Origin of the sequence: Methylobacterium sp. Leaf89 (assembly GCF_001422215.1) — a bacterium.
Lineage (GTDB): Bacteria > Pseudomonadota > Alphaproteobacteria > Rhizobiales > Beijerinckiaceae > Methylobacterium.
Window position 1 is genome coordinate 723,889 of record NZ_LMML01000029.1, and the last position, 56,168, is coordinate 780,056.

The window sequence follows — 56,168 nt, forward strand, 5'->3', positions numbered from 1 at the left end:
GCCTCGGGGCTCGGGCTTGAAGCACAGCAGGCTGCGGTACTCCAGCATTGCGGGGTGCCAGCCATTCAATCGTTCACAGAGGTGGAGAGCGGCCGGCGAGCGGATCGTCCGCAACTCACTGCTGCACTGGCATACGCGAAGGCTAACAAGGCCACGCTGGTGATTGCCAAGTTGGATCGCCTTGCACGCGACGTGCACTTCATCAGTGGCCTGCTCAAGGCGCGGGTGGATATCGTTGCCTGCGATCTCCCAGCGGCCAACAAGTTCACACTGCGCATCATGGCAGCGGTGGCGGAACAGGAAGCAGAGGCTATCAGCGCTCGCACTCGGGCAGCGTTGGCAGCGGCAAAGGCACGGGGCGTGCGCTTGGGTACGAACGCATCAGCAATCAACGCACGGGCTCGTGCAGGGGCGGACGCTTACGCCAGCACTCTCACTGCCACGCTGGAGGAACTTCGCTTGCAGGGCGTGTACAGCGTGCGGGACATCTGCGCGGCGCTCAACGCTCGTGGCGTTCCCACTAGTCGTGGATCCAAGTGGCATCCCACAAGCGTGCAACGGCTGCTCGACCGGCTAGCGGACGTGGAGATGGCTGCGCTCACTCAGTCGTTGAGAAGTTATCATCCCACCAGCCTTAGTGGCTGATCCACTGGCGCACGGTGTTAGTCTGCACGGGTAAGCAGAAGCCACAGGATAGAACATGCTTCTATCCAGCCGCTTAGATCCTATGGGCTCGCTTCACTTCATCCACCCATGGCTCTGACAACCCCAGGGGGTACACCCCCCAGAACCGCTGTGTGATCTAGCCGAGGTTGCTCAAAAACCTTTTGATACGGTTTCTGAATTAGGGGTGCTGCTCCTGCACCTCTATCAAGCCTTTGCGCAAACCCACATCTCGCAGCAGGTTCAACAGTGTTGCTCGACCCTTAATCAACTTGTTGCACACCAAGCCGATTTCATGTGCCGTGGCTTCTTTGTTGTATCTGGGCGCTATGGAATGAGGGCCCAAAAACACTCGGGCCGCTTCGTCCGCATCATCTTCTGAGATCCAGGCGCTCTGATGGGCTACGAGGTTGCGCATCATCCGGCTTTCATTCAGTACGGTATGCACCTCGTTCCATGTTGCCTTTTCTTCCTCCGTGCACTGCATCTGCACGAGCAGATCGATGAGGTTGATCTTCTTCTCCGAGGATTGCTGATCTTTCAAAACTTTGAGCGCGTTAGCATCATCTGTGGGGGCTGTCAGCGTCATGAAGAACAGGTGCAGTTTGTTTTCAATGTCGCTGTTCATAATGACGAGTTTGCCGACTTCATTCTGCAACTGGCTCATCAGCAGCCATATTTCCTGCTGACGCCGGAACATGCCTTTCAGTTCATCGGGCCATTCATCCAAAATCGCGGCTCCTCGGTGCTAATTCGTTCAATTCCATAAAATGGCGTTTGACGGAGACACGAAGCCTATTTCTTGTTCTACTTGAGGTCCAGCACCCCAGCGTTGCTCATCTTGAGCGTGGCGATGTGGCTCGTGGTGCGCCGCGCGGCTTCTTTGTCCGTGGCGCTCTCGTGTATCTCGAATTTGAACCGCAGGGGCTCATCCGGCTCCGGTGCCTGTGAGGTGCCGCTGATCAGCGTTTGCGCATGCGGGTCCATGCGCCACTCACCGTGAGCGTTGTTGTCCCTCAGCCATTTGGCAATCGTCGCCACCTCGGGGCCGGCAGCAATGAACCGGTGCTCCAAGGCGCCGCTGCGCTTGGGGTTCTGCGGCCGGTAATGCGTGATGCTGGTCTTCATCGTGGGGCTCCGTTTGAACGGAGGCTTACCCCAACGCACTGTCACAAACAGCGGGGATTTTTCGCGCAGGCTTCGCCTACGATTGCCCCTGCTTCTTGGCCATGCGTTTCAGTAGCAGTGCGGTTGATGCGGGTTCAGGGCGCAGTGGCAAAGCCTTGGCCAGTTCGCGCGCCACGCCTTCAACCACACCATCCAATTGGGTACCGCGAGGCGGCACGTAGCCAGTGGGGGTAATCATCTCACCCTTCCATGAGCCGGAAGATTTTCCGCTCTGTATGAAAGTACACAATGTGGGGACGCAGTTACCGAAAGCATAATGCGGCGCGCCGTCGCGGCGAAAAGAAGCCTTTCTATTTCCGGTTATTTTAACCGTTCCTCAACCATTTCTGGGATGACTTCGCCCTCGATGATGTTCGTGGCCTGCTGCTGGTTCATCTCCACCATGCGCCGCTGCATGGCGTTGATGGCGTCCGCGATGCCGCTGGCATTGTGATCCACCTTCACGTCAACGGATTGCTTGGGCCTGCCCCAGCCACGATCCAGCAGCGCCACGCTGGCCTGCACTCGCGCGCTGCCATTGGTGTTGGGGTCCATGGCGATGTCGAAGAGATTGCTCACTAGTTGCGGAGTGAGGTCCCTGGCCAGTTCCTGAACCTCGCGGATCACGGGTGGTCGGCCCTTGGGATTGCCGCTGTTTCCCTTCTGGAAACCTCGGGCCTTGCACGCTTCGGGCTCGTTCTGCTTACGCGCCATCGGCAACCTCCTGGCCACCAATGGCCTCTCGGAATGCCCTGGCGTGATCAGGGCTCGAAAACATCACATCGAACTGGGCAACTCCCACGTTTCGGAATGAGAATGCCTCTGTGAGGTTGGCGGTGATCCAGTCGCCGTACCGCTGTGCCACCCACTGCTGGGCTGCTTGATCCGGTGTGGTGCCGGGGTTGGCTTCCACGATGGCGTCCACCTGCGGCTTGTGCCCGTTGGCGATCTTTACGCGAATGATTGTTGCCATGGTGCTCCTACTCGGCTTGTGGCTTTGTAGGTATTTACACGTATTGAACAGAATAGAGCGGTTTGGCAGTCTTCGGTTGATCCTGCGGCGCACGGCTGTAGCCAGAACGAGTGGCGCGCACGGCGCACATGGAGAAGCACAGATGGCTACGAAGTCGCTCATGGATCAGTTTCTTACTTTCGCTGCCCCCACCAGCAACAGCACGGATCGCGATCCCGTCAGCGTGTTCTTCCGCAAGATCGACCGGCAGATTGCGCTGGCCAAGGACGCCAAGGAGGGCAAAGAGGCCAACGCCCGCGTGGCTTGGTTCAAGCGCGATGGCGGCGGCTACCGGCTCAAGATCGGGCGCGAAGGCCTCCGGTTCGGGGATCATCAGTGGTTTGCTGCTGCCAACCTCGATGAGGTCATGGAGCGGCTGGGCATGGCTCGGCAGGTCATCGAGGCCAGCGAGCCCCTGAGGGCTCAGATCATCGCCAACAGCCGCGCCCGCAGCGAGCGCATGCAGGGCACTCGCAAGACCAAAAAATCTTCCTAAGCCATTGCAACTATTTGGGATCATGGCCCCCGCAAGGGGGCCTTTTTCGTGTCCGGAATCGTACCGTTCGGTAAATACGCGGCAACACCACATTGGGAGAACCGCCGGTGGACGACAACGAATTCACCGGCCCTGAGGCTACCCCGCAGAACCCTGCCCCCGCCAAGCGGGCTCCACGCAAGGCCAGCAAGCCCGAGCCCTACAAGGATCCAGGAGCCATCGCCAACGCCTTTGGCAGCGTGGTGAGCGTGTTCTCCCGCTATCCGGTCAGCGCGCTACTAGTGAGCCTGCTCGCTGGCGTGGCCGGAACCGGATATGCCACCTACCAGAGCGCGGACTTCCGCAAGTTCGTGGTGTCCAACGTGCCCACGTCGCAGGCTGCGCTTGAGCAGCAGGCGCACAAGGCCCGCAAGGAGATCAAGCGCGAGGACGAAGTTTGTAGCCTCGTGGAGGCCGTGGGCAAGCGCATCAGCGCGCATCGCATGGTGTACTTCCGCTACACCGGAGAGGGTGCAGCCACCCAGGGCAATCCCATCCCGTGGCGCTTCGTGAGCGCGGTGTGCGTGTATCCCAAGCCGGGTGTGGACTACGACATCGCGGGCGCGCAGGCGATGCCTGCCAGCCTCAGCACGGAATTGCAGATCAAGATGTTTCCTGAGCGGGATCGGGATGGCGCATGCGGCACGTGGCACCTTGAGGACATCAAGGGTGCCTACCTGCGCAGCCGCTTCGAGAAGAATGGCACTGACATGAAAATCGCGTGCGGACAGGTGAGCCCGCAGGGGCTACCCACGGGCTCGCTGGCTGCGGATTGGCTCAGCCGTCACGCCATCACGGAAACTGAGGATGATGTTGAGCGCGTGATCCAAGAAGCACTGCGCAACATCACGGAGTTGCAGAACAAGCCGGCTCAATGACCGCTTCAATCTTCTTTCAACGCAAAATCCTGACCATCACGAACTCGGAGCAATAGATCAACCGCTTCCTGGCTATACCTATGGTTCTCAGAGGTATTCAGTTTGTCGCATATATGATACCGGTTATCGTATGACCGTATGCTCTTTTTCTTTGTAATCCACTGAAGACGATCAATCATCTGATTTGTTATATGCCACGTCTTAGAACCGAGTTTGACGCCCACCTGAGTAGCGCTAAAAGGATGGGTAGCAGATGCCGCTGTGTATTTGCTTATGTTTGCAATGCCAAAGAGTTTCGCGAAACTGTTGGAACTGTCGACGGCTTCTGTGAGCATCTTAAAGTCGGCTTCTACCTTCATCTTAGGAATGTCGTGGCGAACCAAGTCATAAGACCGCGCAACCAGCGCTCGCAGTACCCGTGGGTTAACATGGTTCAGAGCAGGATTTGCTGCGAAGGCGTCAAATACCCATTTAAAATCTTGGGCTTCGATCAATTTAACGCGGATCGTGCGATCCTCATCGGTCGGAAGCACTTTCTCCCTCGCAGGATTGCTGTCCGGGCTAATTGCAGAGTTCCACTCCAAAATATAGACATTCGGTATCAAGCCACCTTTTTCTGGCAGAGCCTCATCTATATCAGACAAAATGGCCTTGATGTTTGGGTCGCTCGCGCTGTAACCAAGGAATATGAGCGGATGCTCAGAGAAGAACGTGAGCAATTTTGCGCTTAAAAACTTTTTCTTTTTCGAGAAATTGTCATAGTCAGTTTGGGTGAAAACAAGGCTGTTATAGTCGGAAACGCAGCCGTGTACTTTGAAGATCTCACCGACGGTCACCGAAGCGCCTTTGAGTATCTGCTGACCTATGATTGGCTGATGATCGGGAAAAACAACCTCTAGCATTTGGTCGTAATTGGTAGTGATAATCGCATGTGGCTTGATCTGCCGAAGAGAATTGATTTCTTCCTCGTGTCCAGACGCGTAGAACTTTTCGAGTTCAGCCGGGGTCATCTCCTGCAAGACCTTGCAGATCCAAAACTTTATGTATGCCTGAGCGTCTATACCGGCTTCAAACATGTCATCCGGAAACGAAGGCTTTCCATCTTCCCATGCCCAGTCCTGAAAGAACTTCGCGAACTCTTCGCCGATCACGGGCGATTGACCGAAAGATTGCTTATAAAAGGCTACGTTCTTCGTAATCTTTGAGCAATCGTGCGCTAGTCTCGCAAGCAACTCGTCCCAACTTGGCGCTCCAAAATAGCGTCGTGAGAGCCCGGAGCCAACGAAGAGGATCGGTTGGCAGCCAAACTCTTGGACCGTTTCCGCAATGTCCTCGGATATCTCGTCGACGTAGCGATCATAGCGGCTCGGCTTAGCGGCTTCCTCACTCATTGCTCATCCCCGCGCGTATGATCGCAGCATCCTAGTGGTAATTCCTATCATACGACGAAGCCTCTCGCACAGCCGAGGTTTTGGTTCTGCACAGTGCATCCCATAAGGGCGAGTACAGGGCCTAAAGCATAAATACTGGAGTTCTACAAACTCCGGTATTTCATGGCGTCAGACAACGACTTGGCACTGCTGTTTGCGCAGTTCCACAAAGACATTCCATTCTTCGCTCAGCAGGCTTTTGGCACCACGCTCACCCCCAAGCAGGTGGAGTTCGTCACCAAGTACCAAGCCAACAAGCGCATCACGTTCCGAGGCGGCATCGGCTTCGGCAAGACGTTCTCGATGGCAGTGCTGATCCACTGGGCGCTGCTCACGCATAACGACGTGCAGGTGACCATCTTTGGTCCCAGCGAGGATCAGATCAAAGCAGGTATCTGGAAAGAGGTGGGCAACCTCTTCGTGAAGTTGCCTCCGTTTCTCAAAGACAACCTCGATTACACGGCCACCAAACTGTATCGCCGCGACAACCCCACGGGTGCATTTGCGGAAACGCGCCTAGCCAACAAAGACAACATCGAAACTGCTCGTGGTATCCACCAAGTCAACAACTTCGTGTTCGTTGACGAAGCCACTGGTGTGCCCGATCCGGTATTCGCGGAGTTGAAGAACATCTTCACCGACCGCAATCCCAAACTGTGCATCATCAGCAACCCATCCAAAACGAGCGGCTTCTTCTTCGACACCTGGGAACACCCGGACATCAGCGTGGGATGGACGCGGGTTCACGGCAAACTCACCGACAACCCCAACATCAAGCCGGATGATCTAGCGGCGATCACAGCCTCTTTCGGCGGCATCGGCACCAACGAGTACCGCGTCAAAGCGCTGGGTGAGTTCCCGCTGGAGGACGAAGACGGCGTAATCCCGCGTGACATCGTGGTGGAAGCCATTGAGCGCGATGTGGTGCCCACCCCCAAATACCCCGTGGTGTGGGGCTTTGATCCCAGCGGCACCGGCAAGGACCGGAGCGTGCTGATTAAGCGCCAGGACAACCTCATGATGGGTGATCCCATCGTGTACGGCACCATGCTGCCCGAGCAACTTGCAGCCCGAGTGCGCGAGGAATTCGACCGCACCCCCAAGGCCGAGCAGCCCACGGAAATCTGCGTGGATGGCATCGGCGTGGGTCACGGCATCGCTGGCCTGCTGCGCACCATGGGCCTGCCCGTGAAAGAGGTCATCGTGAGCAACAAGGCTCGCGATGCGGAGCGGTACATGAGCCTGCGCGACGAACTTTGGTTCAAGGCGCGCGAGTGGTTCGAGACCGGCAATGTGAGCATTCCGAATCACCCCGAGTTGATCCGAGAACTGTGCCTGCCCTCGTATGAGTTTCAGGGCCTCAAGCACAAGGTTCAGAGCAAGAAGGACATTCGCAAGGCTGGGCGCAAGAGCCCCGATCTCGCGGACGCTCTTTGCCTCACCTTCGCAAGTGATGCCCGCAATACTCATTACGGTAAATACGCTTGGAACAAGCCCATCACGATCAATCGTGGGTACAACATTATCTAACGAGCAAGATGCGGGAAAACCGCACACGAAAGGCACGGATGGAAGAGGAAAACACCAAGAAGCCAGCCGCAACTAAGGCGCTTAGTGAGCAGGACATCCTCAATCGCGTAAGCAAGGGCGTTCAGCACGCGCAGAATTTCACCTCAGGTGAGATCGAACAGAAGCGCGTGACTGGCCTTCAACTGTACAATCGCGATCAGTTTGCAGGCGACGAGCAGATTGTTGCACGCAGCCGATATGTCACGGACGACACGTTCGTGAATGTGGAGTGGACGCTGGCAAACCTCATGGCGCTGTTTGATGGCCAGGAGAAGGTAGTTGAGTACTCGCCAGCCGGTCCCGAGGACGAGGCGCTGGCCGAGCAGCAGACCGACGTTGTGAACTTCGTGCTTAACCAGGGCAATGCCTTCACTAAGACCATGCACGATTGGATCAAGAACGGTCTTATCGGCGGTCTCGGCATCGTCACAGCGGAATACTACAAAGAGAAGAAGTTCAAGCCCGCACAGGTGCTCCAGGGCGTTCCCAACCACCAAGCGGTGGAGTTGGAGAACAGCGAAGATCACGAAATTCTAGAGGCTGGCGAGCCTTATCCCATCCCCGGCATGGAAATGATCCCCGGCATGGAGATGCGCGACCTCAAGGTGCGCGAGAGCAAAACCGACAGCAAAGTGCGCCTAAGCGTGCTGCCACCCGAGGACTTCATCGTCAGCAAGGACGCTCATTTCGACTACCAGACCGGTGGCATTGCAGCGGACCTCCAGGGCTACAAGCGCACCCTACCGCGCGCTGAACTGTTGGAGATGGGCTACGAAGCCGAGAAGGTGAACCGCATCCCGATCAGCGGCGGTGACACCAGCGAGTACGCGCAGGAGCGCAACCGGGACCAGGGCCACACCGACGGCACCAACGACGTAGAGGACGAAGTAGACCTCTACGAGTTGTTCATGCGCATGGACATCAACGGCGACGGCGTTCGCGAGTTGGTGCGCCTCACTATTGGTGGAGGTCCAAGCAGCGGCGCGGTGCTGCTGGGCCACGAGGAAGTGGCACTGGCTCCGTTCGCGCCATTCGTGCCGTACATGATGCCCAACACCCTCAACGGCATGAGCACAGGCGATCTGGTTGGCAAGGACCAGCGCCTCAAGAGCCAGTTCATGCGAGGCATCAACGACAACCTCACTCAGGTGCTGCGCCCTCAGCGCATCGCGGACGTGGAAGGTGTCAACATCGACGACCTGCTGAATGCTGGACCGGACAGCATCATCAGGGTCAAGGACAAGGACGCTCTCAGCACCATCACCACTCCGTTCGTGGGCGGGCAGGCCTTTGGCATGATCGACCTGATCAACCAGAGCGTGGAGCACCGCACTGGAGTGGGTCCCAACCTCATGGGTGTGGACCCCACGCAGTTGCAGAACACCACGGCTACGGCCAGCAGCCAGCGTCAGACCATGAGCCAACTGCGCGTGGAGATGATCGCGCGCCTATTTGCAGAAACTGGCTACCGCTACCTGTTCCGCATGGTGACCAGCCTGCTCATCGCCAACATGGCGGACACTCAGGCTCTCACCCTCAAACTGCGCGGCAACTGGGTTCCCTATGGCACTGACCAGTGGAACCCGGACCTCGACATCAAGGCCAACATCACCTTTGGCATCACGGACAAGCCTCAGAAGCAGGCTGCGCTGAGCAACATCCTCACCCAGCAGATGGAGGCCATGAAGTTGGGCACGCCCATGACCGACATGGGCAAAATCTACAACACGCTGGCTCTGCTCACGGAATACAGCGGCTTCAAGAACGCTGAGCGCTTCTGGAACAACCCCGCCAAGCAGGGTCCAGGTGCGGGCGCGCCGCCACCGGACAAGCCCGATCCCGCTGTGCAGGCCGAGCAGGCCAAGATGCAGATGGAAGTGCAGAAGATGCAGATGGAAATGCAACTCAAGCAGCAGCAGATGGAAATGAACCTCCAGATGCAGCGTGAGCAGTTCGCGGCCAAGATGGAACTTGAGAAGTATAAATTCGAACAAGAGATGGCGATGCGTCGCGAAGAGGTTGGCGTGGAAACGCAACTCAAGGGACTTCAGATTGTCACCAAGCAGAACGCACAGCCGCAGATCCCGAACCAGAACTAAGGAGAGCCCATGGAAGACAAAGAAGCATCAATTCGCAGAGCCGAAGTCTACAAGCAGTATCACAGCGAGCCGGCATTTCGTGAGCCCTGGGACAAAGTACGCGAAGCGCTCATGGATGCGTTCCCCAAGACCGCAGCCGGTGATGCCGCCACCCGTGAGCGCATCTACCTCATGCTGGGACTGCTCACGAAGATTGATGAGTTTGTTGGCCGCACCATCGCCAGCGGTGAAATCGACAAGCGCGCTCTGGAAACCCTTGTCGAGGCACGTAAGCGAGGCATTTTCGGCCTCACGCAATAAATAGAACTAACAACAACAATCGAGGTAATCGATGTCAGACAGCAACAATCCCGCTGAGGGAACTGCAAGTCTTTCGCTGCATGACGCAGCAAGCCAGATCACTGCACTGTTCGGTAACGACGATGCTGCTGATGCTGTAAACGAGGCCGTTGAGGCTGAAGTACCATCCCACGAGGATGCAGACGCCACTGAGGTACACCCGGAAGCGGATACCGACGAGGCAGAGCACACCGAGGAGGATGCAGAGCCCGAAGAAACCGAAGCCCACGCGATTAGTGAGGATGCCGAGGTTGAGGTGAATGGAGAGCGCGTCAAGGTCAAGGACCTTAAGAGCGGCTACCTTCGCCAGTCGGACTACACGCGCAAGACCCAGGAACTGGCACAGCAGCGCCAGCACGCCGAAAGTCAGATTCGTTCCGAATACAATGCGCAGGCCACTCAGTATCTCTCCCAGGTGGAGCAGAACTTGCGTGACCACTTCCCACAGGAACCCAATTGGGTGCAGTTGGCCGAGGACAACCCGGCACAATATGCAGTCGAGCGGGAGCAGTGGAACAAGCGACTATCTGATCTCACGGCAGTGAGGCAGTTGCGCGCACAGCATGAGCAGGCCGCCCAAGCCAACAAGCAGGCAGCCATCGCTCAGGCACAGGCAGAGGCATACACAAACTTGGTGCAGTTGCACCCAGAGTTTGCCCGCACAAACGATGGCAAGGTCAGTCCAGCCAGCGCAGAATTGGTCAACTTCGCCGTTAACGAGGTGGGTTTGCCCGAAGAACTGTTGCAGGGCGTAACTGACGCAAGACTTTTCAGCATCATGTACGATGCAATGCGCTTTCGCAAGATGAAGGCTCAGGAAGGCAAGACCATCCAGAGTGTGGCAAGCAAGCCTCCGCTGGCTAAGCCTGGTGTAACCACTGGCAAGGCCACTGTAGCCCACGCCGAGCACGCAAAGCAGATGTCGCGTCTCAAGCGAACCGGCAGTGTCGAAGACGCTGCAAGCATCATCAGCAGGCTACTCTAACAAAGAAGAAGAGAGCCCAATAATAAGGAGCCAGCAAATGGCCACTCTCGTTACCAACTCGGTCGTTCACGTTCGTGAAGACCTCGCAAACGTCATCAACAACATCTCCCCCGAGGAGACTCCGGTGTACAGCCTTCTGGAGAAGAAGAAGGCCACGAACACCCGCCACGAATTCCTCACCGAGACCCTGAATGCTGCCAACGGCAACAACGCAGTGGCCGAGGGCGCTGAGTTCGTTGACACCGCAATGACCACTCCCGTGCGCCTGGGCAACTACACCCAGATCAGCCAGAAGGTGATCAACGTCTCTGGCACGCTCCAGGCCGTGAATACCGCTGGCACCAACAACGAGTTTGGTCGTCAGGTTGCCAAGGCTGGCATGGAACTCAAGCGTGACATCGAGACCTCGCTGGTTGGCAACAACCCCAGCGCTAGCGGTCCCGTGCGTAAGAGCGCAGGCATCGAGAGTTGGATCAGCACCAACGTGAGCGCTGGTACCGGCGGTGCAACACCCGGTTACGTGAGCGGCACTGTTGCTGCTCCCACCGATGGCACTCTACGTACCCTCACCGAGGCCATGTTCAAGGGCGTGATTGCCACTGCATGGACCAACGGCGGTGACGTCAAGAAGGTCATTGCTGGCCCCGCGCTCAAGCAGGCCATCTCGGGCTTCACCGGCAACGCCACCAAGTTCCAGCAGGCCAAGGACCAGACCGTGACTGCTGGTGTGGACGTGTACGTGAGCGACTTCGGTCGTCACGAGATCATCCCGCACCGCTACATGCGTTCGCGCACTGTGATCCTCTTCGACCCCAGCCTCTGGGCCATCGCTACCCTGCGCGCGATGAAGACCGAAGACCTTGCCAAGACCACCGATGCTGACCGCAAGGCCATCCTCACCGAGTGGACCCTGGAGAGCAAGAACGAACTGGGCAACGCCAAGATTGCTGACGTGCAGCCCTAATAAATAGTGGGTGCTGGGGGAGGGCTCGTTTGGGCTCTCCCCTTTTTCATACGAATTATATTTTAGGTGATTGCGTGGCGGAGAAAGTTTTGTGGGAGGATGCTCCCGATAAGCGCGTTTGGTTCATTCGTGATGGCGAAAATCTGATCATCGAGACCGAATGGAAGATTGATGCCGTACTGGATGCCAACAAGGCCAAGCAGACGGATTTCAGCCGCACCAGCAAACTTGGCGAGATGGTGCAAGTGGCCAGCATCCCCACGGGTATGTACTGGGACTGGCAGAAGCAAGGCATCCTCGATGACGATGCAGCCTTCCGGCGCCGCATTAACAGCAGCGATTTCCAGCACCTGCGCACCAATAACCTCAAGGTGTAAGCATGGCCCTGGCGAACATTCTCGAACTCAAGGCTGCGCTTGCCGACTACACCACCCGTAGCGATCTGCCCCTCAACACCCTGATCGCGCTCACGGAAGCCAAGTTCGCCAGCACGATCAAGCACCGGCTGGCTGAGCGCTACACGGAAATCCCTGTTGCCAAGGACGTGGCATCGTTCCCGCTGCCCGTGGACTTCCAAGAAGGCCGCTCACTAAAACTGAATCACCGGCCTCTCACCCTGGCCAGCATCGACAGCCTCAACGCGGAGCCCGGCGACACCGACCGCTATGCCATCGTGGGCAACACGGTTCGGCTCCAGAGCCGCCCGGCTGCGGACATCACCGTGGGCCTCACCTACTACGCCCGTGTGCCTGCGCTCACCGAGGCTGCACCCACCAACTGGCTGCTGAGCACCTTCCCCGATGTGTACCTCTACGGGGTGCTGCTGGAATACGCCATCTGGGCACAGGACCAGGACAAGCAGGCTGCCTACGGCACACTACTCGCGGCTGCTCTGGGCAACCTCAACACGGACCACGCACGCGGCTCGTTCAGCGGAAGCACGCTCCAGACACGGAGGTTCACATGAGCCTCAACGTGCCATTCGGTGAGTGGCTTCCTGACCAGCCCGCGCTCAACAATCCAGGCGTGACGCGCGCCCACAACGTGATCCCCGGTAGTGGTGCCTTCTACAAGCCATTCCCCAGCCCGCAGCAGTACTCGCCCACCACGCTGCCCAGCCGCCCCTACGCGGCTATCTCGCTGCTCGACAATGGCCGCAACGCCCACGTCTACGCGGCTGCGCGCACCAAACTGTTCACGCTGGACCCCGGCACGCAGAACTGGACCGACATCAGCAGGGCCAGCGGCTACACCACGGCAGAAATCGAGGGCTGGCGCTTCACCGAGGCCTACGGTCTCGTTGTGGGCACCAACTACAGCGACAACCCCCAGTACATCGATGCCACCAAGGGCACCCGGTTCGGGGACCTCACCACGCTGGTGAAGGCCCGATACGTGACCACGCTGCGCGACTTCGTGCTGGTGGGTAACACCTTCGATGCCTTCGACGGGGCTGTGCCCTATCGCGTTCGTTGGAGCGCCATCGGCAATCCCATGGACTGGAATTTCAGCGCCACCACGCAGGCTGACTTTCAGGACATCTTGGGCGGTGGACCCGTGCAGGCGGTGATCGGTGGCGAAGAAGGCACCATCCTGCTCAAGAGCCAGATCGTGAAAATGGTCTACGTGGGCTCGCCTGCCATCTTTGAATTCAAGACCATCTACCAGAACAAGGGCTGTGCGATCCCGCAAAGCGTGATTTCCGCAGACGGCAAAATCTTCTTCTATGGAGAAGATGGCTTCTACATGATGGAGAACGACAGGCTCAACGCCATCGGCAAAGGCAAGATTGACGCTTGGTTCAAGGCGGACAGCAACCAAGCCGGTTTCGACCGCATGACCGTGAGCATTGATCCACTCAACAAACTGGTGATCTGGCTGTACGCCAGCATCGACAGTTATGACCTCAAGCCGGATCACTTCCTGATCTTCAACTACGACACCGGCACATGGAGCACCGGCACCAGCACGGTGCAGTTCCTGTTCAACAGCCTCAGCCTTCCAGAGACACTGGCTGCGCTGGATCGCTACGGCAGCATCGAGGCTGTGCCAGCGTCGCTGGATAGCACCGTGTGGAGTGGTGGTCGTGCGTTCCTGGCTGCCATGGATGAGGGCGGCAAGGTGTACTCGTTCTCGGGTGCCAACATGCTGGCCACCATCGAGACCGGCGAATACCCCACCGCAGCCATGCTGGCCCAGCAAATCCAGGGCGTGCGCGGCGATAGGGCCTTGGTTCGTGGCGTGAGCCCCAAGGTGCACGGCCGAGCCGATGTGAGCGTGCAGGTGAGCGGCAAGGTCACCCCGCAGGCCAACACCAACTACGGCAACGGCAGCCCCATCAACATCAACGGCTGGTGCCCCCTGCGCAGCGATGCTCGCTATCACCGCTACCGCCTCACTCTTAGTGGAGGCTGGAGCCAGGCCATGGGCGTGGAGATTGACGCGGTTCCCACGGGCCTCAGGTAAATAAACGCATGAGTACTCGTGCGGATGGAACGCTCAAACAGGTGATTGACCAGAGCAATCGCCTGGAGCGCAAGATGAATATCAAGGGCGAGGTCACCCTAGCCATTAGCACCACAACTACCGTGGTCACCGTGGCGCAGGCTGGCTTTGATGCGGCAGTTTCTCTCAGTGCACGAACCGCCTCAGCGGCAGCAGAGATGGCAAGCGGTGCTTGCTATGTGAGCGCCTACGGCCCTGGCAGTTTCACCATCACGCACAGGAACCTCGCGCAAGCGGATAGAACATTTAGATACGTGGTGGCGGTTTGAACGTTAAATTTTGCAATGCTGATGGCCTTGAGGCTCTACTAGCCGATTATCTTGAGTGCCGCGAAATCCTCTTGGAGGCGCTGGCGCATGGTGATGGGCGAGTGAATGAAGCCTTGCTGCTGAGCCAACTGATCCGGGGCCACTATCAGTTGTGGCGCACCGAGAACAGCGCGGGCATCACGCAGATCAACGAAAACGTCTTCAACAAGAGCCTGTTCATTTTTCTTGCTGGCGGCGACCTCAACGAAATCGAGCACATCGCTGGACCAGTAGTTGAGCAGTGGGCAGCAGAACAAGGCTGCACCAGCATCATCCTCTGTGGTCGTCGTGGTTGGGAGCGGGCGTTGCGTCCGCTTGGATACGATTTTCAGAGCACGAATTTGATTAAGAGAATTGCAGGTTAAGCATGGGAACCCAGACACGAACCGAAACTGTTACCAGCAACCAGAAGACCGAGCCGTGGAGTGGCGCTCAGCCCTACTACGCTAGTCTGTACGCGGATGCGGAGGCTGCTCGCAAGAACGGCAGCCCCAGCCCGTACCCGAACAGCACGGTGATCGACTGGAGCAAGCCCACCCAGGACGCCTACAGCAACATGGAGGCCATTGCCCGCAACGGCAGTGCGCTCAACGGCAACGCCCAGGGTGTTGCCAACGGTGTGATGACCGGCAGTGCCTACGATGGCACGCCCAAGACCACCTACGAGAACCTACAGCAGGGCCTAAACCCCAGCGCCAACCCGTACTCCGGAATGGTCAACGCTGTTGCCAACGGCGCTCTCGCCAACGGCTTCGGTGGTACTGGCGCGCTGGCTCAGGGTGCGCAGTGGAACAACCCCGGAGTGCTGGCAACGGCACTGGCGGGTCTCAGTGCGAACAACGGCGCAACACCCGGTGCAGCGGCGCTGGCAGGCAGTGCCGGTAACAACCCCGCTGTGGGCGCGTTCGGCAGCCAGACCGGCTACACGAATAGTGGGCTTGGCCTCGCCAAGGATGCGGCTTCGCTGGCCAGCACCAACCCAGCGCTTGCGGCGTTCCAGGGTGCCAGCGGCTACACCAACGGCAGCCTGGATCAGGCTCGTGGTCTCGCGGGCACTGCTGGCAACAACCCGGCGCTTGCAGGCTTCCAGGGTGCCACCGGCTACAACAACAGCGCGCTTCCGGCTCAGCAGGCTTTTGCGTCGTACCTCGCCAACAACGGCAACCCTGCGGGCAGCATGCTCCAGAGCACAGCCAATGGCGATTACCTCAACAGCAACCCCTATATCGATCAGGCTATCAAGAACAGCAACCAGACGTTCGTGGATCAGTTCAACAACAGCATCGCGCCGGGTGTGGATAGCACCATGGCCAAGGCTGGACGACTGGGTTCCGGTGCTTACGCCAGCCTGCGCAACACCGCTGAGGAAGCCACTGCCAAAGCAATGGCCACCAACAGCGGCAACATGATGTACAACAACTACAACAGCGAGCGCACCAACCAGTTGAATGCGCAGAACGCTATTGGCAACCTGTACCAGCAGAACGTTGGCAACGTACAGAATGCGCTCAACAGCCTCAGCAGCACGGATCAGGCTCAGCAGGCAGCACGCCTCAGCGCGCTCACCGGTCTCAGCAGCACCAGCGATGCGGCCACCAAGAACGCCATCGCGGCCAACCAGAACGCGGCGAACATCGACAGCAACCAGCAGGCTCAGCGGCTCGCGGCGATCACCGGCATGGGCAACACCTCGGATGCCATCGCCAAGAACGCCATCAATGCCAGCCAGAACGTGGCCAACATCGACAGTCAGCAGCAGGCTCAGCGCCTCGCGGCAATGACCGGCCTTGGCAACTTCTCGGATAGCGCCACCAAGAACGCCATCGCTGCCAACCAGAACTACGGCAACATCAGCAACATGGAGCAGAGCCAGCGTCTGGCTGCTGCTGGCCAGTTGGGTAATCAGGCCGTGGCTCAGCAGAGCAGCAACCTGGGCTACCTCAACCAGTTGAGCGACCTCTACAAGTACGACACCACCAACCAGATTGGTGCAATGAACACTGGTGCCAACTTGGCCAACCAGGACTTTGCCAACCAACTCAGCAATGCTGGTCTCCAGTTGAACGCTGCGAATGGTCAGACCAGCGCACAGAACGCGCAGGTTGCTCAGCAGTTGCAGGCAGCGGGTATGGCTCCGGGACTACGCGCGAACGACTACGCCGACAGTCAGGCCCTGTTGGGTGTGGGTCAGGCGCAGCAGGCCCGTGATGGTGCCTTCCTGCAGGACGACATTAACAAGTGGAACGCCCAGCAGAACGCTGTTTGGACCGGCCTCATCAATCAGGCCAACATCCTCAACGGCGGCAACTTCAACAACACCAGCGGCACTCAGACCAAGCCGATCTACACCAACAACATGGCGCAGGCTACGGGAGCAATCGGCTCCATTGCTGGCCTCATGGCCAAGTAACGGGAGCATACTATGGGACTTCTCGACTTTCTCGGAATGGGCGGTGGCGCTGGCAACGGCGCTGCACCTGCTGCACCCACTGCTGGTGGCGATCAGGGCGGCTTCCTCAGCATGCTGGGTCTCAATGACCCCGAAAAGCGCAGCCGACTGGGCCAGGGCCTCATCGCGCTGGGCGGCAGCATGATGAAGGCAGGTGGACCCTCTTACACCCCCAACAACTTCCTCGGCGCGCTGGGCGAGGGCATGCAGTCGTTTTCCAAGAGTTACGGCGGCACGCAGGATGATGCGCTCAAGCGTCAGTACCTCAAGGCCCAAATCGGCAACATGGGCGCGAACACCGCGCTGCATCAGATTCAGGCGCAGCAGGCTCAGCAGCAGGCCGCTGCCCGTGCGGCCTTCAACGGCACTGTGAACCCCAACGGCGCTGGCAGCACCGCGATCAACACCACCCCTGGTGCGCCCACTCCTAGTGGGCCTGCGCTCGGTGCTCCCGCTGGTGCTCCCGGTCAGGCTCCTACACCCGCCGCTCCCGGCGCACCCATGGATATCAGGCCCCCGGCTGCACAGCCCGCCCAGGCTGCCCCAGCAGGGCCAAGGCCGCCCCAGGCTGCTCCCGGTGCTCCGGTTGCCCCTGCGGCCCCTGTGCAGGCTCCTGTGGCCCAGGCAGGCCCAGCAGCACCCCAGGCCAATGCGGGAGACGTTGGCGCTCAGATCACGGCCCGCATTGCCCAGCACAACCAGGTGGCTCGGCAGGCTCGTGCGGCTGGCTACGATGACGTGGCCAAGCAGCACAGCGAAGCAGCGCTGGCTTGGGAGAAGCAGGCTGTGAGCCAGGGCCTGTTCCTCGGTGCCGATGGCAACACGGTTCCCATGCCCGGCTATGCCGCTGGCAAGGGTCAGATTGCTCAGGCCGAGAGCGCAGCCAAGAGCGCGGGTGAACTGCCCACGAAGTTGCTGTTGCAGAACAACGAAAGCGAACTGCGCATGAAGGAGCAGGCCGCCAAGGATCAGAGTGGCGACAAGAAGACCTTCGATGACCGCGCCAAGGACATGAACAACACTTGGAACGCCAACGAGTATAACAAGAAGTTCCTCGCTGCCAGCAACATCCGTGCAGGCTTTGACCGTGCTTACAAGGACAACAGCGGCCTTGGTACGGCTCAGTTGGTGTTGGACTGGTACAAACTCAACGATCCAGGCTCTGTTGTTAGCCAGAACGAAGTCGCAACGCTGAGCGCTAAGACGCAGAGCATGCCAGAGGGCATGATCAGTGCCATCAATCAGGCCCTTACCGGCGGTGGCATGAGCCCCGAGAACAAGGAAAAGATCCTGAAGAACATGGACGGCAAGTATCAGGATCAGCGCAAGACCTACGAGAAGCAGCGCGATAACCAGCGTGCTCTTGCTGGCAAAATCGGTGGCATCGATCCCACCATGGTGGTGCCGGACCTCGCCGAACTGCACAGCCCGTGGAAGAGCCCGGCTGAAATCGAACGTGAGCAGAACGCCGCTGCTGCCGCTGCTCGTGCACCGGCCCTGGGTGGTGCTCCCGCTGCACCGGCTGGTGCGCCCGCCGCACCGCGTGCTGGTGGCGTGCCCAAGTTCAGCAGCCCCAACGATCCCGGCTTTGCCGCACTCAAGCCGGGTGACCGGTTCGAGTATAACGGACAGGTTTTCCAGAAGAACTAACTAATAAGAAAAACGAAAGGCCACACCAAGAATGGCTAAGAACATCAGCCCCAACGCACTCATGCTCTACAACAAGTTCCTAGAACTTGGTGTTGCACCCGGTACTGCTGCGGGTGCGGTGGGCTCAATGATTGGTGAGAGTGGCGAGAAACTGAACCCCAACGCGATCAACCCCGGTGATGGTCGCGACGGCAGCGACAGCATCGGCATGGGGCAGTGGAACCAGGGTCGAGCAACGGCCCTGCGTCGCACTGCTGAGAGCATGGGCACGTCGTGGAATGACCCGCGCGCTCAGATCAGCCACATTGGCAACGAACTCAACGGCAGCCACAAGCATGTGCTCAAGGCGCTGCTGAACGCTGGCGATGACGTGCGAGCGGGTAACGACATCTGGACCAAGCAGTACGAGGTTCCTGCCAACGCCAACGCGGTGGCTCGTGCTCGACTGGGTGATGGCATCCGCTTCGCCGGTCAGATGGGAACGATTAGCCCCGAGCAGATCGCGGCGATCACCGCGCAGAACGCGCAGGCTCCTGTAGGCGAGCCGCCCCGTAGTCGTGGCTCCGCTGCTGGTCCCGCTCCATCGGTTCAGCAGATCACCCAGAGCGCTGGCAACTTCGGTCTGCCCCCGGATGCACTGGGCGGCATGATCGCCCTCGGAGGTCCCGCAAAGAGCGAAGCCCAGGCAGCCCCTGTGCAGTTGGCCAGCGCGGACAAGGCCCAGGCCGACGCACTCACCATGCGTGCCCTCGGTGGTGCCATCCCGGCTTCACCCGTGGCTCCTGCTGCACCCATCGCGCCCGTGGCTGCGCCAGTGCAGACCGCACAGGTGATCGGCAGCACCCCCGGTAGCCAGGGCAATCCATTCGGTGCCCTCGCCACTCCGGTGCAAGATGCTGCACCCGCCCAGGCTGCACCGCCCGCGACTAGTGAGGCCGCCAATCCATTCGGTGCGCTGGCCACTCCCGTGCAGAACACCTCACCCCAGTCCAAGCCCGCTGCGGCACCCGAGTTCAAGTGGAACGACAAGGCTGAGGCTCCGCCCAGCGTGCGATTCGAGGTGGATGCGCTGAGCAAGCCAGAGGATCAGTTGGCCGCGCTGCGCAAGCACTATCCCACGGCAACGCCCTACCAGGGAGACAACTTCCAGTACCAGAACGAAAAGGGCGAATGGCAGAAGTACAACAACCCAGGCTGGATGCCATCGCTGGGTGATATCGCAGGCGCTGCGCCCATGTTCGCCGAAATGATCGGCGGTGGTCTCGGTGCTGCTGGCGGTGCCTTTGCAGGTGCTGCGGCTGGCCCAGGTGCTCCCGTTGCAGTGCCAGCGGGTGCCATGGCCGGTGCCGCCGCTGGTGGTACTGCCGCGCGCGAGGCGGCTCAGCGCGGTATCAACTGGTGGTACGGCAACAACGACACCCGAAGCACAGGCGAGCAGTTGTCGGATGCGGCGATCACCGCAGGTGCCAACGCGGTTGGTGAGGGTGCGGGTCGTGCCCTCATCGGTGGTGCCAAGTACGCCGGACGCAGCCTAGGTTTCGGTACGCCAGAAGCAGCCGCAGCCGTAACGGACATGCGCGCTATCGGCATGGAGCCCACCGTGGGCATGGTCACCGGCAATGCTCCCACCCAGTACGTGGAGCGCGGCGTGAGTGCCGTGCCGGTGCTAGGCGGTCAGTTGGGCAAGGCAGGCACCAACGCGGCCGAGCGCATGGCAGCGGAGAATGACCGCATCGTCAGTGGCATCGCCAGCAGCACCAATCCTCAGGCCACACCGGGCACGGCTCAGGAGGTAGGCAATGCGCTCAAGGGCGCAGCCGGCGATGCTGAAACCCGTTTCCAGCAGGCAGCCAACCAACAGTATGGCGCAGTAGGTGCACTCACCGGCAACACCCCCGTGCCAGGCAACAGCATGGCCAACCTCGGCTTCGAACTGGCCCAGGAGCACGCCAACATCAGCGCGTTTGGTCGCGAGACTTATGGGGGTGAATTGGGCGCGGCCATGCGCCGGGTGCGCGCGATCAACGAGGACATTGGCAACGGTGCCACCTTCGACACCATCAAGCGTGCCCGTACCGAAGTGGGCAAGATGCAGCATGCCAGCACCAACCATGCTGAGCAGGGCTATCTTGGCCGCATGTACGACGCCCTCACCACGGAGATGGGTGCCACAGCGGATGCAGCCGGCAACGGCGCTCGCACCGCCTGGAGCGAGGCAGATGCGGCTTACCGGGCCGGTGTAGCCAAGGGCAGCCCCACCAACGTCAAGGAAAACCTTGCACCTGTGCTCACCGCTAAGGTGGACGAGGACGTGCTTACGAACATGCTCAAGAACAGCGAGAAGGGTGGTAGCAGGATCGCTGCTGCTCGCCGGCAGATTGTTCAGGGCCAGGGCAACGAAGCCTGGGACCAGTTCACCGCTGCCACGGTGGAGCGCTTGGGCAACCCCAAGGGCGACGGGTTTTCGAGCACCCAGTTCCTCAAGGGCTGGAACGGCCTGAGCACGGAGGCCAAGGCAGCGCTGTTCGATGGCACGGCCAACGAAGCCTACCGCGCTGACCTAGACCGCTTGGCACGTATCGCTGGCAACATGCGCAATTACGGAAAGAGCGTGAACGGTAGCAACACCAGCAACATCGAGACGGTGAAGGCTGGACTGGCCGGTATCGGCGCTATCGGTGGTGCAGCAATGACCGGCAAAGCCGCGCTGGCACTGGGCAACATCGCAACAGCCGCTGCCGGTGGCGTGGCCACCAAGGCAGCAGACTTCCTCCTCACCAGTCCCACGGTGGTGAGCATCGTGGCGGGACTGCCGCGCGCTCAGGTGCAGCGCGGTGGTGTTGCTCGGAGCGTACAGGCTCTCATGGACTACGCTGCAACACCGGGACTGGCAGCCACAGAGCGTGAAGCAGTGGCCAACCTCGCGCGTAACATCGCTCAAGCAGACGAGAAGAAGAAGAAATAATCAAATCCGAGGAATCACGATAAATACGCGAGCCTCCAACAATAACAAGAAACGGTGAAAGATGGCAGATCTAACTAACTCCAGTTGGAGCGAAGCAGACAGCAGCAATACTCAACCCGCTCCCAGCGGCTTTCCCAGCGGCATTCTGCCATCTCAGGTCGGCGGCGTGGTTCGTGCGCTCATGGGCGCTACCAAGCGCTCGTTTGACCGCAGCAACGCCATGGTATCGAGCACGGGATCGGCAAACGCTTACGTGCTCACCTACCCGCAGGTGCCCGAGGGCTATGTGAAGGGCGAGGTTTATCGCTTCTTCGCCAACGCCACCAACACGGGCGCTGCAACAATCAACATCAACGGCCTTGGCAGCCGCAGCATCCTGCGCGCGGATGGCACCGCGCTGAGCGCAGGCGAAATCGTGCTCGGTCAGGTGGTTACGGTGGTTTGCGATGGCGCAAACTTCCTGCACCAGAGCGTGGGCAGCAGGTTCTTCAAGGACAGCGTGAGCATCATCAAGGATGGCGATGCCATCCTCACCCTGGAAGACACGGGCGCACCCGCAACCACATACCGCAGCAAGAACATCTACAGCAGCCGCAATGTAAATGGTGGCAATGACTGGCTGTTCCGTTCGCGCAGGCCCAGTGATGGAGCCATTGAGGATTTCTACCTCAAGAGCGGACAGGGCGGCATCATCTACACCACCGGCAACTTCAATCCTGACCTCAAGGCCAGCCTCAACGCCAACGTGTCGTTCAACCGCGTAGTGGTGAGTGAGAACGGAACCGGCAACAGCCTCCAGATTGGCAATGACGCCGCGATGGGTGATGTCGATGTGGCCAACACCATCGGTGTGCGCGGCCTACAGGACGGCAATCAGGCGTTCCTCAAGATGGGTGCAAGCACCCGCTTCGGTTACGATGGCGGCAACTGGATCGCTGGTGGCGGTGGCAACCTCTTCATCCAGCCCGGTGCTGGCGGCAGTTACGGAGTGTGGCACAGCGGCAATTTCACCCCGGACAGTAAGGCATCGCTGAACGCTCAGGTGCGATTCAACGGAATCTGGCCCAGCAGCAGCGAGGCCTACTTTTATTCGGACGGCGGAAGCAACAACATCCGTTTCCGTGCAGGCGCAGGCCCGAACTACAAATACATGGGCCTCAACGACGACGGCACGTTGCAGATTTTCCAGGGTGGCGTCGAAGCGGCTGGTGATGTGCATGCCACGGGCGCAGTGCGCGCCAACGGTCGCGTCATCGTTGGTGAGGGCCAGACCAACTCCTTCATCGAGATGCGCGATACCGATGAAGGCACGCGCTTCATTCACAACAACAGCAACCTCATCGGCTTCCTCGGCAAGGGAGGCGACTGGATTTTCCGCGTCGATGACAACGGCAGTGTCTGGACGAAGCAGTTCGGTGATCTCAACACCCGCATCGAGACCCGCGCAGCAGACTTCGCCAACGACAGGGCTGGTTATCGCGTTGCCAAGACAGGCGACACCATGACGGGTGATCTACAGATCACCAAGACCTACCCGATGACCCGCTACCTCTACCCGGGTGTGCGCGACCTTGCATGGCAGGTTCGTGAGAACGGCGGCATGTATCTGTGGGATTACACAGCCAACAACTGGAACATTTTCATCGGTCCCAGCGGCGAGGTGCAGACCCGTCAGTTGGGCGACCTAAACAACCGCATCGAAGGCAGGGCTTCCGCCTTTGCTAATGAGCGTGTTGCCAAGACCGGCGACACGATGACTGGTGATCTGCAACTCCAGAAGGCTTACCCGAACCTTCGACTGCACTATCCGGGTGTGAAGATTTGGGACCTGCATGTTCGCGAGAATGGTTACCTCTACTTCGCGCAGGACGGCTTGCAGAAATTCGATGTGTACATGGCAACGGACGGCAACATCGCCGCATCCGCTTGGGGTGGCGTCTGGCTAACCGACCACATCAACAACCGCGCTTCTGCCTACGCCAACACTCGTCAAGCCAACCTCGGCTTCACCCCGGTTCGCCAAGGCGGTGGTGCATACCAGCAGGGCAACACGGTTTACCTGGGCTGGGATGGTACTGCTCTGCGCGCTCAGGTGGACAGCAGCGACCTCGAACGTATCGTCACTCGCAGTTGGCTCAACCCACTCAACGACATTCGCATGGCCTATGCGGGCGATCTGAACTCGACATGGAACGACGGTGCGCTCAACTTCGCCGAACCCTATGGTGGCGCATGTGTCACCACAATGAACTGGATTGGTCAGGGTGGACTTGGCTCGCACGTCGCGGGTGCACGCTGGAGGTACATTCAGAAGCAGGACAGTTACGGAAATTGGTACACAGTGGGGTACGCATAATATGACTTATACTATCGTGGATCACGGCAATTGGGTGCCGTACACAAAGGAAGCAACGCTGAGCCCAGAGGGTTTTCCTCTGGTGCCAGCAGGCACCATCTTCTGCAAGCGCGAGAGTGATGGCGTGGATTGGTACGAGTACAGCCGTGCCGAGGGCACATTCCAGCCGGGCAGCGTGATGATTGCCTGCCTGCCCACCAACCTCGGTCTCATCACACAGGGCGTGTTTGCGCTCGAAAACATCCAGAAGATGTTCCCTCAGAACCAGAGGCTCATCGAGGTTCAGGGTTGGGAAGGCGAAAAGCCTCATAACGTGTTCGCCAACAAGGTGTACGATCCCGTAGGGGACACGTTCTCGGATATCGTGCTGCCAGCAGCACCCGTGATCACCTACAAAAAGGACATCTGGGTGAGGGCCACCGACGCAGAGGCCGACATCATCGATCAGGTGCTGAGCCAGCAGACCACGCGCAAGCAGAAGATTTACGCGGAGGCGCAGTATCTGGACCACGCGGACCCACTATTCGCGGAACTTTATGCGGGCTTCGTGCAGGCGTTTGGAACGCAAAGAGCCGACCAATTGCTGGCCGGCTCCTCGGATTGACGCAGAGTTAAATGCTATGCGCGGCTGAGCAGTTTGTTTAGCGCTGCTCGCCGCGCATTGTCTCCCTCGGCAGTGATGCCATCCGTTGTGAACATGCTGGGATCGATCCCGCCTTCGCTACGTGAACCCACATGCGGTAACAGGTCGACGCTGGCGAGGAATTCACCAGTCTGGAACCGGTAAGCCCGTAGGCCACCCAGCACGATGATCGTGACCACCTGGGTGTCTCCATCGAAGTTGATGAAGTCGATAAAATCCCGCAGCGCTGAGTTCACTTTGGCTCGCAGTTGGTATCGTGTGGGCTGATCAGCCTGCTCCCATTCCGCCCTCAGTTGCTCGATCTCATCCTCTATCCGCGTGCCTTCGCTGAGTTCGGCCTGCACCTTGTTGCGGCTGTGTTCGAGGTCTTCCAAGCGCTCCTGCTGCTCGTTGCGCTCAGCGAGGCGGGCTTTGGCCTTCTCCCTCGCGGCTTTGCGGAATGCGGGATCGTCCTCTTCCTCCAACTCCTGCATGAGATTGCGCACAAGGCGGTCCAATTTCTCGATGCTGAGGCGGGCTTGCGCGATGTCCTCGTCAATCTGCTTGAGCGGGTCGTCGCCTCGGCGGGATCGCATCACATCGCTGAGTTGAAATTCCCGCACCTTGTCTAGCACTGCTGGCTCTAGGTCGGCGTAGGCAAAGCGAGTGGCGTTGGTGCAGCCCTTTTTGCGCATGTTGCTCAGGCAACGCAGGTGCTGCTTGGCTCCCTGAGACTTGCTGCCGGTGCTCATCACCATGCTGCCGCCGCATCGCTGGCAGAGACACAGGCCGCTGAAGATGTTGCTGAACAGCGTGCCTTTGCGCCCTCCGATGAAGGGCCTTTTGAAACGACGAGCCTGTGCCCGAGTGAACAGCGTGGCATCCACTGCTGCTGGGAAATAGTCCGGGATGGGGTCGCCCGCTGGCAACCGTGTTCGCCCCTCCATGCGATGGGGCTGAAACTCTCCAAGGGCAACGCGACTGTTGAGAATGTTGCTTACGCTGCTGTTGTACCAACCCTTGGCTGGCGTCAGGGTGGGCGTGCCATCCTGATTGAAGCGCTGAGCAATGGCCATCTGTCCCAGCCCATCAGCGGTGAGTTCGAAGATGCGGCGCACCGTTTCCGCATGCTCGTTCAACTCGAACAGGTAGTCGCCCCTGCCGCGCTTGGTGGCAGTGATCCAACTCGGAGTGAGGATGCTGAGCCCTCGGCCATCCTTGGCAGCAGCAACCCTGGCCACGTAGGATTGGCTTACCCGCTCGCTCTTGCGTTGGCTCTCCTCATGGGCTCGCGCCATGATGGTGAGCGAGATAATGAGTTTGCTCCAATCGTTTCCCACGCTCTCCTGGCTGTAGGACTGGTTGTCCGCGAGCGTCACGATGGTGATGCCGCTTCGGATCACCTCAAGGAACAGGCCCAGCGCCTCAAGCACCTGATCGCGGCTTAGCCGGTCAAGGCTTTCCACCAGAAGGTAACTTCCTCGGCGTACCTCTCCGGTGTTCACCATTTCGAGGAAGCGGCCCAGCGCTCCCTCCTTGCGGTTTTTGCCCTTCCAAGCGCTCACGCCGATGTCGCGCAGGCTCTCATCCAGCACCACTCCGTGCTGTTCGGCCCATTGCCTCGAAAACTCTAACTGGCGTCTGAGACTGTCACCACGGATCTGCTGATCCGTACTCATGCGTATGTACGAGTATGCAGTGGGCATGTGCATGCATCCTTAGGTAGCGAAATCGCCAAATAAATGCAAGCGCGCAGCAACCGGCACGGTTAATGGGGCGTCAACGCGGAGCGGGACACATCGGCCAAAGCCAAGGGGTCGCCATCCGACCACAATCGCTGTCCATAGGCGGACGACCGTGGCGCCGCACGCGCACGCGATCTCACGAGAAGGATACGGGCCAGTATGGCTCCAGCAGACAGCGCCCAGGCCTTGCGCCCCGCCTCGATCCCCGCGGATTCGACGCTCTCGCCGGCGGTCGCCTCCGCCCTGCGGACGATCGAGACCGAACGCGACGGGCTCGCCTGCTTGATGGAGTCCATCGGCAATGGGCTCGGCGCGGCGTTCACCGATGCGGTGTCGCGCATCGCCCGCGCCAAGGGACGCGCCATCCTCACGGGCATGGGCAAATCGGGCCATATCGGTCGCAAGATCGCTGCGACGCTGGCCTCGACCGGGACGCCCGCCCTGTACGTTCACCCCGCCGAGGCCAGCCATGGCGATCTGGGCATGATCCAGCCCGAAGACGTCGTGGTGGCGCTATCCTGGTCGGGCGAGACGACGGAGCTGGCCGACATCATCGGTTATGCCCGTCGCTACCGCGTCGGCCTGATCGCCATCACATCCAACAGTTCATCGACCCTGGGCCGCGAAGCCGACATCTGCCTGACCCTCCCGAAGGCGCGCGAGGCCTGTCCGAATGGCTTGGCCCCGACGACGTCCACGGCGATGCAGCTCGCCCTCGGCGATGCGCTCTCCATTGCGCTCCTCGAAGCACGCGGCTTCTCCGCGCGGGAATTCAGCATCTATCACCCGGGCGGTCGCCTCGGGGCCTCGCTGCGTCAGGTTCGCGAGGTGATGCATACCGGATCTCAGTTGCCGGTGGTCCCATGCGGGACCCCGATGCGCGCGGCCATCGCCGAGATCGATGCGAAGGGGTTCGGCTCGGTGGTCGTGGTGGACGCCGATGGACGCCTCGCGGGTATCCTCACGGACGGCGATCTACGCCGCAACGTCTTCCGCACGGATCTCGATAGCCTCGCGGTGGAGGCGCTGATGAGCGGCAAGCCACGGACGGTCGCCCCCGAAACGTTGCTCGCGAAGGCCCTGGAAATTCAGGAATCGATGAAGATCACGGCGCTGATCGTCGTCGAGGACGATCGCCCGGTCGGGCTCGTGCACTACCACGATCTGCTCCGCTCAGGCGTCGCCTGAGCCTTCAGAGGCGGCGCTCGAGCCAGCGCTGGACCGGTTTCCAGCCCGGGATCCACTTGGATCGCCATCGCGCCGCGTCCTCGGCGGCATCGCGGGCCTCGAGGCTGTCGAAGGCATGCGCGCGCTCCAGCATCTCGGCAGCGACCGCTAGTGGGTCCGGGATCGACCACCCGAAATGAAAGCCGGGCTCCTCTTCGATCATGCTCCCCGGAACGAAGTAGTACCGCGCCTGCGTGCCATTGAGCGCATCGAGCAGGGGATAGTTGGCGTGGACTGGAGGCGTCCAGTTCAACGCTAGGATCCGGCGGTTCGGCGCCGCGAAGACGGCCGTGTGAAACGCCGAGCCTGCCGTTCCAAGAACCATTTTCCGTTCCGAAAGCAGACGAACCAACTCAGGAAACCGCAGGGTCTCCGGGAAAACGATGTCCACCCCCTGCCGCGCCAGACGCTCGCACAGCACATCCTCGTTGCGCAGGCGCGAGATCCCCGATGCCAATCTTGCTTTCGACAGGTAGACCGGCCGCGTTTCCCGATCGACAGCGACTGGGTCGTAGAACGCCTCGCCGGTATAGTGCGTGAGCGTGCCGTAGATCGCATGGGTGAAGTCCTGCTCCTTTACGCTCGGCTCCGGAACCAGCAGCTTCGGGATCCGCGTCACGTTCTGGAAGGTCACGAGGTCTGCGATGGTCAGATCGAAGCGGGCGAGAATGTCGGCGAGGAACGGTAGCGTCGCCCATTTCGCGTGCAGCGCATCCAGAGGTCCTTCAGCGTAGCAGAGGAGGCGTGGCTTCGGTCCCCTCCAGGTGAGGAGTGGCCAGAGGCGCGCGAAGGTGCCGAGGAGGAAATGGCCGTAATGGGTGATCAGCGGACCGATGAAGAGAGTCGGGCGATCGTCCGCCTCGTCCACGACGTCCGTCAGCATGGGATTGGCGCCAAATTCGATGATGGTGCCATCAGCATCGCACAGCGCCCAACTCCCGTCTGGGGTCGCCGGCTGATACACGGCGTTGGTCACCGCACGCAGTCCCGGAAGTGTATCGCGCTGTTCGGTCCGTCCCCATACGGTGCGGCAGCGCTGCAGCTTGGCCTTCACGCGCGGACAAGCCCCTCGAAAGAGAACCGTAAGGTCTTCATACCGTCGACCTTGTCGTCACCCTCGTGAGCGTGCGTCGAATCGGCAGCGGGTGTGGCACGAACCAACGTTTCCATCATGGCCTTTCGGCTGTGTCCGAGGGCACCTATAGTTTCCTCCGCATGTCCACGCCACCTCGCCCCGTCCGTCGCCTCGATCCGATCCTCGTCGACCGTATCGCTGCGGGCGAGGTCGTTGAGCGGCCTGCCTCAGCGGTCAAGGAACTCGTCGAGAACGCGATCGATGCTGGCGCACGCAGTATCGAGGTCACGATCGAACGAGGCGGCCGACGCTTGATCCGCGTGGTCGATGACGGCGCGGGCATGGATGCAGATGATCTTGCGCTCGCCGTAGAGCGACACGCCACCTCGAAGCTTCCAGGGGGAGACCTTACCCGCATCGAAACGCTGGGCTTTCGTGGCGAGGCCCTACCCTCCATCGGCGCGGTCGCGCGCCTGACTCTTACTAGTCGCACGGCCAAGGCCGAAATGGGTGTCACCCTTACGGTCGATGCGGGCATCAAGGGCGAAGTCCGCCCGGCACCGAGCGCGCGCGGCACGCGCATCGAGGTGTCCGATCTGTTCGCGGCCACACCTGCGCGACTGAAATTCTTGAAGTCCGACCGGGCCGAAACGGCGGCGATCGGCGACATCCTGCGCCGCCTCGCGGTGGCGCAGCCCGAAATTCGACTTGTCCTGCGATCGGAGAGTGGGACGCCGCTCATCTTCGCGGCCGAGACAGAAACGGGTTCTTCCGCAACCCTTCGGCGCCTGACTGGGATCTTCGGCACCGACTTCGGATCGAATTCGCTAGCCCTCGACATGGCCCGCGAGGGCTTCGCGCTTGCGGGTCATATCGGCCTGCCGAGCTTCCATCGGGGTGCTGCCAGCCAGATCCATTTCACCGTCAATGGCCGGCCAGTCCGTGACCGCCTACTGCTCGGCGCAGTCCGGGGCGCCTATGCCGATTCCATGAGTTCCGACCGCCACCCGGTTCTCGCGCTGGCGATCCTGTGCGATCCGTCGCTGGTGGACGTGAACGTGCATCCGGCCAAGACCGAAGTCCGCTTTCGCGATCCCGGCCTGGTCCGGAGCCTGATCGTCAGCGCGATTCACGAGACTCTCCGTCAAGCCGGCCTGCGTGGCTCCACCACGGGCGCTGCCCGCACGTTGGACGCCTTGCGGCCGACCGGTCTCGCCGTTCATTCGGGCACCAATGCCTATCCGATCCCCTCACTGAACCGACCGGGCTCGGTGCCGTCCATTGCTGCGCCCTATCCCTACCGCCAGGCGGTTCCGCGCTCGCCGGCGCTCACCGGATTGGCCGAGGCGCCCCAGGCCCGCTTCGCGCATGATTTCGCCCCCCCGGCGGCGGATCTGCGCCCAGGGGTGGAGCCAGCGGACGAACAGGCGCACCCCCTTGGAGCGGCGCGGGCTCAGTTGCACGAGACCTACATCGTCGCCCAGACGGCCGATGGTCTCGTCCTCGTCGATCAGCATGCCGCCCACGAGCGCCTGGTATACGAACGGCTGAAACGCGAACGCGCACGGGGCGGCATCGCCCGTCAGGGCCTGCTGATTCCCGACGTGGTGGAGATGGCTCCCGGCGAGGCGGAGCGCCTCGTCGCCGCGGCCCCCGATCTCGACCGCCTGGGCCTCACGCTCGAGCCGTTCGGCTCGGGCGCCGTCCTCGTGCGGGAGGTACCAGCCGCTCTCGCCGGCGCCTCGATCCGGACCCTCGTCACTGATATCCTCGATGCGCTCAGCCAGAGTGGTCTCGAAGACGAAAGCCCCGATGGCACCGACGCGGGTGCAGGCCCCCTCGGCCGGCGCCTGGACGCGATCCTGTCGCGGATGAGTTGCCACGGCTCGATCCGAGCGGGCCGGCGCCTTCACCCAGAGGAAATGAACGCGCTCCTGCGCGAGATGGAAGCGACGCCGCTCGCCGGCACCTGCAACCATGGCCGCCCGACCTTCGTGGAGTTGAAGCTCCACGACATCGAGCGGCTCTTCGGACGGCGCTAGGCCGCCGGCAGGTCGGAGGCGGCCTTCAGAGCACCGTCGAGGGCCTTCTGGCGAGCGTCCGGACCGAGTGCGATGCCCTCGGCGACGATGATCTCCGGGTTCGTGATGCCGATGAAACCCAGAACCACGCGCAGGTAGGTCTCGGCATGCTCCGCCGCCGCGTTCGGTGTTCCCGCTCCGTAAAGACCGCCCCGAGCAACGGCCACGATGACCCGCTTCTGCGGAACGAGGCCGACGGCGCCGCTCTCGGTGTACTTGAAGGTCTGGCCCGCCACGAGGATACGATCGATCCAGGCCTTCAGCTGCGACGAGATCGTGAAGTTATACAGAGGCGCGCCGATCACCACGATGTCGGCGGCGAGGAATTCGGCAAGCACGAAACGGCCGAGCTCGACGTCGTGCTGGATATCAGGGGTGTTCGTCGCGTTCGGCTGGTGGCCTGCTAGGTAGGCACCCGAGAGGTGCGGAATCGGCGTCGCGGCGAGATCGCGGTAGGTGACGTCGAGGCCCGGTGTCCCCGCCGTCAGATGCGTGACGATCGCAGCCGAAATCGCGCGGCTAACCGAATGATCCCCCAGAATGCTTCCGTCGACGTGCAGGAGTTTCATCTTCGATCCCCGGTATCAGAAGTGTACCGAGGCGGTATAGAGAACCAGATGCGCTCCCGCGCAAGGAGGCACATTCGTGGAACTGGGGCACAACGAGGGAACCGCGACGATCGCACAGCACAACCCGGGCGATTGCCGGGTCGTCGGCACAGTCCTGTCGCGGATCGGCGACAAGTGGTCGATCCTCGTGGTGATGATGCTGACGGATGGGCCGCGGCGCTTCAACGAACTGAAGCGCCTGGTCGGGGGCGTCTCGCAGCGGATGCTGACCTTCACCCTCCGGGGCCTCGAGCGCGACGGCTTGGTCTCACGGACCGTGTATCCCACTATTCCGCCGCGGGTGGAGTATGAACTTACGGATCTCGGGCGATCGCTGCAGGTCCCCGTTCAGGCCCTGGGGGCCTGGGCATTCTCGAATCTTCCGGCGATCCAGGAGGCGCGCAGTCGCTTCGATGAAGGCCGACCGAATTGAAGGCAGGATATTATCTCACGTCCAGTAAAGGATACGAGCCGGCAAGGTGCGCTGGATCTCTCCCGTCAGCCAAGAACGCATGGACTGCATCAGATCTCGCGGAAAGACGTACTTCACCGATCCGAATTTCGTCAGCTTGCGACTTCGTTCCGTCTCCGTCATCGGGAGATTCGAACCGGGATACCACCTTTGCAGAACGCTTTTCGAACCGGGCGTGAAGCGATGGGTGATGAGTTCAACGGTGAGATCGAGGCCCTTCACGCCCGACAGCGCCGCGGCGACATCCCGTATCAAGCCGGCATAGGCGTCCTGCCAGTTCGGGACCGGCAGGATCGGCGCGATGGTGAGGCCGACCGGATAGCCGGCCTCCGCGACCTCCCGGAGGGCCGCCAGGCGCGCATCCAAACTCGCCGTTCCCCCCTCGTAGCGAGCGGCCGAGCGCGCATTCACGGAGAACCGGATGCGGGTACGCCGGTTGTGGGCAAGGCCGAGCAAGGGCTGCACGGCCGCGAACTTGGTGGTGAAGCGAAGTTGGACCGGTGCGTCCCAGGCGCCGAAGCGGGTGATGGCGGCCGAGAGCGAGCCGGTGAGATGTTCGATGCCGAGGGGATCGGTGTAGCACGAGGCTTCGAAGGTGGTGCCTTCCTGGGCGCGGTCAGCCTGGGTCGAGGTGATGGCGCCCTGGCCGAGATAGGCCGGCAGGTTGTCGAGGATCGCGTCGAGGTTCGCGTAGGCCCGCGTCACCGGGGGGCCCGAGAGAGAGCCCGCCAGATAGCAGTACTGGCAATGGGCCGGGCAGCCCTCGGCGAGGTCGAAGCGCCAGTCGGCGCTCGGGGGAATCGGCTGGAGTTTCAGCTTGGTCGGTGGGGCGACGACGATGGCGAGGGTCGCCTTCGCCGCGCGATACGCGATCCGTGGGTCCGGATTTCGTAAGCCCGTCAGACGGTTGGCGGCCAAGCGCTCGACCGGTAACCCGAGGGCCTCGGCGCGGGCCACCATCGCGCGGCCGTGCGCGTGCTCCAGGGCGGCCGGGGTGACGAGGACGCGGCGCGGTCGCCAGAGGCGGGACGGGCGCGGGTCGGAGGCGGGCTCGGACGCGACCGGATCGATCTCGGCGGCGTCGGTTCGGGGTTCGGCGAGGACCATACCGGAGGAACGCGCCCGGGTGCCGCGGGGGTCCGCCGCGCGCGCGTCGGTCGCGCCGGTATACCACGCAGCTCGCGTCGAGGTCGCGCGTCAGGCGGCGTAGCGCGCGTAGGCGAGGGCGGTGTCGCCGTAGACCCGGCGCTCCAGCTCGGTGAATCCGGGCGGCAGGGCGACGTGGACACTCGCGGATTCCTCGACGACCGCGAGGGCGCCGGGAGCGAGCCAGCCGCCGGTGGCCGCGCTGGCCAGGGCGGCCGGAGCGAGGTCGCGGTGGTAGGGCGGGTCGCAGAACACGAGGGAGTAGGTACCGCTGGTGCCGGCCGGGCCGAGTCGGGTGGCGTCGCGCCGGAACAGGCGGGTCGCCCCTTCGGCACCGAAGGATTCGATGTTCTCCCGAATCAGGGCGCGGGCCTCGGCGCCCTCGTCGACCAGGAGGGCGTAGGCCGCACCGCGCGACAGGGCTTCGAAGCTCAGCGCCCCGGTGCCGGCGAACAGGTCGAGGACCCGGGCCCCGGCGACGGCATCGTCATAGGCGTGCGCGAGGACGTTGAAGAGTGCCTCGCGGAGCCGGTCCGAGGTGGGCCGGATCGCGTCGGTCTTCGGGGTTGCGAGGCGGCGACCGCGGTGATCGCCGCCGACGATCCTCACCGGCCGCCACCGCGGGGCGGACGGGCGCCGCCGGGCTTGCCGCCACCGGAGCCGCCGCGGCTGAAACCGCCGGGCTTGCCACCGGGCTTGCTGAAACCGCCGGGTTTGCCACCGGCCTTGAAACCGCCGCCGGGCTTGCCGGCCCCCTTGAAGCCGCTGCGCTCGCCGTCCGGGCGGGTGCCCTTGAAGCCGCTGCGCTCGCCGTCCGGGCGAGTGCCCTTGTAGCCACCGCGCTCGCCGTCCGGGCGGGTGCCCTTGAAGCCGCCACGGTCGCCGCCGGGGCGGTCGTTGCCACGGAAGCCGCTGGGCTTGTCGCCCCGGAAGCCGTCGCGGCGGTCGTCCCGGGCCGGCGCGCCGCGGGAGGCCGGACGGGCGCCACGGTCGTCGCCGCCCTCGGCGCGATTCGCGTTGCCGCGGAAGGGGCCGCGGGGGCGGTCCTCGCTCCCGCGCGGGGGACCACGGCGCTCGGCACCGTCCTGCGAGCGGAAGTTCCCGCGCGGACGGTCGTCGTCCCGGCGCGGCGGCCGGCCTTCGCCGCCGAAGCCGCGAGCGGGCCGGTCACCGGCGGGGCGAGACTCCGAGGCACGGTCGTCGGCCTGCCGAAACGGGCGGCCCTGGGCCTCGGCGCGGGGGAAGCGGCCCTCGCGGGGGGCGGCCTCGTCCCCGCGACGGCGCACGGCGCTGTCGCGGCGATGCGGCTCGGCGGCCGGTTCCTGCGGGCTCGACTTCAGGCGCTCCACGAGGACACGGCGCTCGCCGGTGCTGATGGCGCCGACGCGCACGCGTCCCCGGGCGGCGGCCGTCTCGCGCTCGACCTTCGGGTCGGCTCCCCGGCGCGGGATCTTGACCCGCCGGGTCCCATCCTCAGTTTTGGCCTCGTCCTCGGCGCGCCAGACGGAGCGGCGCGGACCGGCGCTGTTGCCGCCGGTGGGCACGCGGGCGGGCTTGGCCGGCGCCATCGGGCGGCCGCCGCCGCGCGGCCCCTCGTCGTCGGTACCCCGGGTGTCGCGGCGCTGGGCGGCCGAGGCGCTGCGGGCGGGCTGCTTGGCCTGCTGCTTCGGCGAGCCGAAGGGCGCGATCGGCTCGCGCACCGGGCTCTCGAAATCGACGCCGGCCTGTTCCGAGAGGGCCGGACCGAGCTGTTCCTTCAGCACCTTGGTCCGGATCTCCTCCGCCAGGCCCGCTTCGAGGTCGCCGAGCTGGAACGGCCCGAACGAGAGGCGGATCAGCCGGTTCACCGCGAGCCCGAGATGCTCGAGGATGCGTTTGACCTCGCGGTTCTTGCCCTCGCGCAGGCCGAGGGTGATCCAGAGGTTGTCGCCGGACGCCCGGTCCAGGGTCGCCTCCACCGGACCGTAATCCATGCCGTCGATGGTCACGCCCCGGCGCAGCTTGTCGAGCTCGGCCTGGGTGGTGTCGCCATGGGCGCGCACGCGGTAGCGGCGCAGCCAGCCGGTATCCGGATGGGCCACGACCTTGGCGAGGCCGCCATCGTTGGTGAGGAGCAGCAGCCCCTCGGTGTTGATGTCGAGGCGGCCGATGGCGACGACGCGGGGCAGGTCCTCGGGCAGATTGTCGAAGACGGTCTGGCGGCCTTCCGGGTCGCGCGCCGTGGTCACGAGGCCGCGGGGCTTGTGGTAGATCCACAGGCGCGTGCGCTCGCGGGCCGGCAGCGGCTCGCCGTCGACGGTAATCCGGTCATCGGGGGTCACGTTCATCGCCGGCGAGGTCAGGACCCGCCCGTTGAGGGTGACGCGGCCCTGCTCGATCATCGCCTCGGCATCCCGGCGCGAGGCGATGCCCGCGCGGGCGATGGCCTTGGCGATGCGGTCGCCCTCGGGCGTGCCCTCGTCGCGGGCGGGACCGCCGGACGCGGCGGCCGCGGTCCCCGGCTGGGCGGCCTTCGCCACGGCGGTCGTTGCCATGGCGGTCTTGCGGCGCAGGGGCGCGTCGCCGCCGCGAGGCATGGCGGCGTGCCGGACCTTCGGCTTCTCCTCGGCCGAAGGGCCGGGAATGCCGGCATCGGTCGCCGGAGCCCAGGACCCGGCCGGGGCCTTCGACTCGGAAGAGGTCGTGGCGGCGGCCTGCGCCGCCGCCGCCTCGGCCGGCGTCGCCTTGGCGCGCTTGGGCGCAGCCTCGACCGCCGGCCTGGCGACGGACGCGTCCGCCGCGGACGCGGGAGGCTCGGCGGCGACAGCCTCGCTCGACGCGGCTTCGGGTGCCTTGGCCTTGGAGGGCTTCGCCGTCGTGGGCCTGGCCGTCGTGGGCTTGGCCGTCCTGGGCTTGGCCGCGGACGGCTCCGCCACTGCGCTCGCGGCCTCGGGCGCGACGGTGGAGGCCTCCTTCGAGACGTCCTGAGACGCCTCGGCCTTGGCCGGCTTGGCTTTCGCGGCTTTCGGCTTCGCCGTGTCGACGGGTTCGGCGCCCGCCGCAGCCTTGGCCGACGCGGCATCGGCCGTCGCAGGCTTGCCCGTCTCAGCCTTCGGCTTGGCGGAGGCCGCCTTCGGGGCCTTGGACTTCACGGCACCCGCCCCGAGCGTCTCCTTGGACGCGGCCGGCTTCGCGGACTTCGCTTTCGAAGGCGTCGCACCGAACACCGGGGTGTCCGAAGCCGTCGCGGTCACCGTCTTGCCAGGGCCGGCCTTGCCCACACCCGTCTTGGCGGCGTTCGCCGTCTTAGGCTCGGCCTTCGCGGCCTTGGCCGCCTTAGCCGGCTGGCTCGCCGCTCCCTCGGCCGCCCCTGCGGCGGGCGCGTACGCGCGGGCCTTCGCTGGCGCGGTCTGGGTGGACACCGCCACGGTCTTGCTCGACGGGTTTGCCGAAGCCTTGGGCTTCGAACGGGAGGTCTTGGCAGGCACGTCCTCAGACTTGCCCATCGTATCGTCAGCCTTGTCGGTCATGCCTGCCCCATAACAGAGCGGGCGCGTTGTTGCGAGTGATCCCGCGCGCAAGGGCCGCGGGTTCGGTGGATGCAGTCCCCAAACATGCGAAAAGGCGGCTCGCGCCGCCTTTCCGAGAACATCGTCGCCGGGTGCGAGATCCGGGGTCGAGAGACTTAGAGCTTGCTCTTGACCGCGTTGGCGGCGTTCTTGACGCCGTCCTTGGCATCGCCGACCGTCTTCTGGGTCTCGCCCTTCAGCTCCTGGGCCTTGCCCTCGGCCTTAAGCTTGTCGTTATCGGTCACGTTGCCGATGCCCTGCTTGACGTTGCCGACAGCCTCGTTGGCGAGACCCTTGATCTTGTCGGTGGTGCTGCTCATCGTGCGCTCCTCGTCTTCGGGTTGGCGGTCGGCGTCGTCTCGGCCGTTCCGCATTGCCCATCCCAACGGCCACGCCCGAGCGATGTTCCGGGTTTTAACATCCTCGTGAAGCCATTCCACGAACGGCTTCGGCTTCTGCTCGGTACGGCGGCTCCATCGGCGCGCCGCGCTTGAACAATCCGCGTGCGAAGACGGCGGCGATGTCCCGTGGCGGTGAGGAAGCCGCCGCCGGGCCCGACCTGCCGTCGCAGGACCGCCAGCCGGGGGTCGCTGGGCTTTCGTGCCGGCGGTACCGAGGGTTCCTCGGGTGCAGCCCATTGCGAAGGAGCGTCGCGGTCGCCAAGGATCGGGCGCCAGGGATCGGGCGCCGATCCGCAGGACTCCATCATGCCCGAGACCGATCCGTCCGCCACCGACCCCCTCAGCCACGCCTTCGCGGCGGCACGTCGGGCGGCGGCGGAGGGGGAGGTTCCGGTAGGTGCGGCGGTGGTGCGGGATGGGGTGGTTCTCGCCGTGGCGCACAATCGCCCGCGGGCCCTACGCGATCCGACCGCCCATGCGGAGATCCTGGCGATCCGGGCCGCCTGCCAGGCCCTCGACGACGAACGCCTGAGCGGATGCGACCTCTACGTCACCCTGGAGCCCTGCGCGATGTGTGCGGCCGCGATCGCCTTCGCGCGGATCCGGCGGCTGTACTTTTCAGCCGCGGACCCGAAGGGCGGTGCCGTGGAGAACGGGCCGCGCTTCTTCAATCAGCCGACCTGCCATCACAGTCCGGAGGTCTATGGCGGCTTCCGGGAAGCCGAGGCCGCCGGGCTGCTGCGGGATTTCTTCGCCGAACGCCGCCTGCCCTGAGAGTTCAGCTGCCGCCCGCGCCGCCGGTGCTGGCGATCGGCGTCTGGGTCTACGCGGCGTTGCCGGACGCGCCGGACGCGTTCGAGGCACTGGAGGCCCCAGTGGCTCCGGGGGCGACGGTGCTGATCGAACCCGGGCCCCCATTATCGATGCCGCCGGGCCAGACGATTCCTTCGCCGACGACGCCCGGAATCGTCAGGCGCGGCGGCCCGGGGGGGCTCGATCTCGGCGCGGGCATTGCCCGGCGCCAACGCCAGGGAGCCGCCGGCGAGGACCAGGGAAAGGGCGGTGGGGACGATCCGCATGAGGTCCTTCCCGAGATGGGCGTGACCCGGTCGGTGCCGGACCGACACGGATCAATCCCGGTGGTTTCGAGCCTTGCCGGGGCTCGATCGCCGAAGATCAGGCGGCCGCCAAAGGTTTCGAGACGTCTTCCAGGGATTTCCCCTCGGCCGCCGTGCCGAAGAGACCGCCCACGACCGCCGCCACGGCCATCAGGGTCGCGCCGATGAGGTAGCCGACCAGCACATAGTCCCGCGAGCCGGTCTCCACCAGGGCGCCGAACAGAAGCGGCCCGGAGACGCCGCCGATGCCGGTGCCCAGCGCGTAGAACACCGCGATGGCCAGGGCCCGGATCTCCAGGGGGAAGGTCTCCGCGACGGTGAGGTAAGCCGCGCTGGCGGCGGCGGAGGCGAAGAAGAACACCACCATCCAGGCCGCCGTCTGGCCCACCGGGCCGAACACGTCGATCTTGAACAGGTAGCCGGTGATCGCCAGCAGGACCGCCGAGATGCCGTAGGTGAAGGCGATCATGGGACGGCGGCCGATGGTGTCGAACAGGCGCCCGAGGAGCACGGGACCCAGGAAGGAGCCCAGGGCGAAGGGCAGCAGGTACCAACCGACATGGTCGCCCGGCACGTTGTAGAACCGCTGCAGCACCAGGGCGTAGGTGAAGAACAGAGCGTTGTAGAAGAAGGCCTGCGCCACCATCAGGGCGAGGCCGACGAACGTCTGCCGGCGGTGACCGACCAGCATGGTGCCAAACACCTCCTTGAGGGGGGTGTGGCTGCGGGTCCTGAGCTTCATGCGCTTGCCCTCGTCGATCGGCGGCAGGATGTGGCCCTCGTCGGTGAAGCGCTTCTCGATGGCGGTGACCACGCGGTCGGCCTCGGCGACGTAGCCGTGGGTGGCGAGCCAGCGCGGGCTCTCGGGAATCCAGGTGCGCAGGAGGAGGATGACAAGGCCGATGCCGCCGCCGACGAAGAAGGCGATGCGCCAGCCCCAGGCCGGGTCTATCATGCCCGGGCGCAGCACCACGATGGAGAGGAACGAGCCCATCGCCGCGCCGATCCAGAACGAGCCGTTGATGACGAGGTCGGTCCAGCCGCGCACGCGAGCCGGCACGAGTTCCTGGATCGTCGAGTTGATGGCCGTGTATTCGCCACCGATGCCGGCGCCCGTGAGGAAGCGGAACAGGCAGAAGCTGTAGATATTCCAGGACAGGCCCGTGGCGGCGGTGGCGGCGAGGTAGAGCGCCAGGGTGATGAAGAAGAGCTTCTTGCGGCCGATGCGGTCGGTGAGCCAGCCGAAGCCCAGCGCGCCCGTGACGGCGCCGACGAGGTAGGAACTCGCCGCGAGCCCGATGTCGAACTCGGTAAAGCTCATGGGCTCGGCTCGCAGCGCCCCGACGAGGGAGCCCGCGAGGGTGACTTCGAGGCCGTCGAGCACCCAGGTGATGCCCAGCGCCACGATGACGAGGACGTGGAAGCGCCCCCAGGGCAGGCGGTCGAGCCGGGCGGAGATGTCGGTGTCGATCACGGTTCCCATCGGGACCCGCTCCGGCGTCGTCCCCGCGCTCGCGCTGCCCCGGTCCGCCACGGCCTTGGTTGCCATCGAATCCTCGTTAACCGTGCTGTACGACAGTTGTTGGCAATCCGGCGCGGTGCCCGGCGGTTCCGCCAAGCTTCACGCAAAGGTTAAGTCATCTCCGCTGAACTCGGCAGGCTCTCCCGGACGCCCTGCCGATGCCTGCCCGCGTGTCTTCCGCCCTGCTTCTCGCCCTCACCGCCCTCGGGGTCCCGCCCGCCGCATCCGAAGCCGGACGCGGCGCGGCGGCGCGGCCCCTCGATCCGTGGCGACTGCGGCCGAGCGACGTCGTGCCGGCGGAGGCGGGCCCTGCGCGGGACGCCAAGGGCCGGCCGGTCTCGGAGATCCCGGAAGAGCGGCGCGTGGTCCGGGTGGTCTATCCCGGACTCACCAATCCGCGCTGAGACGCGGGTCGAGGGCCTCGGCGAGGCCGTCGCCCAGCACGTTCAGTGCCACCAGGGTGGCGACGAGGAACCCGGCCGGGGCGGCGAGCATCCAGGGGGCGGATTCGATGGCCCGTGCGCCCTCAGCGATCAGGGCGCCCCAGCTCGTGGACGGTTCCTGCACGCCGAGCCCGAGGAAGGAGAGGAAGCTCTCCAGCAGGATCACCTTGGGGACCAGCAGGGTCGCCGCCACCGTGACCGGCCCGAGGGTGTTGGGGACGATGTGCCGGCGCAGGATCGCGGCCGCGGAGAGGCCCAGCGCCTCGGCGGCGCGCACGAAGTCGCGGTGGCGCAGCGACAGGGTCTGCGCCCGGGTGATCCGGGCCATGTCGAGCCATTCCACCGCGCCGATGGCGACGAGGATCAGCCCGAGCCCGGCCCGGAAGAACACCAGCAGCAGGATGACGAAGAACACGAAGGGCAGGGCGTAGAGCACGTCGACGCCGCGCATCATCACCGCGTCGACCCGGCCGCCGGCATAGCCCGCCACCGCCCCGTAGGTGACGCCGATGAGGAGCGCGACGCCGGTGGCGAAGAGGCCGATGAGGAGCGAGATCCGGCCGGCGACGAGGCTGCGCGTAAGGAGGTCGCGCCCGAGCACGTCGGTGCCGAGGGGAAAAAAGAGCCGCCGCACCGGCGCCTCGACCACGAGGCGGCGCCCCTCGACCTCCCGCGACAGGATGGTGGCGGGGCCGAACAGGTCCGAGCGGGGCAGGTAGCTCAGCACCCGCGCGTTGATCGGGTTCGGCGCCGACAGGGTGACGCGCAGGCGCCCGTCCGCGACCCGGATGTCCGCGGCCGTCACCCGCATGCGGAAGGCGAGGCGCTCCACCGCCGGCGCGATGGCCTCGGGGCGCGGATGGGCCCGGAGCGAGGGCGCGGTGCGCACGAGGTCGGGATAGATCCGGCCCGGATCGTGGCCGGTGAGCGGGGGACCGGCGAGGCAGGCGAGGGCGACCAGCGCCAGGACGGCGAGGGCCGCCAGGGCGCTCCCGTTGCGGGCGAGGCGCCCGAGGACGCGCCTCACCGGGCCGCCCGCAGGCGCGGGTCGAGAAGGCCGGAGAGGAGATCGGCCACGAGGTTGAGGGCGATGACGAAGACGGCCACCAGCACGACGGTGCCCATCACCAGGGTGTAGTCGCGGTTGAGCGCCCCGTCGACGAAGTAGCGGCCGATGCCGGGCAGGCCGAAGATGGTCTCGACCACCACCGAGCCGGTGAGCAGCGAGGCCGCCGTCGGCCCGAGGATCGCCACCACCGGCAGCAGGGCCCCGCGCAGGGCGTGGCGGGCGATGCGGTGGGGCGGCAGGCCCATGGCGCGCTGGGTGCGGACCGGCTGCGCAGCCAGCACCTCCGCCAAGGCGGCGCGGGTGAGGCGGGCGAGCGCTCCGACCTGGGGCAGGGCCAGGGTGACCACCGGGAGCACGAGGTTGGCCGGCGCGCCGTTCTCCCAGCTGCCCACCGGCAGCCAGCGCAAGGTCAGGCCGAACACGATCTGCAGCAGGGGCGCCACCACGAAGGTCGGCACCGCGAGCGTCAGGCCGGCACCGAGGCCGACGAGGCGGTCGACGGCGCTTCCCCGGCGGAAGGCCGCCAGCGCGCCGAGGCCGATGCCGAGCACCAGGGCCAGCGCCAGGGCGAGGGCGCCCAGCGTCATCGAGACCGGCAGGCCGCGGGCGAACAGCTCGCCCACGGTGAGGTCGCGAAACGAGAAGGAGGGCCCGAAATCGCCGGTGAGCAGGGCGCCGAGGTAGCGCCCGTACTGGACGATCAGCGGCTGGTCGAGGCCGTAGACCCGGGCGAGGTTGGCCATGGCGGCCGGGGGCAGGGGCCGCTCCAGGTCGAAGGGCCCGCCCGGGGCGAGGCGGATCAGGAAGAAGCTCGCGGTGACCACGGCGAACAGGGTCGGGATCGCCTGGAGGAGGCGGCGCAGGACGAAGCCGATCACGCCGTCAGCCTCAGGAACCGGGTCGGGGCGGCGTTGCGCAGGTTCGGGTGGTAGCCGGCCAGCCGCGGGGCGATCAGGGCCTTCGAGCGGGTGTGCATCACCGGGATCCAGGGCAGTTCGGTGACCACGATCGTCTCGGCCGCGGAGAGAAGCTCGGCCCGCCGGGCGATGTCGCCCTCGGCGGCCGCCCGCCGCATCAGGCCGTCGTAGGCCGGGTTGCTGTAGCGGCCCGGGTTGAGGCCGTCATTGCCGGTCTCCAGCAGGAACAGGAAGTTCTGCGGGTCGGAATAGTCCGCGATCCAGGACATGCGCGCCACGTCGAAGGCGCCGCCGTCGCGCAGGTAGGCGAAGTGGGTCTTGGCGTCGGTGTAGACGAAGCGGGTTTCGATCCCGATGCCGCGCCACATGTCGGCGATGGCGAGCGCCGTGTTGCGGTTGTTGTCGCTGGTGTTGAAGCGATACTCGAGCCGCAGGGGCCGGCCTTCGCCGAAGCCGGCGGCCGCCAGCAGCGCCCGGGCCTCGTCCTCGCGATCGATCGGCAGGGCCTCGCGGCCTTCGGTCTCGGGCGGCCGGCGATAATGGTCGAGGCCGGGCGGGCAGAGGGAATAGGCCGGGTCCATGGTCCCGCCCCAGAGCTGGCTGGCCAGGAACTCGCGGTCGATGACGAGGGAGAGGGCGCGCCGGACCCGGACGTCGTCGAAGGGCGCCTTGCGGGTGTTCACCGCGAGCGCATAGAGGCCGAGTGAGGGGCCGAGCACCACTTCGGAGCCGAAGCGCGCCTTGAGCGAAGCGATCTGGTCGCCGGGCAGGTCGGCCAGCGAATCGATCTCGCCGGCCGCGTAGCGCCGAACCGCGCTGGACAGGTCCGGCGTCGGCAGGAAGGCCACCTGCGGGATCGCCACCGTGGCCGCCGCGTGGAAATGCGGGTTGCGCTCCAGGGTGATGCGGTCGTTCGGCACCACCTCCCTCAGGCGGTAGGGGCCGTTGGTCACGCTGTTGCCGGCCCGGGCGAAAGCATCGCCGTGTCGGGCCAGGGAGGGCGGATGCACGGGCAGAGAGGTCTGGTGCGTCAGGAGTTCGAGCAGGTACGGCGTCGGCTGCTCCAGGGTCAGGACCAGGCGCCGCTCGTCGGGGGCGACGACCCCGAGGGCCTCGGGGGGCAATCCGCCCTGGTTCACCGCCCGGGCGTTCTTCAGGGGAAACAGGATCTCGGCGTATTTCGCCGCCGTGGCGGGGGCGAGGATGCGCCGGAGGGCGAAGACGAAGTCACCGGCCCGGACCGGGTCGCCGTTCGACCAGCGCCCGTCGGCGCGCAGGGCGAAGTCGTAGGTCAGGCCGTCCTCGGACACCGTCCAGGCGGTGGCCGCCCCCGGGATGATGACGCCGTGATTGTCGTAGGTGAGCAGGCCCTCGTAGAGGTCGCGCAGGATATGCGCCTCGGCCACCGTCGAGGACTTGTGCGGGTCCAGGGTCTCGGGGTCCGCATCATTGCCGCGCCGGTAGAGGTCCGCCGGCGCGGCCACGGCCCGGCCGAGGCCTCCGGCGGCCAGGAGCGCCGCGCCGCCGACGAGCCAGTGCCGCCGATGCGGGCGCCGCATCGCCTCAGGCGCCGGTCTGTGCGGTGAGCCCCGCCGCCTCGATGCCGGCCACCGCACAGAGCTCGTCGTTGTCCGAGGTGTCGCCCGAAATGCCGACGGCGCCGATCACGGCCTCGCCCCGGCGGATCAGGACGCCGCCCGGCACCGGCACCAGGGCGGCGGGGCCGACGAGGTGGCTGATTGCGGCGACGAAGTAGGCCTGCTCCTCGGCGCGCTTGTGGATCGCGCGACCGCCGAGGCCGAGAGCGAGGCAGCCATTGGCCTTGCCCATGGCCACCTCGGCCCGGCGCAGGGAAGTCCCGTCCTCGGCGCCCATCGCCTTGAGGGCCCCGCGCGCGTCGTAGACGACCACGGCCAGGGGCTTCAGCTTGTGGGCGCGGGCGGTCTCCAGGGCGGTGGCGACGATGGTCTGCGCGGCGGCGAGGGTGAGGTCGGACATCGGGGCTCCGGATTTTTATCGAGCGGGCGTGCCCCTCGACTAACCCGGCGCGGCGCGACCGACCAGGGGCTCAACCGCCCAAGCCGCGCCAGGCAGGATTCTCGGTGCGCTTGGCGCGCCAGGCAGAGCTCTTAGCGCGCGTGGCGCGCCAAGAAGGCGTCGTAGCGGGCGGTGACCGCGCCCAGGCGCTCGAAATGCGGGAAAGCGCCCGTCTCCAGCACGTCGAGGGTCCAGTTCGGATCGCCGCGGAAGCGGTCGGCGTGGCGGTAATCGACGAAATCGCCGCGGGTGCCGTGGATCATCCAGACCGGCCGGTCGAGGCGGGGATAGATCCGGCCCGTCTCGGTGGCGAAGAGGTGCCCGGCCAGGAACGAGAAGGGCGCGAATTCGGCGCCGGGCTGGTGGGCCGAGACCTGATCGTATTCGAGCAGGCCCTCGTCGATGCTGCGCGAGCCCCAGGTCTTCTCGAGAAAGAACCGCATGCTCGGGCGGCTGACGAGGAGGTCGAACAGCGCCTGGCCCCAGAGCGGATAGGCCGCCACCGCCCGGGCCGTGTCGCTGCCGGACGGATTGCGGCGCTCGTAGCGCTTGTCGAAACCGGTCGGGCTGATCAGCCCCAGGCTGCGGTAATCGTCGGGGCGCGCCAGGGCGGCCCGGGCCAGAAACTCGGCGGAGAGGGAGAGCGCCATCGCGTCGATGGCGGCGCCCCCGTGCCGGTGGCGGATCTCGGCCACCATGGCGTGGATCGCGTCCGTCATGAGTTCCGGCGTGTAGATCCGGTCGCTGCGCTCGGAGAAGCCGAAGCCCGGCAGGTCGAGGGCGTAGACCGGGCGCGTCCTCGCGTAATGGCGATAGAGCGGCCGGACCTCGTAGGCGTTGGCCGCCGCGTTCACGGAATGGAGCAGCAGGAGCGGCGCGCCCTCGGCCGGCCCATCGGCGTAGAACGACAGCCCGCCCGCATCGCTGCCCAGGCATTCTTGCCGGCCGGGGAGGGCGGGCGGCATCCGGCGACGATGGTCGATGCCGAGGCGGCTATAGGCGATCCAGGCCCCGGCGGCACCGAAAGGAAGCAGCGCCAGCAAGGGCCCGAGCCGGCGGCGGGGAGCATCAGGCATCGTCGGGGCCCCTCGGGTTGCGCCGTCGGAAACGCCCCAGCGGTTTGGATGTTTCCGAGCGGCCTTGCGGTCGGTGCTGGTCCTTTCACGATCAGGGCGCGTCTCGCTCGCCTTGGGGGGAGGAGGGGTGCGTCGTGCCTCTCCAGCAAACGACGCCCCAGGACAGGGCGCGTCCCTCTCCCCCTTGTGGGGAGAGGTTAGGAGTGGGGGTGGTTCCGCCAGACGTCGCCGGTCAAGGGTCGCCCAACCACCCCCACCTCCAACTCCTCCCCACAAGGGGAAGGAGGGCTACGTCGTGCCTCTTCGCGCAGGCGACGCCCGAGGGCAGCGGAACGCGTTCCTCTCCCCCTTGTGGGGAAAGGTGAGGCGTGGGGGTGGCTCCGCCAGCCGCCGCCGGTCGAGGGAGGATGCGTGCGTAACCCCCATCACCGGAAAGGCAGCCGCGACCGCACCGTCATTCCGGGGCGCCGCAGGCGAGCCCGGAATCCAGAACCGCCGACAGCGTGAAGTCTTACACGACCTGCGTATCTGGATCCCGGGCTCCGCTGCGCGGCCCCGGGATGACGGGGTGCTGCGGGCTGATTTCGAACACGGGATCCTCTCCTGGAGTATCGCAGCACCGCGGGGAGCGGCTCGACCCCACTCAGGCGGTCGCGCCCTCGATCTCGCCGCTGAGTTCCAGCCACTCCTCCTCGGCCGTCTCCAGGGCGGCGGCGGCGTCGGCGCGCATCTTGGCGAGTTCGCCGGCCTTGGCCGGGTTGGCCTGGAAGGCGGTGCCGTCGGCCAACGCCGCGTCGATCTTGGCCATGGCGTCGGTGAGCTTCTTCATGCGCGCCTCGACGCCCTCAAGCTTCTTGCGCAGGGGTGCGAGAGCGACGCGGCGGTCGGCATTGGAGCGCCGTTCCATCGCCTTGGCGCCGCCGGTGGAGTCCGCCGCGCCCTTCTCGGCCTCGCGCTCCGGCCCGGCGAGGACGTAGCGGCGGTAATCGTCCATGTCGCCGTCGAAGGCCTTCACGCTGCCGTTCGAGACGAGCCAGAGCCGGTCGGCGCAGGCCTCCACCAGGAAGCGGTCGTGGCTCACCAGGATGACGGCGCCCTCGTAGTCGTTGATCGCCTCCACCAGGGCCTGGCGGCTCTCGATGTCGAGGTGGTTCGTCGGCTCATCGAGGATCAGGAGGTGCGGGCCGCGGAAGGCCGCGAGCCCCATCAGCAGGCGCGCCTTCTCGCCGCCGGAGAGCTGGGAGACCGGCGTCTCCGACTTGGTGCCCGAGAAGCCCAGGCGGGCCGCCGCCGCGCGGGCCTTCGATTCGGGCACGTCCGGCATCAGGTCGCGGACATGGGCGTAGGCGCTCTCGGCCGGGCGCAGTTCGTCGAGCTGGTGTTGGGCGAAGTAGGCGACCTCCATCTTGGAGGAGCGGCGCAAGTCGCCGCTCAAGGGAGGCAGGCGCCCGCCGATGAGCTTGCAGAAGGTCGACTTGCCGTTGCCGTTGGCGCCGAGCAGCGCCACCCGGTCGTCGGGTGCGAGGCTCAAGTTCAGGCCCGTGAGCACGATCCGGTCCGGGTAGCCGGCCTGCACCCGCTCCATGGCGACGATGGGCGGGGAGAGCGGCCGCTCGGGGCTCGGCAGGCGGAAGGCCGGCACGTCGTCCTCGATCACCGAGGCGATGATCTCCATCTTGGCGAGGCGCTTGACGCGAGACTGGGCCTGCCGGGCCTTGGTGGCCTTGGCCTTGAAGCGGTCCACGAAGCTCTGGAGATGGGCCCGCTCCGCGTCCTGCTTCTGCTTCGCCTTGGCCTGGAGCACGCGCTTCTCGGCGACCTGCCGGGCGAAGCTCGTGTAGCCGCCCCGGTAAATGCTGAGCTTGCCCCGGTCGAGGTGCAGGATGTGATCGACGCACTCGTCGAGGAGGTCGCGGTCGTGGCTGATGATCACGGCCGTGCGGGGATAACGCTCCAGGTAGTCGTAGAGCCAGATCGTGCCCTCGATGTCGAGGTAGTTGGTCGGCTCGTCGAGGAGCAGCAGGTCGGGCTCGGAGAACAGCACGGCGGCGAGCGCCACGCGCATGCGCCAGCCGCCGGAGAAGTCGGCGCAGGGGCGCCCCTGCGCCTCCGCATCGAAGCCGAGACCGTGGAGGATCGCCGCCGCGCGGGCCGGCGCCGAGTGCGCCTCGATGTCCACCAGCCGGGTCTCGATCTCGGCGCGGCGCAGGCCGTCGGCGTGCTCGGCCTCCGCCATCAGGCGGGCGCGCTCCGTGTCGGCGGCCAGCACCACGGCGTGCAGGGTCTCGGGGCCGGCGGGCGCCTCCTGGGCCACCGCGCCGATGCGCATGCCCTTGGGCATCGACACCGTGCCGCCCTCGGTGGGCAGCTCGCCGAGGATCGCCTTGAACAGGGTGGTCTTGCCGGCGCCGTTGCGCCCGACGAGGCCGACGCGGGCGCGGTCGGGGATGACGAAGGTGGCGCCGTCGAGGATCAGGCGCTCGCCGATGCGGTAGGTGAGGTCGTTGACGCGGAGCATGGCGCGCTTTTGCGGGGTCGGGGCCTCACTGGCAAGCGGCCGGGGCCGCGCGCCCCGCACCGGCCTGTGCGGTTGGCGCGGACCTCGCATCCACGCCTATCGGCAGGCGAGCAGTACGGGACAGCTTGACCCAGGAATTGCACGGCGTATCGATCAGGTTCGATCATCGAGGGGGCAGGACGCGTGACCACAGGACGGCTGACGACCATCCCGTTCTTCAAGGAGCCGGGAATCGAGCTGTCCGTCTACGAGACGCGCTGCCACTGGCGCCGCTTCGACGAGAACGAGGTTCTGGTCGATTACGACGACGTCTCCACCGACGTCTATTTCCTGGCCTCCGGCGAAGTGCGCATCCTCAACCGCTCGCAATCGGGCAAGGAAGTGATTCTCGGCGAGATGCGCGGCGGCGCCTTCTTCGGCGAGCTGGCCGCGCTGGACGGCATCGGCCGCTCGGCCAACGTCACGGCCCTGACCCGCGGCGAGGTCTGCGTGGTGCCCGCCCCCGTGTTCCGGCAGATCATCTTCGCCTCCGAGGCAATCGCCGACCGGCTGTTCCGCCTGTTGGCCAAGCGCGTGCGCGAGCTGAACACCCGCCTGATGGAGCATGCGCTCCTCGACCTGCGCCACCGGCTCTATGCCGAGCTGCTGCGCCTGTCGGTGCCCCGCGCCGGCGGCGACGGCGAGCGGGTGGTCACGCCGCCGCCCTACCACCATGTGCTCGCCGCCCGCATCGGCTGCCGCCGCGAGCAGGTGACGCGGGAATTCACCGTGATGGCGGCCGACGGCCTGATCGACCGGACGCGCGGCGCCCTGGTGATCCGCCGGCCTGACCTCCTGGAGGCCCGCGTCGCCGAAGCGCTGCGCGAGGACGGCTGAGGGTCCGGCACCCGCGATGGCGTCGACGCGCACGCCCGGTCCCGCCGGCCTGCTGACCTGTGCCGGCCTCGGCAAGCGCTTCGGCGCGCACGCGGCGGTGGCCGACCTCGACCTCACCCTGCAGCCCGGCGAGTTCGTCTGCCTGCTCGGTCCCTCCGGTTGCGGCAAGAGCACGCTTTTGCGCCTCATCGCGGGCTTCGAGACCCCGACCTCGGGCACGATCCGCCTCGGGGACACCGACATCACGGCCGACCCGCCGCATCGCCGGCCGGTCAACATGATGTTTCAGTCCTACGCCCTGTTCCCGCACATGAGCGTGGCCGCCAACATCGCCTATGGCCTCACCGGCCTCGGGCGCGCGGCCCGCGCGGCGCGGGTGGACGAGCTCCTGCGCCTCGTGCGTCTCGACGGGTTCGGCCCGCGCAGGCCCGACACCCTGTCCGGCGGGCAGCGACAACGGGTGGCGCTGGCCCGCGCCCTGGCGCGCGCGCCCCAGGTGCTGCTCCTCGACGAACCGCTGGGCGCCCTCGACCGCGCCCTGCGGGAGGAGACGCAAGGCGAGCTGCGCGCCCTACAGCGGCGCCTCGGCACGAGCTTCCTCGTGGTCACCCACGATCCCGGCGAGGCCCTGGCGCTGGCCGACCGCATCGGCGTGATGGAGGGCGGCCGCCTCGTGCAGATCGGCGACGGGGCGAGCCTGTACGAGCGCCCGGCCAACCGCTTCGTCGCCGGACTCCTGGGCGACGTGAACCTGATCCCGGGCCGGGTGCCGGATCGCGACCCCGGCGGCCTGTCCACCCTCGACACCGCGCTCGGGCCAATGCGCGCCCGCGGCGCAGCCGAGGGGGAGGGCGTTATCGCCCTGCGTCCCGAACGAATTGCGCTGGCCCGCTCCCCGTCCGGGGACGGACGGGCCCTGCCCGGGCAGGTGGTCGAGACGACCTATCTCGGCGACCGCATCCGGCTCCGGGTCCGCATGGCCGACGGATCGGTCTGGCGGGTGAGCGCGCCCACGGGCGCCGACGCGCCCGCCGTGGAAGAGACCGTCCACCTGTCCTATCCGCCCGAGCGGGCCTGGCTGATGCCGGCGGCGGGGTGAGCATGAAGCGCTGGCTCCCGGTCCTGCCCGCCCTGTGGCTCGCCGCCTTCGTGCTGCTGCCGGTGATCCTGACCCTGAAGATCAGCCTGTCGACGCCGGCCACCGCGCAGCCGCCCTACCTGCCGGTGCTCGACTGGAGCGCGGGGTTCGAGGGTTGGGGCAGCTTCCTCGAGGCCCTCGACTTCGCCAACTTCGAAACGCTGGCGGGCGACGCCCTCTACCGCGACGCCGCCCTGTCCTCCGTGACGCTCGCGGCCGTCGCCACCGCGATTCTCGCCCTGATCGGCACCCCGATCGCCCACGCCATGGCCCGCGCCCCGGAGCGCCGTCAGCCGCTCCTCGTGGCGCTCCTCATCGTGCCGTTCTGGACGAGCTTCCTCATCCGCATCTATGCCTGGATCGCGATCTTGAAGCCCGAGGGGCTGCTCAACGCCGGCCTGATGCGGCTCGGGCTGATCGCGCAGCCCCTGGAGATCCTGAACACCCAAGGGGCGGTGCTGATCGGGCTGACCTACGCCTACCTGCCCTTCATGGTGCTGCCGCTCTACGCCGTGCTGGCCAAGCGCGACCCACGCCTGGCCGAGGCCGCGGCCGATCTCGGCGCCGGGCCCGCGCGGGTGTTCTGGACCGTGACCCTGCCGCTGGCCCGCCCCGGGCTGGTGGCCGGGGCGCTGCTCTGCTTCGTTCCGATGGTGGGCGAGTTCATCATCCCGGACCTGCTCGGCGGCTCGGACACCCTGATGCTCGGGCGGGTGCTGTGGAGCGAGTTCTTCTCCAACCGCGACTGGCCGCTCGCCTCCGCGGTGGCGATCCTGGTCCTCGTCCTGGTGGTCGGCCCGCTGATCCTGTTCCGCGAGGACGGGGCGACCGCGCGGGAGGCCGGCCGATGAGGGCCCTCGACCGCATCGCCCTCACGTTCGGGCTCGGCTTCCTCTACGCGCCGATCCTGATCCTGGTGATCTACTCGTTCAACGCTTCGGCCCTGGTCACGGTCTGGGGCGGGTTCTCGACCCGCTGGTACGGCGTGCTCGCCGCCGACGCCCCCTTGCGCGCGGCGGCCGGCGTCTCCCTCGCGGTGGCGCTGGCCTCGGCCGCCCTCGCCACGGTATTCGGAACCCTGGCGGCTCTGGCCCTCGACCGGGGCGGGCGCTTCGCCGGCCGGCGGATCTTCACCGGGCTGATCTACGCGCCGCTGGTCATGCCCGAGGTGATCACCGGGCTGTCGCTGCTGCTGCTCTTCGTCGGCCTCGGCCTCGATCGCGGCCTCCTCACCCTAGTCGTCGCGCACGCGACCCTCGGCCTCGGCTTCGTGGCGGTGATCGTCGGGGCGCGCCTGCGCGGTCTCGACGGCGCGCTGGAGGAGGCGGCGGCCGATCTCGGCGCGGCGCCGGGCCGGGTCTTCGCCACCGTCACCCTGCCGCTGATCGCGCCCTCCCTGGCGGCGGGCTTCCTCCTCGCCTTCACCCTGTCCCTCGACGACCTCGTCATCGCGAGCTTCGTCTCGGGGCCGGGGGCGACGACCCTGCCGATGCGGCTCTACAGCCAGGTCCGGCTCGGGGTGAACCCGGAGATTAACGCGGCCTCGACGCTTCTCGTCGGCGCCGTCACCGCCCTCGTGCTCACCGCCTCGTGGCTGACCGGGCGCAAGGGTGTAGCCTGAAACGCCGCGGGCCGGGCTTCCGCTAAGGGGCGTAGGCGCGGGCGCCCGCCGGGAGGGCCAGCCCGACGGCCGGCATCCGCAGGGACTTTGACGGCGCCACCGCGCCGCCGCGCAGGTCCGGCAAGGCGTCCTGGGCGAGGCTGCGCACGTCGAGGTTGCCGAAGGGACCCGCGATCTGGACGCGCATCGGCGGCCGCTTCTCCGACGCCGTCCCCCGTGCGGAGATCTCCGCGAGGGTGTCGCAGCGCCGGTCCGGCAGCGAGACGGTGCCGCGCAGGGAGGCGGCCAGGACGTTGGCCTCCATCGTGCCCTCGGTGATCTCGCCGATTCCGTCGCGGAAGCGCAGGCTCAGGGTCGCACGCTCGAACGCCGTGCGGCCGACGCGCCGGGCCGGCATCCGGTTGCGCTGGGCCGCCTCGTTCAGGTCGAGCCCGATCAGGGTGCCGGCGTCGACCGAGAGGGCGGCATGACCGTCGAGATGTTGCAGGAGCGCGTGCAGATCGGCCCCCGAGCCCTCGGCCTGGAACTGGCCCTGCGCCGTGCCGAGGATCCAGTTCTCCGGGCGCAGCGCGCCGGGGACGGCCGCCAGGTCGAGCCGGTCGAAGGCACCCTGCACCTTGGCGTCGGTCACGGCCGCGTCCTTGGGCGAGGTGGCGAGGGCGAGGCGGCCCTTGAGGGTTCCGCCCCCCAGGGCGGCGCGGCTCAGGGACGCCTCGATATTCCCGTCCCGGACCAGGACGCTGGCGGCCAGGTCCTCGGCGAGGATCGGACCAAACCGGGCCGCGCCCGCCGAGATTCGCAGGTCGAGGTCGCCGCCGGTATAGGGCGCGAGGGCGATGGCGCGCAGGCGCCAGTCGGGGGCGCCGGCGGTGGCGCCGACGGCTCTCAGCAGATCCGCCAGCAGGGGGGCGAGGTTCAGCGTCTCGGCCGCCAGGGTCGCCTGCACGGCTGGACGGCCCCGTCCGAAGGAGACGGCACCGGCCCCCTCCAGGCGATTGTCGCCGAAGGAGACCCGGACGTTGGGCAGCAGGAGCTGACGCCCGCTCATCTCGAAATTGCCGGTCATCCCGAACGCCGTGACGAAGGGCGAGAGGGCGACGTCGCCACCGGCCCAGGCGAGGGTCTCCGGCAGGGACCGCGTCTCGAACTGGCCGAGCCCGGTCAGTGTCAGGCCCTCGGCCCGGACGACGCCGCTGCCCTCGGCCGTGAGGGTCCCGGCGGCCCAGCTCGCCGTGAGGGCGTAGGGCGTGGCGCCGCCGTCGAGGAGGTCGATCACCCGCAGGCCCGAGACGGAGAACCGCGTCGGCATGGCGCTCCACTGGAAGCTGCCGAAGATCTCGGCCTGGGCGCTCCAGAGCGGCCAGGACAGGGTCAGGTCGAGGTCGCGGGCGGTCTGGGGAGAGCCGTCCCGGGGATCGAGGCCCTTGGCGACGGCACGCGACAGGCTGATGCGGCGCGGATGCGCGGCGCCGTCCACCGCGAGGCGCGCGCCGAGAAGCCGAACGGGCTCGGCCCAGCGGGCGTCGTCCGGCCCCGAGGGCAGGTAGACCGTCGCGCCGTCGAGCCCCAGGGTGTTCACCTCGAGGCGCCCCGTCAGCAGGGCCAGCAGGCTCAGCTGGAGGGAGAGGGCGCCGCCCTCCGCCAGGACGGGACCGTCGACGCCGCCCGCGGCCAGGCGGACATCGCGAAACCCCAGGCGCGGCAGCGGCAGCAGGGTGACCTCGGTCGGCCCCCGCGCGGTCATGGCGAGCCCGTAGACCCGCGCGAAGTCCCGTGCCACGAAGGCCCGCAGGCGCGGCGTCGCGACCGACCAGGGCAGGCAGGCGGCCGAGAGGGCGACGACGAACGCCGCGAGGCACATCAGGGACAGGAGGCGGCGCAGGGGCATTCCCCTCCATCCGGTGTGTGGGACGCGCGGCGGACCGCGTGATCGACGAGGGGATGGGCGCGTCCGGCCCCGGCAGCCGAGACGCGCGGAAGACCCGGCGACCCTCTCCTGATAGTCCTCGGCGCCCGGCTTGTCTCCCCGGGCGGGGGCGACGCCCCGGTGCCATCCACCACGCAGCGCGCCGGAACGGTCCCGCCGGCCCGAGCGCCCCCGGGCCACGCCGTCCGGTCGGACCCGCGCTCAGACTCGGTCCGGGCGGTGCCGCGCAGTGCAAAATGTAACGGCCGCACCGCGACAAGGGGTTGGCAGGACGCCGCTTTCGCGTGACGGTCGCGCCGACGAAGAACAGAACCACACAGGAGGGCATCCATGAAGAAGGTTTATCCCGACGCCACGGCGGCGCTGGCCGGCGTGCTGAAGGACGGCATGATGATCATGTGCGGCGGCTTCGGCCTCTGCGGGATTCCCGACGCCCTGATCGATGCGATCCGCGCGTCCGGGGTGAAGAACCTGACCGTGGTCTCCAACAATGCCGGCATCGACGGCGTCGGCCTCGGCAAGCTCCTGGAAACCCGCCAAGTCGCCAAGATGATCTCGTCCTATGTGGGCGAGAACAAGGAATTCGCCCGCCAGTACCTCGGCGGCGAGCTCGCCATCGAGTTCAACCCCCAGGGCACGCTGGCCGAGCGCATCCGCGCCGGCGGCGCCGGCATCCCGGCCTTCTATACCAAGACCGGCGTCGGTACCCTGATCGCCGAGGGCAAGGACGTGCGCGAATTCGACGGCGAGGACTACGTGATGGAGCGCGGCCTGTTCGCGGACCTCGCCATCGTCCACGCCTGGAAGGGCGACACCGAGGGCAACCTGATCTACCGGAAGACGGCGCGGAACTTCAATCCGATGATGGCCACCGCCGCCACGATCACCGTGGCCCAGGTGGAGCATCTGGTGCAGCCCGGCGAGATCGATCCCGACGCCATCATCACCCCCGGCATCTTCGTGAAGCGCCTCGTCCACGTGCCGGAGCGCGAGAAGCGCATCGAGCAGCGCACCACCCGCAAGCGCGGCGAGCCCGCCGTGCCGCCCGCCGCCGTCTGAGAGCCGACAAGGAGACCACGATCATGGCCTGGACCCGCGAACAGATGGCCGAGCGCGCCGCACGAGAGCTGCAGGACGGCTACTACGTGAACCTCGGCATCGGCATCCCGACCCTCGTGTCGAACTACATCCCGGACGGGATGTCGGTGCAGCTGCAATCCGAGAACGGCATGCTCGGCATGGGCCCCTTCCCCTACGAGGGCGAGGAGGATGCCGACCTGATCAATGCCGGCAAGCAGACGATCACCGCGCTGCCCACCACCAGCTACTTCTCCTCGGCCGAATCCTTTGGGATGATCCGGGGCGGCCACATCAACCTGTCGATCCTCGGCGCGATGCAGGTGGCCGAGAACGGCGACCTCGCCAACTGGATGATCCCGGGCAAGATGGTGAAGGGCATGGGCGGCGCCATGGACCTCGTGGCCGGCGTCAAGAAGGTGGTGGTGGTGATGGAGCACACCGCCAAGGGTAAGGACGGCTCGGAGAGCCCCAAGCTGCTGGACGCCTGCGACCTGCCGCTCACCGGCACCCACGTGGTCGACATGGTCATCACCGACCTCGGCGTCTTCACCATCGACAAGAAGGGCGACGGGGGCATGACGCTGGTCGAACTCGCCGACGGCGTCACCGAGGACGAGGTCCGCGCCAAGACCACAGCCCGCTTCACCACCAAGCTCGCCTGAGCGGCGTGGTCCCGGGCGGAGCCGCCCCGCCCGGGCGACGGAAACCCGCCCGGCGCCGGCCGCGGCGGGTTTTTGCGGGCCCGAGGGTCCCCGCGCGCCGGCGGCGCCCTACCGTAAGGCACAGGTCCAAACGGGAGCGCACGACATGGCAGTGGTATCCAAGACGGTGATGGACGAGGGCAGGGCGGCCAAGCAGGCTGGCCAGCCGGACTCCGTCAATCCCTATCCGGCCGGTTCGCAGAACAGCGCCGACTGGCTCGAGGGCTACACCTTCGACGAGGCCGAGCAGAACACCGACCGGGCCGAGAGCGACACCTGAGCGCCGTACGGGAGCCGGCGCCGCCGGCTCCCGCTTCGCCGGGGTCGAGTGGGTCTGCGCCGAATGTGCCCGCGCCCGGGCACGACGGTCGGAATCGTTCGCGCCACACCGGACCACAGGATCGGTGCCGGGCGGGCCAAGCCTGGATAAAGAATTTGAACAATTGATCGCGGGCCTGCGTTGGTCGATCAGCTAACGAAAACTGGGAGATACCGCAGCATGTCTATCAAGACCCTTGCCTTTGCCGGCTCGATCGCCCTGGCCCTGACGGGGACCGCCTTCGCGCAGACCGCGACGGGCACCGAGGGCAACATGAACAATCCGGGCAGCGTGAAGAGCAACAGCGAGAAGTCGATGGAGCGGATGGGCGCGCCCGCCACCACGGGTTCGACCATGGCCCCGGCTGGCACCTCCGGCGGGCCCAGCACCGCGACCGTCGGCGCGCCCGGCGGCAGCACCGGCGGCAACGGCGAGACCGGCAGCGGCGCGGCCCCCAGCGGCAAGTAAGCCCGCAAGTAAGCGCGCGAGCAGGCCCCGTCGGGGTCCGTCGAACGGCCTGAGTGCGTTCCGAGCCCCGCAGCCCCGCTGCGGGGCTTTTTGCGAGCCCGACTACGAACCCGTGTAGCCGAGCGCGGCGGCGGCGGCCTTCAGGCGGTCGAACGCCTCCGCGTAGCGCGCATGCCGGGCTTCGCCGTTCGCCAGCGTCCGGTCGGGGCTGAGATTGTCCTCCGTGTCGGACATCTTGATCAGCAGCCCCCCGAGATGGCCCCTGGCGATCAGGGCGGAGATGCGTGCGTCGTACGGCACCGGCTCGGCGGACTTCGTCAGCATCACCACCATGGCGATGACAGCGTCGGAAAAGCCTTCGGCCCGCAGGGCGATCGGGGTGGTCGGGGTGTCCTCGAGGACGTCGTGGAGGATCGCGGCCTGCATCACCTCCATCGGCTCGATGGCGAGGCGGTCCACCGATTTCGCGTGCCCCGCCCGGCCGACCGCCGCATTGGCGACCCGCTCCAGGTGGCGGATGTAGGGTTGCCCGCCCTTAT

Annotated in this window: 53 protein-coding genes (2 of these 53 only partly in view); 31 read left to right on the plus strand and 22 right to left on the minus strand. The window is 65.5% G+C overall.

The annotated features are described in order from the left end of the window. Positions 1–645, plus strand: partial view of a recombinase family protein gene (locus ASF18_RS23215; RefSeq protein WP_082487800.1) — the 3' portion only. It extends 45 nt beyond the left edge of the window; the window shows 645 of its 690 coding nt (coding positions 46–690); the start codon falls outside the window, past its left edge; it ends in the stop codon at positions 643–645. 199 nt (positions 646–844) lie between these two features. Here ASF18_RS23215 and ASF18_RS18755 read toward each other — a convergent pair whose 3' ends face one another. The 5 genes from ASF18_RS18755 to ASF18_RS18770 all read right to left on the minus strand — a co-directional run bounded on the left by ASF18_RS18755 (position 845) and on the right by ASF18_RS18770 (position 2,803). Continuing rightward, positions 845–1,393: a hypothetical protein gene (locus ASF18_RS18755; protein ID WP_156649967.1), complete on the minus strand. Its 549-nt coding sequence runs from the start codon at positions 1,391–1,393 to the stop codon at positions 845–847. A gap of 77 nt (positions 1,394–1,470) precedes the next feature. Next, a complete protein-coding gene (locus ASF18_RS18760) occupies positions 1,471–1,791 on the minus strand; it encodes a hypothetical protein (protein WP_056353924.1) in 321 nt (106 codons plus the stop codon). 76 nt (positions 1,792–1,867) lie between these two features. Beyond that, the gene (locus tag ASF18_RS23900) at positions 1,868–2,029 is read right to left on the minus strand and encodes a hypothetical protein (RefSeq protein ID WP_156649969.1); all 162 of its coding nucleotides are present in this window, start codon (positions 2,027–2,029) and stop codon (positions 1,868–1,870) included. A 122-nt stretch (positions 2,030–2,151) separates the two neighbouring features. Further along, positions 2,152–2,544 (minus strand): DUF5681 domain-containing protein, encoded by a 393-nt coding sequence (locus ASF18_RS18765; protein ID WP_156649970.1) that lies wholly within the window; start codon positions 2,542–2,544, stop codon positions 2,152–2,154. After that, positions 2,534–2,803, minus strand: coding sequence for a hypothetical protein (locus ASF18_RS18770; RefSeq protein ID WP_056353929.1), 270 nt, complete (start codon positions 2,801–2,803; stop codon positions 2,534–2,536). The genes ASF18_RS18765 and ASF18_RS18770 overlap by 11 nt, the downstream gene beginning before the upstream one ends. A 142-nt stretch (positions 2,804–2,945) precedes the next feature. On the opposite strand from ASF18_RS18770, the gene ASF18_RS18775 reads away from it, so the two are divergent. Further along, positions 2,946–3,338, plus strand: coding sequence for a hypothetical protein (locus ASF18_RS18775; RefSeq protein WP_156649972.1), 393 nt, complete (start codon positions 2,946–2,948; stop codon positions 3,336–3,338). A 107-nt stretch (positions 3,339–3,445) separates the two neighbouring features. Beyond that, the gene (locus tag ASF18_RS18780; RefSeq protein WP_156649974.1) at positions 3,446–4,255 is read left to right on the plus strand and encodes a hypothetical protein; all 810 of its coding nucleotides are present in this window, start codon (positions 3,446–3,448) and stop codon (positions 4,253–4,255) included. Between the two features lie 5 nt (positions 4,256–4,260). Here ASF18_RS18780 and ASF18_RS23220 read toward each other — a convergent pair whose 3' ends face one another. Continuing rightward, positions 4,261–5,646 carry an SIR2 family protein gene (locus tag ASF18_RS23220; protein WP_082487720.1) on the minus strand — a complete coding sequence of 462 codons (1,386 nt, stop codon included), beginning with the start codon at positions 5,644–5,646 and terminating at the stop codon, positions 4,261–4,263. Between the two features lie 180 nt (positions 5,647–5,826). Here ASF18_RS23220 and ASF18_RS18785 point away from each other — a divergent pair, with 180 nt between their 5' ends. From ASF18_RS18785 to ASF18_RS18850, 15 genes are all read left to right on the plus strand, one after another. Next, complete coding sequence (locus ASF18_RS18785) at positions 5,827–7,215, plus strand: hypothetical protein (protein WP_244472750.1); 1,389 nt, start codon at positions 5,827–5,829, stop codon at positions 7,213–7,215. A gap of 38 nt (positions 7,216–7,253) precedes the next feature. Continuing rightward, positions 7,254–9,353, plus strand: coding sequence for a hypothetical protein (locus ASF18_RS18790; protein WP_056353940.1), 2,100 nt, complete (start codon positions 7,254–7,256; stop codon positions 9,351–9,353). Positions 9,354–9,362: 9 nt separating this feature from the next. Next, positions 9,363–9,653: a hypothetical protein gene (locus ASF18_RS23905; protein WP_156649976.1), complete on the plus strand. Its 291-nt coding sequence runs from the start codon at positions 9,363–9,365 to the stop codon at positions 9,651–9,653. Positions 9,654–9,684: 31 nt separating this feature from the next. Beyond that, entirely contained in the window at positions 9,685–10,677 is a 993-nt protein-coding gene (locus ASF18_RS23910) for a hypothetical protein (RefSeq protein ID WP_156649978.1), read from the plus strand. A gap of 37 nt (positions 10,678–10,714) precedes the next feature. Continuing rightward, entirely contained in the window at positions 10,715–11,641 is a 927-nt protein-coding gene (locus ASF18_RS18805) for a DUF5309 domain-containing protein (protein ID WP_056353950.1), read from the plus strand. Between the two features lie 74 nt (positions 11,642–11,715). Beyond that, a complete protein-coding gene (locus tag ASF18_RS18810; protein WP_056353953.1) occupies positions 11,716–12,018 on the plus strand; it encodes a hypothetical protein in 303 nt (100 codons plus the stop codon). Positions 12,019–12,020: 2 nt separating this feature from the next. Continuing rightward, positions 12,021–12,608 carry a hypothetical protein gene (locus ASF18_RS18815; RefSeq protein ID WP_056353956.1) on the plus strand — a complete coding sequence of 196 codons (588 nt, stop codon included), beginning with the start codon at positions 12,021–12,023 and terminating at the stop codon, positions 12,606–12,608. Next, positions 12,605–14,107 (plus strand): hypothetical protein, encoded by a 1,503-nt coding sequence (locus ASF18_RS18820; protein WP_056353959.1) that lies wholly within the window; start codon positions 12,605–12,607, stop codon positions 14,105–14,107. Before ASF18_RS18815 ends, ASF18_RS18820 begins: the two co-directional genes overlap by 4 nt. An 8-nt stretch (positions 14,108–14,115) precedes the next feature. Further along, the gene (locus tag ASF18_RS23915; RefSeq protein WP_156649980.1) at positions 14,116–14,415 is read left to right on the plus strand and encodes a hypothetical protein; all 300 of its coding nucleotides are present in this window, start codon (positions 14,116–14,118) and stop codon (positions 14,413–14,415) included. Further along, positions 14,412–14,819, plus strand: coding sequence for a hypothetical protein (locus ASF18_RS23920; protein ID WP_156649982.1), 408 nt, complete (start codon positions 14,412–14,414; stop codon positions 14,817–14,819). The genes ASF18_RS23915 and ASF18_RS23920 overlap by 4 nt, the downstream gene beginning before the upstream one ends. Before the next feature lie 2 nt (positions 14,820–14,821). Continuing rightward, on the plus strand, positions 14,822–16,864 hold the full coding sequence (locus ASF18_RS18830; protein WP_156649984.1) for a hypothetical protein: 2,043 nt from the start codon (positions 14,822–14,824) through the stop codon (positions 16,862–16,864). Positions 16,865–16,876: 12 nt separating this feature from the next. Next, a complete protein-coding gene (locus tag ASF18_RS23925) occupies positions 16,877–18,553 on the plus strand; it encodes a hypothetical protein (protein ID WP_156649986.1) in 1,677 nt (558 codons plus the stop codon). Between the two features lie 31 nt (positions 18,554–18,584). Then, a complete protein-coding gene (locus tag ASF18_RS23930) occupies positions 18,585–21,518 on the plus strand; it encodes a phage tail tip lysozyme (protein ID WP_156649988.1) in 2,934 nt (977 codons plus the stop codon). Positions 21,519–21,579: 61 nt separating this feature from the next. Then, positions 21,580–23,874: a hypothetical protein gene (locus ASF18_RS18845; RefSeq protein WP_244472751.1), complete on the plus strand. Its 2,295-nt coding sequence runs from the start codon at positions 21,580–21,582 to the stop codon at positions 23,872–23,874. A gap of 1 nt (position 23,875) precedes the next feature. Further along, on the plus strand, positions 23,876–24,478 hold the full coding sequence (locus ASF18_RS18850) for a hypothetical protein (RefSeq protein ID WP_056353979.1): 603 nt from the start codon (positions 23,876–23,878) through the stop codon (positions 24,476–24,478). Between the two features lie 14 nt (positions 24,479–24,492). On the opposite strand, the gene ASF18_RS18855 is transcribed toward ASF18_RS18850, so the two are convergent. After that, complete coding sequence (locus ASF18_RS18855) at positions 24,493–26,202, minus strand: recombinase family protein (protein WP_082487802.1); 1,710 nt, start codon at positions 26,200–26,202, stop codon at positions 24,493–24,495. 198 nt (positions 26,203–26,400) lie between these two features. Between ASF18_RS18855 and ASF18_RS18860 the strand changes: the two genes are divergently transcribed. After that, complete coding sequence (locus ASF18_RS18860; protein ID WP_056353986.1) at positions 26,401–27,429, plus strand: KpsF/GutQ family sugar-phosphate isomerase; 1,029 nt, start codon at positions 26,401–26,403, stop codon at positions 27,427–27,429. A 4-nt stretch (positions 27,430–27,433) separates the two neighbouring features. Here ASF18_RS18860 and ASF18_RS18865 read toward each other — a convergent pair whose 3' ends face one another. Continuing rightward, positions 27,434–28,522 (minus strand): glycosyltransferase family 61 protein, encoded by a 1,089-nt coding sequence (locus ASF18_RS18865; RefSeq protein ID WP_156649990.1) that lies wholly within the window; start codon positions 28,520–28,522, stop codon positions 27,434–27,436. Positions 28,523–28,683: 161 nt separating this feature from the next. Between ASF18_RS18865 and mutL the strand changes: the two genes are divergently transcribed. Beyond that, the gene (gene mutL, locus ASF18_RS18870) at positions 28,684–30,585 is read left to right on the plus strand and encodes a DNA mismatch repair endonuclease MutL (protein WP_056354553.1); all 1,902 of its coding nucleotides are present in this window, start codon (positions 28,684–28,686) and stop codon (positions 30,583–30,585) included. Here mutL and ASF18_RS18875 read toward each other — a convergent pair. Beyond that, positions 30,582–31,193 carry an NAD(P)H-dependent oxidoreductase gene (locus ASF18_RS18875; protein ID WP_056353992.1) on the minus strand — a complete coding sequence of 204 codons (612 nt, stop codon included), beginning with the start codon at positions 31,191–31,193 and terminating at the stop codon, positions 30,582–30,584. The genes mutL and ASF18_RS18875 overlap by 4 nt on opposite strands. Positions 31,194–31,269: 76 nt before the next feature. Between ASF18_RS18875 and ASF18_RS18880 the strand changes: the two genes are divergently transcribed. Further along, positions 31,270–31,665 (plus strand): helix-turn-helix domain-containing protein, encoded by a 396-nt coding sequence (locus ASF18_RS18880; protein ID WP_056353995.1) that lies wholly within the window; start codon positions 31,270–31,272, stop codon positions 31,663–31,665. A 15-nt stretch (positions 31,666–31,680) separates the two neighbouring features. On the opposite strand, the gene ASF18_RS18885 is transcribed toward ASF18_RS18880, so the two are convergent. The 4 genes from ASF18_RS18885 to ASF18_RS18900 form a co-directional block, all read right to left on the minus strand. Next, positions 31,681–32,811 carry a radical SAM protein gene (locus tag ASF18_RS18885; RefSeq protein WP_056353998.1) on the minus strand — a complete coding sequence of 377 codons (1,131 nt, stop codon included), beginning with the start codon at positions 32,809–32,811 and terminating at the stop codon, positions 31,681–31,683. Between the two features lie 90 nt (positions 32,812–32,901). After that, positions 32,902–33,459, minus strand: coding sequence for a 16S rRNA (guanine(966)-N(2))-methyltransferase RsmD (rsmD, locus tag ASF18_RS18890; RefSeq protein ID WP_056354001.1), 558 nt, complete (start codon positions 33,457–33,459; stop codon positions 32,902–32,904). Beyond that, positions 33,456–35,426: a pseudouridine synthase gene (locus tag ASF18_RS18895; RefSeq protein WP_082487804.1), complete on the minus strand. Its 1,971-nt coding sequence runs from the start codon at positions 35,424–35,426 to the stop codon at positions 33,456–33,458. The genes rsmD and ASF18_RS18895 overlap by 4 nt, the downstream gene beginning before the upstream one ends. Before the next feature lie 1,088 nt (positions 35,427–36,514). Then, positions 36,515–36,718 carry a CsbD family protein gene (locus ASF18_RS18900; RefSeq protein WP_056354556.1) on the minus strand — a complete coding sequence of 68 codons (204 nt, stop codon included), beginning with the start codon at positions 36,716–36,718 and terminating at the stop codon, positions 36,515–36,517. A gap of 387 nt (positions 36,719–37,105) precedes the next feature. Here ASF18_RS18900 and ASF18_RS18905 point away from each other — a divergent pair, with 387 nt between their 5' ends. Beyond that, complete coding sequence (locus ASF18_RS18905) at positions 37,106–37,573, plus strand: nucleoside deaminase (protein ID WP_056272625.1); 468 nt, start codon at positions 37,106–37,108, stop codon at positions 37,571–37,573. Between the two features lie 402 nt (positions 37,574–37,975). Here the strand turns inward: ASF18_RS18905 and ASF18_RS18910 are convergent, their stop codons facing one another. Beyond that, a complete protein-coding gene (locus ASF18_RS18910; protein ID WP_056354004.1) occupies positions 37,976–39,466 on the minus strand; it encodes an MFS transporter in 1,491 nt (496 codons plus the stop codon). Between the two features lie 131 nt (positions 39,467–39,597). Here ASF18_RS18910 and ASF18_RS18915 point away from each other — a divergent pair, with 131 nt between their 5' ends. Beyond that, entirely contained in the window at positions 39,598–39,843 is a 246-nt protein-coding gene (locus ASF18_RS18915; RefSeq protein WP_056354007.1) for a hypothetical protein, read from the plus strand. Here ASF18_RS18915 and ASF18_RS18920 read toward each other — a convergent pair. The 6 genes from ASF18_RS18920 to ASF18_RS18945 all read right to left on the minus strand — a co-directional run bounded on the left by ASF18_RS18920 (position 39,827) and on the right by ASF18_RS18945 (position 47,499). Continuing rightward, positions 39,827–40,909 (minus strand): ABC transporter permease, encoded by a 1,083-nt coding sequence (locus ASF18_RS18920; RefSeq protein WP_056354009.1) that lies wholly within the window; start codon positions 40,907–40,909, stop codon positions 39,827–39,829. The two genes, ASF18_RS18915 and ASF18_RS18920, sit on opposite strands and share 17 nt — an antisense overlap. After that, a complete protein-coding gene (locus ASF18_RS18925) occupies positions 40,906–41,829 on the minus strand; it encodes an ABC transporter permease subunit (RefSeq protein WP_056354013.1) in 924 nt (307 codons plus the stop codon). Before ASF18_RS18925 ends, ASF18_RS18920 begins: the two co-directional genes overlap by 4 nt. Beyond that, complete coding sequence (locus ASF18_RS18930) at positions 41,826–43,427, minus strand: peptide ABC transporter substrate-binding protein (protein ID WP_056354016.1); 1,602 nt, start codon at positions 43,425–43,427, stop codon at positions 41,826–41,828. Before ASF18_RS18930 ends, ASF18_RS18925 begins: the two co-directional genes overlap by 4 nt. 4 nt (positions 43,428–43,431) lie before the next feature. Then, the gene (locus ASF18_RS18935) at positions 43,432–43,866 is read right to left on the minus strand and encodes a heme-binding protein (RefSeq protein WP_056354020.1); all 435 of its coding nucleotides are present in this window, start codon (positions 43,864–43,866) and stop codon (positions 43,432–43,434) included. A 131-nt stretch (positions 43,867–43,997) separates the two neighbouring features. Beyond that, a complete protein-coding gene (locus ASF18_RS18940) occupies positions 43,998–44,981 on the minus strand; it encodes an alpha/beta fold hydrolase (protein ID WP_056354021.1) in 984 nt (327 codons plus the stop codon). Between the two features lie 643 nt (positions 44,982–45,624). Next, positions 45,625–47,499 carry an ABC-F family ATP-binding cassette domain-containing protein gene (locus ASF18_RS18945; protein WP_056354025.1) on the minus strand — a complete coding sequence of 625 codons (1,875 nt, stop codon included), beginning with the start codon at positions 47,497–47,499 and terminating at the stop codon, positions 45,625–45,627. Positions 47,500–47,682: 183 nt separating this feature from the next. Between ASF18_RS18945 and ASF18_RS18950 the strand changes: the two genes are divergently transcribed. From ASF18_RS18950 to ASF18_RS18965, 4 genes are read left to right on the plus strand one after another with little or no spacing between them, the layout of a single operon-like run. Next, positions 47,683–48,375 carry a Crp/Fnr family transcriptional regulator gene (locus ASF18_RS18950; RefSeq protein ID WP_056180343.1) on the plus strand — a complete coding sequence of 231 codons (693 nt, stop codon included), beginning with the start codon at positions 47,683–47,685 and terminating at the stop codon, positions 48,373–48,375. Positions 48,376–48,391: 16 nt separating this feature from the next. Then, complete coding sequence (locus ASF18_RS18955; RefSeq protein WP_056354029.1) at positions 48,392–49,474, plus strand: ABC transporter ATP-binding protein; 1,083 nt, start codon at positions 48,392–48,394, stop codon at positions 49,472–49,474. A 2-nt stretch (positions 49,475–49,476) separates the two neighbouring features. Next, the gene (locus tag ASF18_RS18960) at positions 49,477–50,364 is read left to right on the plus strand and encodes an ABC transporter permease subunit (RefSeq protein ID WP_056211188.1); all 888 of its coding nucleotides are present in this window, start codon (positions 49,477–49,479) and stop codon (positions 50,362–50,364) included. Continuing rightward, positions 50,361–51,134, plus strand: coding sequence for an ABC transporter permease subunit (locus ASF18_RS18965; protein ID WP_056354032.1), 774 nt, complete (start codon positions 50,361–50,363; stop codon positions 51,132–51,134). The genes ASF18_RS18960 and ASF18_RS18965 overlap by 4 nt, the downstream gene beginning before the upstream one ends. 22 nt (positions 51,135–51,156) lie before the next feature. Here the strand turns inward: ASF18_RS18965 and ASF18_RS18970 are convergent, their stop codons facing one another. Beyond that, positions 51,157–53,022, minus strand: a complete 1,866-nt coding sequence (locus ASF18_RS18970; protein ID WP_056354035.1) for an AsmA family protein — start codon at positions 53,020–53,022, stop codon at positions 51,157–51,159. A 369-nt stretch (positions 53,023–53,391) separates the two neighbouring features. Between ASF18_RS18970 and ASF18_RS18975 the strand changes: the two genes are divergently transcribed. The 4 genes from ASF18_RS18975 to ASF18_RS18985 all read left to right on the plus strand — a co-directional run bounded on the left by ASF18_RS18975 (position 53,392) and on the right by ASF18_RS18985 (position 55,629). Beyond that, a complete protein-coding gene (locus ASF18_RS18975) occupies positions 53,392–54,120 on the plus strand; it encodes a CoA transferase subunit A (RefSeq protein ID WP_056354038.1) in 729 nt (242 codons plus the stop codon). 23 nt (positions 54,121–54,143) lie between these two features. Further along, positions 54,144–54,803: a 3-oxoacid CoA-transferase subunit B gene (locus ASF18_RS18980; RefSeq protein ID WP_056354041.1), complete on the plus strand. Its 660-nt coding sequence runs from the start codon at positions 54,144–54,146 to the stop codon at positions 54,801–54,803. 145 nt (positions 54,804–54,948) lie between these two features. Then, positions 54,949–55,122, plus strand: a complete 174-nt coding sequence (locus tag ASF18_RS24340) for a hypothetical protein (protein WP_200917644.1) — start codon at positions 54,949–54,951, stop codon at positions 55,120–55,122. 219 nt (positions 55,123–55,341) lie between these two features. Continuing rightward, entirely contained in the window at positions 55,342–55,629 is a 288-nt protein-coding gene (locus ASF18_RS18985) for a hypothetical protein (RefSeq protein ID WP_056354045.1), read from the plus strand. A gap of 102 nt (positions 55,630–55,731) precedes the next feature. Here ASF18_RS18985 and ASF18_RS18990 read toward each other — a convergent pair whose 3' ends face one another. Then, positions 55,732–56,168 carry the 3' portion of an HD domain-containing protein gene (locus ASF18_RS18990; RefSeq protein WP_056354048.1) on the minus strand. Its footprint extends 58 nt past the window's final position, so 437 of the gene's 495 nt are visible here — the last part of the coding sequence; the start codon falls outside the window, past its right edge; it ends in the stop codon at positions 55,732–55,734.

What these genes read in the sequence shown, in the direction of transcription:
- ASF18_RS18760 (WP_056353924.1), bottom strand. Translation starts at nt 1,791, where the DNA reads ATGAAGACCAGCATCACGCATTACCGGCCGCAGAACCCCAAGCGCAGC.
- ASF18_RS23900 (WP_156649969.1), bottom strand. Translation starts at nt 2,029, where the DNA reads ATGATTACCCCCACTGGCTACGTGCCGCCTCGCGGTACCCAATTGGAT.
- ASF18_RS18765 (WP_156649970.1), bottom strand. Translation starts at nt 2,544, where the DNA reads ATGGCGCGTAAGCAGAACGAGCCCGAAGCGTGCAAGGCCCGAGGTTTC.
- ASF18_RS18770 (WP_056353929.1), bottom strand. Translation starts at nt 2,803, where the DNA reads ATGGCAACAATCATTCGCGTAAAGATCGCCAACGGGCACAAGCCGCAG.
- ASF18_RS18775 (WP_156649972.1), top strand. Translation starts at nt 2,946, where the DNA reads ATGGCTACGAAGTCGCTCATGGATCAGTTTCTTACTTTCGCTGCCCCC.
- ASF18_RS23220 (WP_082487720.1), bottom strand. Translation starts at nt 5,646, where the DNA reads ATGAGTGAGGAAGCCGCTAAGCCGAGCCGCTATGATCGCTACGTCGAC.
- ASF18_RS18790 (WP_056353940.1), top strand. Translation starts at nt 7,254, where the DNA reads ATGGAAGAGGAAAACACCAAGAAGCCAGCCGCAACTAAGGCGCTTAGT.
- ASF18_RS23905 (WP_156649976.1), top strand. Translation starts at nt 9,363, where the DNA reads ATGGAAGACAAAGAAGCATCAATTCGCAGAGCCGAAGTCTACAAGCAG.
- ASF18_RS23910 (WP_156649978.1), top strand. Translation starts at nt 9,685, where the DNA reads ATGTCAGACAGCAACAATCCCGCTGAGGGAACTGCAAGTCTTTCGCTG.
- ASF18_RS18805 (WP_056353950.1), top strand. Translation starts at nt 10,715, where the DNA reads ATGGCCACTCTCGTTACCAACTCGGTCGTTCACGTTCGTGAAGACCTC.
- ASF18_RS18815 (WP_056353956.1), top strand. Translation starts at nt 12,021, where the DNA reads ATGGCCCTGGCGAACATTCTCGAACTCAAGGCTGCGCTTGCCGACTAC.
- ASF18_RS18820 (WP_056353959.1), top strand. Translation starts at nt 12,605, where the DNA reads ATGAGCCTCAACGTGCCATTCGGTGAGTGGCTTCCTGACCAGCCCGCG.
- ASF18_RS23915 (WP_156649980.1), top strand. Translation starts at nt 14,116, where the DNA reads ATGAGTACTCGTGCGGATGGAACGCTCAAACAGGTGATTGACCAGAGC.
- ASF18_RS18830 (WP_156649984.1), top strand. Translation starts at nt 14,822, where the DNA reads ATGGGAACCCAGACACGAACCGAAACTGTTACCAGCAACCAGAAGACC.
- ASF18_RS23925 (WP_156649986.1), top strand. Translation starts at nt 16,877, where the DNA reads ATGGGACTTCTCGACTTTCTCGGAATGGGCGGTGGCGCTGGCAACGGC.
- ASF18_RS23930 (WP_156649988.1), top strand. Translation starts at nt 18,585, where the DNA reads ATGGCTAAGAACATCAGCCCCAACGCACTCATGCTCTACAACAAGTTC.
- ASF18_RS18845 (WP_244472751.1), top strand. Translation starts at nt 21,580, where the DNA reads ATGGCAGATCTAACTAACTCCAGTTGGAGCGAAGCAGACAGCAGCAAT.
- ASF18_RS18850 (WP_056353979.1), top strand. Translation starts at nt 23,876, where the DNA reads ATGACTTATACTATCGTGGATCACGGCAATTGGGTGCCGTACACAAAG.
- ASF18_RS18855 (WP_082487802.1), bottom strand. Translation starts at nt 26,202, where the DNA reads ATGCCCACTGCATACTCGTACATACGCATGAGTACGGATCAGCAGATC.
- ASF18_RS18860 (WP_056353986.1), top strand. Translation starts at nt 26,401, where the DNA reads ATGGCTCCAGCAGACAGCGCCCAGGCCTTGCGCCCCGCCTCGATCCCC.
- mutL (WP_056354553.1), top strand. Translation starts at nt 28,684, where the DNA reads ATGTCCACGCCACCTCGCCCCGTCCGTCGCCTCGATCCGATCCTCGTC.
- ASF18_RS18875 (WP_056353992.1), bottom strand. Translation starts at nt 31,193, where the DNA reads ATGAAACTCCTGCACGTCGACGGAAGCATTCTGGGGGATCATTCGGTT.
- ASF18_RS18885 (WP_056353998.1), bottom strand. Translation starts at nt 32,811, where the DNA reads ATGGTCCTCGCCGAACCCCGAACCGACGCCGCCGAGATCGATCCGGTC.
- ASF18_RS18895 (WP_082487804.1), bottom strand. Translation starts at nt 35,426, where the DNA reads ATGCCTCGCGGCGGCGACGCGCCCCTGCGCCGCAAGACCGCCATGGCA.
- ASF18_RS18900 (WP_056354556.1), bottom strand. Translation starts at nt 36,718, where the DNA reads ATGAGCAGCACCACCGACAAGATCAAGGGTCTCGCCAACGAGGCTGTC.
- ASF18_RS18905 (WP_056272625.1), top strand. Translation starts at nt 37,106, where the DNA reads ATGCCCGAGACCGATCCGTCCGCCACCGACCCCCTCAGCCACGCCTTC.
- ASF18_RS18910 (WP_056354004.1), bottom strand. Translation starts at nt 39,466, where the DNA reads ATGGCAACCAAGGCCGTGGCGGACCGGGGCAGCGCGAGCGCGGGGACG.
- ASF18_RS18915 (WP_056354007.1), top strand. Translation starts at nt 39,598, where the DNA reads ATGCCTGCCCGCGTGTCTTCCGCCCTGCTTCTCGCCCTCACCGCCCTC.
- ASF18_RS18930 (WP_056354016.1), bottom strand. Translation starts at nt 43,427, where the DNA reads ATGCGGCGCCCGCATCGGCGGCACTGGCTCGTCGGCGGCGCGGCGCTC.
- ASF18_RS18935 (WP_056354020.1), bottom strand. Translation starts at nt 43,866, where the DNA reads ATGTCCGACCTCACCCTCGCCGCCGCGCAGACCATCGTCGCCACCGCC.
- ASF18_RS18940 (WP_056354021.1), bottom strand. Translation starts at nt 44,981, where the DNA reads ATGCCTGATGCTCCCCGCCGCCGGCTCGGGCCCTTGCTGGCGCTGCTT.
- ASF18_RS18945 (WP_056354025.1), bottom strand. Translation starts at nt 47,499, where the DNA reads ATGCTCCGCGTCAACGACCTCACCTACCGCATCGGCGAGCGCCTGATC.
- ASF18_RS18955 (WP_056354029.1), top strand. Translation starts at nt 48,392, where the DNA reads ATGGCGTCGACGCGCACGCCCGGTCCCGCCGGCCTGCTGACCTGTGCC.
- ASF18_RS18960 (WP_056211188.1), top strand. Translation starts at nt 49,477, where the DNA reads ATGAAGCGCTGGCTCCCGGTCCTGCCCGCCCTGTGGCTCGCCGCCTTC.
- ASF18_RS18965 (WP_056354032.1), top strand. Translation starts at nt 50,361, where the DNA reads ATGAGGGCCCTCGACCGCATCGCCCTCACGTTCGGGCTCGGCTTCCTC.
- ASF18_RS18970 (WP_056354035.1), bottom strand. Translation starts at nt 53,022, where the DNA reads ATGCCCCTGCGCCGCCTCCTGTCCCTGATGTGCCTCGCGGCGTTCGTC.
- ASF18_RS18975 (WP_056354038.1), top strand. Translation starts at nt 53,392, where the DNA reads ATGAAGAAGGTTTATCCCGACGCCACGGCGGCGCTGGCCGGCGTGCTG.
- ASF18_RS18980 (WP_056354041.1), top strand. Translation starts at nt 54,144, where the DNA reads ATGGCCTGGACCCGCGAACAGATGGCCGAGCGCGCCGCACGAGAGCTG.
- ASF18_RS24340 (WP_200917644.1), top strand. Translation starts at nt 54,949, where the DNA reads ATGGCAGTGGTATCCAAGACGGTGATGGACGAGGGCAGGGCGGCCAAG.
- ASF18_RS18985 (WP_056354045.1), top strand. Translation starts at nt 55,342, where the DNA reads ATGTCTATCAAGACCCTTGCCTTTGCCGGCTCGATCGCCCTGGCCCTG.